The organism is Flavobacterium erigeronis, assembly GCF_054075165.1.
Map to the genome: position 1 here is coordinate 57,672 of NZ_JBSKGP010000015.1, position 47,004 is coordinate 104,675.

General features: G+C 32.4%; 50 protein-coding genes and 1 pseudogene (1 of these 51 cut by a window edge). 22 read left to right on the forward strand and 29 right to left on the reverse strand.

The window, feature by feature from the left end:
* The 3 genes from ACWA1F_RS23510 to ACWA1F_RS23520 form a co-directional block, all read right to left on the reverse strand.
* Positions 1-170, reverse strand: partial view of an L-threonylcarbamoyladenylate synthase gene (locus ACWA1F_RS23510; protein WP_456897418.1) — the start only. Its footprint begins 391 nt before the window's first position; the window shows 170 of its 561 coding nt (coding positions 1-170); the start codon lies at positions 168-170; the stop codon falls past the left edge of the window.
* Between the two features lie 104 nt (positions 171-274).
* Positions 275-1,432 carry an acyltransferase family protein gene (locus ACWA1F_RS23515; protein ID WP_456897420.1) on the reverse strand — a complete coding sequence of 386 codons (1,158 nt, stop codon included), beginning with the start codon at positions 1,430-1,432 and terminating at the stop codon, positions 275-277.
* A 146-nt stretch (positions 1,433-1,578) separates the two neighbouring features.
* Complete coding sequence (locus ACWA1F_RS23520; protein ID WP_456897422.1) at positions 1,579-2,541, reverse strand: CgeB family protein; 963 nt, start codon at positions 2,539-2,541, stop codon at positions 1,579-1,581.
* A gap of 60 nt (positions 2,542-2,601) precedes the next feature.
* On the opposite strand from ACWA1F_RS23520, the gene ACWA1F_RS23525 reads away from it, so the two are divergent.
* Positions 2,602-3,369 (forward strand): lipopolysaccharide kinase InaA family protein, encoded by a 768-nt coding sequence (locus ACWA1F_RS23525; protein WP_456897424.1) that lies wholly within the window; start codon positions 2,602-2,604, stop codon positions 3,367-3,369.
* On the opposite strand, the gene ACWA1F_RS23530 is transcribed toward ACWA1F_RS23525, so the two are convergent.
* Entirely contained in the window at positions 3,350-4,120 is a 771-nt protein-coding gene (locus ACWA1F_RS23530; protein WP_456897426.1) for a glycosyltransferase family 2 protein, read from the reverse strand. The genes ACWA1F_RS23525 and ACWA1F_RS23530 overlap by 20 nt on opposite strands.
* 19 nt (positions 4,121-4,139) lie before the next feature.
* The gene (locus tag ACWA1F_RS23535) at positions 4,140-5,204 is read right to left on the reverse strand and encodes a glycosyltransferase family 9 protein (protein ID WP_456897428.1); all 1,065 of its coding nucleotides are present in this window, start codon (positions 5,202-5,204) and stop codon (positions 4,140-4,142) included.
* A gap of 125 nt (positions 5,205-5,329) precedes the next feature.
* Between ACWA1F_RS23535 and ACWA1F_RS23540 the strand changes: the two genes are divergently transcribed.
* A complete protein-coding gene (locus ACWA1F_RS23540; protein ID WP_456897497.1) occupies positions 5,330-6,079 on the forward strand; it encodes a glycosyltransferase family 2 protein in 750 nt (249 codons plus the stop codon).
* A gap of 88 nt (positions 6,080-6,167) precedes the next feature.
* Here the strand turns inward: ACWA1F_RS23540 and ACWA1F_RS23545 are convergent, their stop codons facing one another.
* Positions 6,168-6,983, reverse strand: coding sequence for a 2,3,4,5-tetrahydropyridine-2,6-dicarboxylate N-succinyltransferase (locus tag ACWA1F_RS23545; protein WP_456897430.1), 816 nt, complete (start codon positions 6,981-6,983; stop codon positions 6,168-6,170).
* Between the two features lie 260 nt (positions 6,984-7,243).
* Between ACWA1F_RS23545 and ACWA1F_RS23550 the strand changes: the two genes are divergently transcribed.
* From ACWA1F_RS23550 to ACWA1F_RS23560, 3 genes are all read left to right on the forward strand, one after another.
* On the forward strand, positions 7,244-7,873 hold the full coding sequence (locus ACWA1F_RS23550; RefSeq protein ID WP_456897432.1) for a PAS domain-containing protein: 630 nt from the start codon (positions 7,244-7,246) through the stop codon (positions 7,871-7,873).
* A 144-nt stretch (positions 7,874-8,017) separates the two neighbouring features.
* Positions 8,018-8,431, forward strand: a complete 414-nt coding sequence (ruvX, locus tag ACWA1F_RS23555) for a Holliday junction resolvase RuvX (protein ID WP_456897434.1) — start codon at positions 8,018-8,020, stop codon at positions 8,429-8,431.
* A 126-nt stretch (positions 8,432-8,557) separates the two neighbouring features.
* Complete coding sequence (locus ACWA1F_RS23560; RefSeq protein WP_456897436.1) at positions 8,558-10,051, forward strand: malate:quinone oxidoreductase; 1,494 nt, start codon at positions 8,558-8,560, stop codon at positions 10,049-10,051.
* Positions 10,052-10,092: 41 nt separating this feature from the next.
* Here ACWA1F_RS23560 and ACWA1F_RS23565 read toward each other — a convergent pair whose 3' ends face one another.
* Positions 10,093-12,315: an FUSC family protein gene (locus tag ACWA1F_RS23565; protein ID WP_456897438.1), complete on the reverse strand. Its 2,223-nt coding sequence runs from the start codon at positions 12,313-12,315 to the stop codon at positions 10,093-10,095.
* 201 nt (positions 12,316-12,516) lie between these two features.
* On the opposite strand from ACWA1F_RS23565, the gene def reads away from it, so the two are divergent.
* The 3 genes from def (at position 12,517) to mazG (ending at position 14,537) form a co-directional block, all read left to right on the forward strand.
* On the forward strand, positions 12,517-13,107 hold the full coding sequence (def, locus tag ACWA1F_RS23570) for a peptide deformylase (RefSeq protein ID WP_125719525.1): 591 nt from the start codon (positions 12,517-12,519) through the stop codon (positions 13,105-13,107).
* A 61-nt stretch (positions 13,108-13,168) separates the two neighbouring features.
* Positions 13,169-13,669: a DUF5606 family protein gene (locus ACWA1F_RS23575; protein ID WP_306159828.1), complete on the forward strand. Its 501-nt coding sequence runs from the start codon at positions 13,169-13,171 to the stop codon at positions 13,667-13,669.
* 97 nt (positions 13,670-13,766) lie between these two features.
* A complete protein-coding gene (mazG, locus tag ACWA1F_RS23580) occupies positions 13,767-14,537 on the forward strand; it encodes a nucleoside triphosphate pyrophosphohydrolase (RefSeq protein WP_125719529.1) in 771 nt (256 codons plus the stop codon).
* Here the strand turns inward: mazG and ACWA1F_RS23585 are convergent.
* The gene (locus ACWA1F_RS23585; RefSeq protein WP_456897441.1) at positions 14,534-15,217 is read right to left on the reverse strand and encodes a Crp/Fnr family transcriptional regulator; all 684 of its coding nucleotides are present in this window, start codon (positions 15,215-15,217) and stop codon (positions 14,534-14,536) included. The genes mazG and ACWA1F_RS23585 overlap by 4 nt on opposite strands.
* A gap of 202 nt (positions 15,218-15,419) precedes the next feature.
* Between ACWA1F_RS23585 and ACWA1F_RS23590 the strand changes: the two genes are divergently transcribed.
* From ACWA1F_RS23590 to ACWA1F_RS23625, 8 genes are all read left to right on the forward strand, one after another.
* Positions 15,420-17,804, forward strand: a complete 2,385-nt coding sequence (locus ACWA1F_RS23590) for a heavy metal translocating P-type ATPase (protein WP_456897443.1) — start codon at positions 15,420-15,422, stop codon at positions 17,802-17,804.
* 118 nt (positions 17,805-17,922) lie between these two features.
* A complete protein-coding gene (gene ccoS / locus ACWA1F_RS23595) occupies positions 17,923-18,114 on the forward strand; it encodes a cbb3-type cytochrome oxidase assembly protein CcoS (RefSeq protein WP_095930917.1) in 192 nt (63 codons plus the stop codon).
* Between the two features lie 2 nt (positions 18,115-18,116).
* A complete protein-coding gene (ccoN, locus tag ACWA1F_RS23600; protein ID WP_456897445.1) occupies positions 18,117-20,303 on the forward strand; it encodes a cytochrome-c oxidase, cbb3-type subunit I in 2,187 nt (728 codons plus the stop codon).
* A gap of 7 nt (positions 20,304-20,310) precedes the next feature.
* Positions 20,311-20,505: a cbb3-type cytochrome oxidase subunit 3 gene (locus tag ACWA1F_RS23605; protein ID WP_306159836.1), complete on the forward strand. Its 195-nt coding sequence runs from the start codon at positions 20,311-20,313 to the stop codon at positions 20,503-20,505.
* A gap of 2 nt (positions 20,506-20,507) precedes the next feature.
* Complete coding sequence (locus ACWA1F_RS23610) at positions 20,508-21,443, forward strand: cbb3-type cytochrome c oxidase N-terminal domain-containing protein (RefSeq protein ID WP_306159838.1); 936 nt, start codon at positions 20,508-20,510, stop codon at positions 21,441-21,443.
* 10 nt (positions 21,444-21,453) lie between these two features.
* Complete coding sequence (ccoG, locus tag ACWA1F_RS23615) at positions 21,454-22,872, forward strand: cytochrome c oxidase accessory protein CcoG (RefSeq protein ID WP_306159840.1); 1,419 nt, start codon at positions 21,454-21,456, stop codon at positions 22,870-22,872.
* An 11-nt stretch (positions 22,873-22,883) separates the two neighbouring features.
* Entirely contained in the window at positions 22,884-23,333 is a 450-nt protein-coding gene (locus tag ACWA1F_RS23620) for a FixH family protein (RefSeq protein ID WP_456897448.1), read from the forward strand.
* Positions 23,334-23,339: 6 nt separating this feature from the next.
* Positions 23,340-24,041: a sulfite exporter TauE/SafE family protein gene (locus ACWA1F_RS23625; protein ID WP_456897450.1), complete on the forward strand. Its 702-nt coding sequence runs from the start codon at positions 23,340-23,342 to the stop codon at positions 24,039-24,041.
* Between the two features lie 24 nt (positions 24,042-24,065).
* On the opposite strand, the gene hemN is transcribed toward ACWA1F_RS23625, so the two are convergent.
* The 8 genes from hemN to prfB form a co-directional block, all read right to left on the reverse strand.
* Positions 24,066-25,430: an oxygen-independent coproporphyrinogen III oxidase gene (gene hemN / locus ACWA1F_RS23630; protein ID WP_456897452.1), complete on the reverse strand. Its 1,365-nt coding sequence runs from the start codon at positions 25,428-25,430 to the stop codon at positions 24,066-24,068.
* Positions 25,431-25,549: 119 nt separating this feature from the next.
* Entirely contained in the window at positions 25,550-26,026 is a 477-nt protein-coding gene (locus ACWA1F_RS23635; protein ID WP_456897454.1) for a hypothetical protein, read from the reverse strand.
* Between the two features lie 106 nt (positions 26,027-26,132).
* Positions 26,133-26,483: a hypothetical protein gene (locus tag ACWA1F_RS23640; protein WP_456897456.1), complete on the reverse strand. Its 351-nt coding sequence runs from the start codon at positions 26,481-26,483 to the stop codon at positions 26,133-26,135.
* A 97-nt stretch (positions 26,484-26,580) separates the two neighbouring features.
* Positions 26,581-27,003, reverse strand: coding sequence for a DoxX family protein (locus ACWA1F_RS23645; protein ID WP_306159849.1), 423 nt, complete (start codon positions 27,001-27,003; stop codon positions 26,581-26,583).
* A 122-nt stretch (positions 27,004-27,125) separates the two neighbouring features.
* Complete coding sequence (locus ACWA1F_RS23650) at positions 27,126-28,754, reverse strand: acyl-CoA carboxylase subunit beta (RefSeq protein ID WP_456897458.1); 1,629 nt, start codon at positions 28,752-28,754, stop codon at positions 27,126-27,128.
* A gap of 125 nt (positions 28,755-28,879) precedes the next feature.
* Positions 28,880-29,878, reverse strand: coding sequence for a UDP-3-O-(3-hydroxymyristoyl)glucosamine N-acyltransferase (lpxD, locus tag ACWA1F_RS23655; protein ID WP_306159853.1), 999 nt, complete (start codon positions 29,876-29,878; stop codon positions 28,880-28,882).
* A gap of 289 nt (positions 29,879-30,167) precedes the next feature.
* The gene (gene msrB / locus ACWA1F_RS23660; protein ID WP_456897460.1) at positions 30,168-30,614 is read right to left on the reverse strand and encodes a peptide-methionine (R)-S-oxide reductase MsrB; all 447 of its coding nucleotides are present in this window, start codon (positions 30,612-30,614) and stop codon (positions 30,168-30,170) included.
* An 84-nt stretch (positions 30,615-30,698) separates the two neighbouring features.
* A protein-coding gene (gene prfB / locus ACWA1F_RS23665; RefSeq protein ID WP_306159858.1) for a peptide chain release factor 2 occupies positions 30,699-31,797 on the reverse strand; the annotation gives its coding sequence in 2 pieces (ribosomal slippage) (positions 30,699-31,733 and positions 31,735-31,797; 1,098 coding nt in all).
* 151 nt (positions 31,798-31,948) lie between these two features.
* On the opposite strand from prfB, the gene ACWA1F_RS23670 reads away from it, so the two are divergent.
* Positions 31,949-32,968 carry a threonine aldolase family protein gene (locus tag ACWA1F_RS23670; protein ID WP_456897463.1) on the forward strand — a complete coding sequence of 340 codons (1,020 nt, stop codon included), beginning with the start codon at positions 31,949-31,951 and terminating at the stop codon, positions 32,966-32,968.
* 119 nt (positions 32,969-33,087) lie between these two features.
* Here ACWA1F_RS23670 and ACWA1F_RS23675 read toward each other — a convergent pair whose 3' ends face one another.
* The gene (locus ACWA1F_RS23675; RefSeq protein WP_456897465.1) at positions 33,088-33,408 is read right to left on the reverse strand and encodes a YbaB/EbfC family nucleoid-associated protein; all 321 of its coding nucleotides are present in this window, start codon (positions 33,406-33,408) and stop codon (positions 33,088-33,090) included.
* Between the two features lie 144 nt (positions 33,409-33,552).
* Here ACWA1F_RS23675 and ACWA1F_RS23680 point away from each other — a divergent pair, with 144 nt between their 5' ends.
* From ACWA1F_RS23680 to ACWA1F_RS23695, 4 genes are all read left to right on the forward strand, one after another.
* Positions 33,553-35,613, forward strand: coding sequence for a S9 family peptidase (locus ACWA1F_RS23680; RefSeq protein ID WP_456897467.1), 2,061 nt, complete (start codon positions 33,553-33,555; stop codon positions 35,611-35,613).
* Positions 35,614-35,684: 71 nt separating this feature from the next.
* On the forward strand, positions 35,685-36,725 hold the full coding sequence (locus tag ACWA1F_RS23685) for a PLP-dependent cysteine synthase family protein (RefSeq protein ID WP_125719571.1): 1,041 nt from the start codon (positions 35,685-35,687) through the stop codon (positions 36,723-36,725).
* Positions 36,726-37,068: 343 nt separating this feature from the next.
* A complete protein-coding gene (locus tag ACWA1F_RS23690; protein WP_456897469.1) occupies positions 37,069-37,965 on the forward strand; it encodes a LamG domain-containing protein in 897 nt (298 codons plus the stop codon).
* 413 nt (positions 37,966-38,378) lie between these two features.
* Positions 38,379-39,275: a LamG domain-containing protein gene (locus ACWA1F_RS23695; RefSeq protein WP_456897471.1), complete on the forward strand. Its 897-nt coding sequence runs from the start codon at positions 38,379-38,381 to the stop codon at positions 39,273-39,275.
* A gap of 140 nt (positions 39,276-39,415) precedes the next feature.
* On the opposite strand, the gene ACWA1F_RS23700 is transcribed toward ACWA1F_RS23695, so the two are convergent.
* From ACWA1F_RS23700 to ACWA1F_RS23730, 7 genes are all read right to left on the reverse strand, one after another.
* Positions 39,416-40,477 (reverse strand): PQQ-binding-like beta-propeller repeat protein, encoded by a 1,062-nt coding sequence (locus ACWA1F_RS23700; RefSeq protein WP_456897473.1) that lies wholly within the window; start codon positions 40,475-40,477, stop codon positions 39,416-39,418.
* A 1-nt stretch (position 40,478) separates the two neighbouring features.
* The gene (locus ACWA1F_RS23705) at positions 40,479-40,640 is read right to left on the reverse strand and encodes a hypothetical protein (RefSeq protein WP_456897475.1); all 162 of its coding nucleotides are present in this window, start codon (positions 40,638-40,640) and stop codon (positions 40,479-40,481) included.
* 178 nt (positions 40,641-40,818) lie between these two features.
* Positions 40,819-41,382, reverse strand: coding sequence for a hypothetical protein (locus ACWA1F_RS23710; RefSeq protein ID WP_456897477.1), 564 nt, complete (start codon positions 41,380-41,382; stop codon positions 40,819-40,821).
* 26 nt (positions 41,383-41,408) lie between these two features.
* The gene (locus ACWA1F_RS23715) at positions 41,409-41,534 is read right to left on the reverse strand and encodes a hypothetical protein (RefSeq protein WP_456897479.1); all 126 of its coding nucleotides are present in this window, start codon (positions 41,532-41,534) and stop codon (positions 41,409-41,411) included.
* Between the two features lie 197 nt (positions 41,535-41,731).
* Positions 41,732-42,433, reverse strand: coding sequence for a hypothetical protein (locus ACWA1F_RS23720; RefSeq protein WP_456897481.1), 702 nt, complete (start codon positions 42,431-42,433; stop codon positions 41,732-41,734).
* Positions 42,434-42,657: 224 nt separating this feature from the next.
* Positions 42,658-42,909, reverse strand: coding sequence for a hypothetical protein (locus ACWA1F_RS23725; RefSeq protein WP_456897483.1), 252 nt, complete (start codon positions 42,907-42,909; stop codon positions 42,658-42,660).
* A gap of 243 nt (positions 42,910-43,152) precedes the next feature.
* Positions 43,153-43,863, reverse strand: a complete 711-nt coding sequence (locus ACWA1F_RS23730; protein ID WP_456897485.1) for a hypothetical protein — start codon at positions 43,861-43,863, stop codon at positions 43,153-43,155.
* A 17-nt stretch (positions 43,864-43,880) separates the two neighbouring features.
* Between ACWA1F_RS23730 and ACWA1F_RS23735 the strand changes: the two are divergent.
* A pseudogene (locus ACWA1F_RS23735) lies at positions 43,881-43,976 on the forward strand (hypothetical protein); the annotation flags it as partial.
* 3 nt (positions 43,977-43,979) lie between these two features.
* Here ACWA1F_RS23735 and ACWA1F_RS23740 read toward each other — a convergent pair.
* From ACWA1F_RS23740 to ACWA1F_RS23760, 5 genes are all read right to left on the reverse strand, one after another.
* On the reverse strand, positions 43,980-44,342 hold the full coding sequence (locus ACWA1F_RS23740; protein ID WP_456897487.1) for a hypothetical protein: 363 nt from the start codon (positions 44,340-44,342) through the stop codon (positions 43,980-43,982).
* Positions 44,343-44,483: 141 nt separating this feature from the next.
* On the reverse strand, positions 44,484-44,966 hold the full coding sequence (locus ACWA1F_RS23745; protein WP_456897489.1) for a hypothetical protein: 483 nt from the start codon (positions 44,964-44,966) through the stop codon (positions 44,484-44,486).
* 156 nt (positions 44,967-45,122) lie between these two features.
* Positions 45,123-45,326 (reverse strand): hypothetical protein, encoded by a 204-nt coding sequence (locus tag ACWA1F_RS23750; protein WP_456897491.1) that lies wholly within the window; start codon positions 45,324-45,326, stop codon positions 45,123-45,125.
* Positions 45,327-45,432: 106 nt separating this feature from the next.
* On the reverse strand, positions 45,433-45,810 hold the full coding sequence (locus tag ACWA1F_RS23755) for a hypothetical protein (RefSeq protein WP_456897493.1): 378 nt from the start codon (positions 45,808-45,810) through the stop codon (positions 45,433-45,435).
* A gap of 276 nt (positions 45,811-46,086) precedes the next feature.
* The gene (locus ACWA1F_RS23760; RefSeq protein ID WP_125719582.1) at positions 46,087-46,800 is read right to left on the reverse strand and encodes a YebC/PmpR family DNA-binding transcriptional regulator; all 714 of its coding nucleotides are present in this window, start codon (positions 46,798-46,800) and stop codon (positions 46,087-46,089) included.
* Positions 46,801-47,004 lie beyond the last annotated feature (204 nt).

Below are 47,004 nucleotides of genomic sequence, written 5' to 3' on the forward strand. Positions count from 1 at the left end.
ATCAAGACAATCATGCTTTGTGTTTCGGCGCGCTGTTTCAATTTGTAGATTTTAGCAACAGCTTCAGCATTGGTGGCATCACAGCCAATTCCCCAAACCGTATCTGTCGGGTACAAAATTATACCTCCATTTTTAATTATTTCGTATGCGTTGATGATTTCCTCGTTCATTTGACAAATTATTTTTAAGATTACAAAGTTATAAATTTTACTTGTAATTGCTTTTGATCGTATTTGTAAATAGAAAATCTATTACCTAATAAAAAAAGAGATGTTTATGATTTTTTGGCTGAAGATTTTAGTTTTGTTTTAGCCAATTCCATCATCGGGTGCTCAATGTATTTGAATGCCAATTGGCTGATAAAAATTAACGGGAAAACACAGCATGCTATTATAGACCAGAATTCAAAATCAGTTAATTTTTTAGCTCTTTCAAATCCGATAATGAAATAGAAAACTACAAATAATAAAGTTCCGTGGAGCAAATAAATACTATACGTAATTTGTCCAAATTTGCGCGAAAAAGCACTGGATAGAATTCCGAAGAAATTATTTCCAGATGCAATTATGATAAATACTATCGATGTGATAATGATCGGGATTGGTTTTCTGCCGCTATTGAAGAAATAAATGGAGCATGCAATTAGGATAATAGCTAGAAAAGTATATTTTTTCTGTTTTAAAACACTTCCAAATATATTTTTATTAATTAATACAGCTGCAATAATACCACCCAAAAAAGGGAAGAAGTGCCTTAAAGAAGATCCGTTTATAATCATGATAAGAGCAGCTGTTGCAGTAAATAGTATTAATGTCTTGTAATTTATTTTGATTTTAAAAAACAGTGCAATAAGAGGCAGTAAAAAATAGAAAGCCCATTCGTAAGGCAATGTCCAAGTTACGCCAGCGTTTAGCAGGTAGCTATCTTCTAATCCGTTAATGTTTAATCCTTTTTTAACATTAAAAAACAGCCATGAAAGTATGCTTTTTATGTTTTCGAATAAAGGAATTTTTGAGGTGAAATTGGTTAAATAACCGGCAATAAAAAAGATAATGCCAACAGAAACGAGATACATTGGGAAAAGTCTATATGCACGCGCACTGATGTAAGCTCTCCAATTGATTTTTTTGTTTTTACTGTTTATTAATTTTAAAGTGAATAAAAAAGCAGTAATTACAAAGAAAAAAGCAACAGTAGTTTGTCCAAAATGATTAAATAAATTGGATTTTGGTTCATTCCATTCGCCGCTTTGAAGAAAAAATCTCCAGATATAGCTATGGTGCAAGAAAACAAAAAAAGCGAGATAACCTCTTAAGCCATCAATTTCAGGATAACGCACATCTACTACATCTATTTTTACCAATTTGTTTGTTAGCAGTACAGAAATAATTAAGGCAAATAGGATGAAAACTAAATAAATAGTAAATGTCATTTTTGGAAATAAATTTATTTGTGGATTTTTTTAACAGTTTTTAAACTTTTGCAAACATAGTGAACCGATTTTGCATGCAAAAATATTACGGTTAAAATTATCTTAAATAAATTGAATCTTACAAGACCAAACTTTTGAGCCTAATATTATAAAGTATTATTCTCTAGTATAACATGATTTGTCCAGCCTTTTAAAGTGTATTGATTAAAAATCGCATCTGGAATTTTTTCATATTCGTTTTTGAAAAAATCCATTGGAATGAACGGGTTTTTTTCATCAATAATTAGAATGTTATTTGGGTTATAAAAATCGTAATTTTTAATATCCGCATTGGTGGTGATAAGTTTTTTTTCTAAACCTAAACTTTCAAAAACTCTAAAAGTAAGTCCGTTTTGACCAAGTCGGTTAATGTCTAAAAGGACTTTTGAGCGGTTGATGTAATCATTCACTTCGCTCAAAGGCATGTGGCTTCGTATGTAAGTAATATTTTCATCATTGTCCTGCTGTTTTTTATCATAAACAATGAATTTGAATTTTGCATTCTGCGAAGCCAAATTGGCCGCAATTCTTTTTAAAATCGGAAGCCTTTTGTCAATCGAACTGATATTGAAAACATCGTATTCGAATTGATCGGTATGAATTGCGTTTTCAGAATTGTAAATCCAGTTTGGAGCAAATTTTAAATTGAAATTTTCGCAGTCTTCTTTTTCAAAAGAATAAACTTCATCAAAACAATGCAAAACCCTTTTAATTTTTGGACAGCGATAAATATTATCATTAAAAAAGCCAATCGATTTTTTAGTGTAATTTTTAAATTCTAAAATGCTTTTTGGTGTTATAAAATCGCCTTTTATTGTTAAAATCACATCTTGAACCTGATCATTTTTCTTTAATTCATTGACGATTTCTTTTCCGTAATGCTGATGTTTTAAGTTTGTTTTGAAGAACGCTTTTAAGATCACATTGTACGCTTTATGAAATACAGAAGGATATTTGTATTTGAAAGTGTTGAAGTCAATATGACGAACAATATGGCCCTGTTTTTCTAAGTCAGTAGCGATATGTTTGTTGAGTCCCCAGTTGTCTAAACTTATAAGAGTAATATGCATTATCTTGAAAATAGTTTTTATTAGTTGGTAAAACTAGCTAAATTTGCTGAAACAATTTTTATGATTTTAAGATTAAATCGCGGATATGAAAAATTTGAAAATATTCTTCTTGAATATATTCGTTTTTTTAATACAAAAGGAGAAGACTTTGTAATTGGCCAGCGCAATCAGATAAAACTTTTTGATTTAGATGATAAAAAAATCAATATCAAATCGTTTAAAGTTCCGCATCTTATCAATAAAATTGCATATAAATACTTCAGAAAATCAAAAGCAAAACGCTCTTTTGAGTTTGCAAATAAATTGCTGGAATTAGGTGTTGGAACTCCAAAACCTATTGCATTTGCCGAGTTTTCGTCTTTAATCGGTTTAGAAAAAAGCTTTTATGTGAGCGAGCAGCTAGAATGCGATCTTACGTATAGAGAATTGGTAGAAATTCCCGATTTTCCAGATCGCGACAATATTTTGAGACAATTCACCAAATTTAGTTTTGATCTTCACGAAAAAGGAATTGAATTCTTAGACCATTCGCCAGGAAATACTTTAATAAAAAAGAATGCCAGCGGAAATTATGATTTCTTTCTGGTAGATTTGAACAGAATGGAATTTCATGATGCTATGTCTTTTGAAATGCGTATGAAAAACTTATGCCGACTAACTCCGTTGAAAGAAATGGTGGCGACAATGAGTAACGAATATGCTAAATATTATAACGCGCAACCAGAAGAGAAGATTTTCGAAACTTTATGGAAAGAAACTTCCGATTTTCAAGAGAAGTTTTATAGAAAAAAACGTCTGAAAAAGAAACTTAAATTCTGGAAGAAGTAAGTCTTCTTAATTCTTTATAGCGAATAAAAACGCTATAAGCATTCAAATAACATATTGTTACGCCTTTCTTTCCGTCCAAAAAGCCAAAACGGATTAGAAATTGGTACAAAAAAGTATAGAAAGGATGTAAAATCTGTAGTAAGAAATATGGTTTTATTCCTTTTGCAAATTTTTCATTGGCTTTCAGGATTCCATAATTATACATTTTCGATTTATAATCTGAATAAGAAGAATACGAAAAATGTATTATTTTGTTATTTAAAGCAGAAATTGGCCCATTTACAATTAATTTTTCATGAACGGTTCTTTCTTCATTATATCGACATTTTGATTTGTTAAAAAGTCTGAAAATTTTATCAGTCTGCCAGCCGCTAAAATTCAGTCTACTATTTTCGAACATAAAAATGCGATAGATAAAATAGGCGCTTGCGGCGTTTTCAGAATCAATGGCTGTAATAATTTCAGATTTTAATTCAGATGTCAATCTCTCGTCAGCATCAATAAATAAAACCCATGTATTTTTAGCTTGATCTAAAGCAAAATTTCGCTGAGAAGTATAGTCAACAAAAGTATTCTGAATGAGTTTTACATTTTTAAAAGAGTCAACAATACTAATCGTTTTGTCGGTACTATAAGAATCAATAACAATGATTTCGTCAGCAAAATCAATATCTTCTAGAAGCGATTTTATATGCTGTTCCTCATTAAGCGTAATAATCAATACTGATAATTTTTGCTTTTCACTATTCATTGTTGCGGCCTTTATTTTCTCAATTTTTATATTCTTGAAAATAAGTCTCTAATTTTTTAAGCATAAGTTCCAATGGATATTCAGCATAATATTCAAAAGTGTGATCTTTAATGTATTGTTCGGTATGTTTTTCGTAGATTTCAGGTTTTAAATCTTTTAAGTGAACCGAAACATTTTTTGCTTCATTTTCAAACAATTGCCATGTTTCTTTTCGAACAGAAGGAGTAAAAATAGAAAAAGTTGGAATTTCTAATGCTTTTGCCATATTTACAGCGCCTCCTTCGTTTCCTATCAGCATTTCGCATTGAGACAATATTGCTAAAAACTGACGTAAATCAGTAGCGTATAAATCAAAAATAATATGCTTTTTAGTTTCTTCAGAACAATAATTGTAAACCTCCAAAGCTTGCTCTTTTTGGTTTGGAATATAATTAAAGAGAATAGTAGCGTTTGTCTTGGCTACTGTAAAATCAATAATTTTTGCCATTCCTTCAAGCGGATAGGTTTTGTAATGCTCGCTTCCTAAAATTCCAAACATAATCAGCGGTTTTTCAGGATCTATATTGTAGCTGCTTAAAAGCTGTTTTGCTTCTGCAATTTCAGAATCTTTTAAAAAGATTTTTGGCTTTACATTCGTTATTTTTTCAGTAAAAAAAGGCTTCAAAAGCAATAATCTGTTTTCAATTGCCAAGCCATATTCTGATTTTATAGCGTCAAAACGCTCGTAACTGTAATTGTAAAAAATATTAGAATACCATTTATGGTACGAAACTTTATATTTTGCTCCAGAGAAAAAAGTGATCAAATTAGTTCCTAATTTGCTATAGACATCAATAACAGCATCGTATTTTTTTCTTCGAATTTCAAAAATGAATTTAATAAACCCAAAAGTCGATTTTCGGATTTTATTAGTTACCGGAATAATGTTATCAATATTCGGATTTTCTTTCAGAACATCAATCGAATTAGGATAACACATATAGTCAATTGTAGAGTCAGGGAACTTCTCTTTTAGATTGTTACAAATAATTGTGCTCGTCAAAACGTCTCCAATTCTTTTCTGCTGAATGACTAATATTCTCATCTGGGGTTTGTTCAATTTAGAGGCTAAAATACAAACTATTTTACGAAGTGTACAAGTGATGGCGGTAATAAGATTAAACTAAATTAAAAAGTTATATTTTTGTGCTCAACAAATTAAAATTAACAATGGGAATTAGCGGTTTGGTTATTACTTTCAATGAAGAAAAAAACATTGGAAAATGTATAGATGCCTTATTTAAAGTTTGTGACGAAGTTATTATTGTAGACTCTTTCAGTAAAGATCGTACAGTCGAAATAGCGAAAGAAAAAGGAGCGCAGGTTGTTCAGCAGGCATTTTTAGGAGATGGTCCGCAGCGTACACACGGGTTGCCTTTTTGTAAAAACGACTGGATCTTGAACCTTGATGCTGATGAGTTTCTGGATAAAGATGCTGAAGATTTTATTCTAAAGAAAAAATATTTGGAAGGAAACTATGATGCGATGAGTTTTAGAGTTAAAAACTTTTTAGCTGATAAATTGATTGATTTTTCAGGATGGTATCCAGATCATAAAGTTCGTTTTTTTAATAAACAAACGGCTCATCCTTCAGATTCTAAGGTGCATCAGAAAATTGTAACTCAGAATGAAAAAAAAGTTGCAGTACACATTCTGCATTACGGTTGGGATTCTTTCGATCAGATTATTGCTAAAAAGAACCAATATTCTGGCTGGCATGCCCAGCAATTATATGATCAGGGAAAAAGAATTAATGCTTTTAAACCTGTCCTTAACGGAACTGTAGCTTTTATTCGTTGTTATTTCTTTAAAAAAGGAATTTTCAATGGTCTTGACGGATTATCAATCGCAATGATTCAGGCTTTTTTCTCTTATATGAAATATGCCAAACTTATTAAACTTCAAAAAAGTAAAAAGTAATAAATAATTAAACTACAAATAAAAAAATCCAAATTCCAATCGATAATCAATTGGAATTTGGATTTTTAATTTTGGATCTTTTTAAAATCTATACTGCCACGTCGTATTCACGAAGCGCATTGTTTAAAGAAGTTTTTAAATCTGTAGATGGTTTACGAGTTCCAATGATTAAAGCGCAAGGAACTTGGTATTCTCCAGCTGCGAATTTTTTAGTGTAGCTTCCAGGAATAACTACAGAACGAGCAGGCACATAACCTTTCATTTCAACTGGCTCATCACCTGTAACATCGATAATTTTTGTAGAAGCTGTCAAGCATACGTTAGCTCCAAGAACTGCTTCTTTTCCAACGTGAACACCTTCAACAACGATACAGCGAGAACCGATAAAAGCACCGTCTTCAATAATAACTGGAGCAGCTTGCAATGGCTCAAGAACACCACCAATACCAACACCACCGCTTAAGTGTACGTTTTTACCAATTTGAGCACAGCTTCCTACGGTTGCCCAAGTATCAACCATTGTTCCTTCATCAACATAAGCACCAATGTTTACGTAACTTGGCATTAAGATTACACCGCTAGAAATATAAGCACCGTAACGAGCAACAGCATTTGGCACCACACGGATTCCTTTTTCAGCATAATTTCTTTTTAGCAACATTTTATCGTGGTATTCAAAAATACCAGATTCCCATGTTTCCATTTTTTGAATCGGGAAATACATTACAACCGCTTTCTTAACCCATTCGTTTACCTGCCATTTGTCTCCAACTGGTTCAGCAGTACGCAGTTTTCCTGCGTCTACCAATTCGATAACTTCTCTAATGGCATCAGTAGTTGTAGTTTCTTGCAATAAAGCTCTGTTTTCCCAAGCTTGTTCAATTATAGTCTGTAAAGAATTCATACGTTTAATTTTTTGGCAAAGATAACGTATTTGTAGAAATGCGGAAAAGCAAAACGGATTGAAAATGTTACAGATTTAACTTTTTGTTTCTTATTTGTAAAAGAATAACAGTACCACGATATTGATTTTTATAATTACCCTCTAAAAGTTTTTTTTATGTCAAAATATGACAAAAGTCAGGCTTTGTGTTTTTTCTTCGCTTTAATTTCGCAGTGTTGATCAACATTCCATTCCATAAATAATCATATAAGCAGTAAAATATGAATCAAGAAAATCACCTTCAAAACAGAGTAATTATAGACAAAGAAGTAAGCTGGGATAAAACTCAGGTTATTATGAGTAAAACAAATGCTTACGGTATTATAGAATATGCCAACGAAGTTTTTGTAGATGTTTGTGGTTACGAAGATTATGAGTTAATGGGGCAGCCCCATAATATTATACGTCACCCAGATATGCCAAAAGTAATTTTTAAAGTGCTTTGGGAGAATCTTAAAAACGGGAAAAACTTTCACGCTATTGTAAAAAATCTTGCAAAATCTGGAAGATATTATTGGGTAATTACAGATTTTGAAATCGCCCGTGACGAAAACGACGTTATTGTAAATTATTTCGGAAGAAGACAAGCTGTGCCGCAAGAAGTAATTGCGATGCATATTGAGCCTTTGTATAAAAAGTTATTGCAGATTGAAGCTGCAAGCGGAGTTGAATTTAGCGAAAAGTACTTAATTGGATTCTTAGAAGAGAGAAAGAGAACGTACGTTGAGTATATTAAGGAGCTGATTTTCGAACACGAAAAATCACAATCTAAGTTTGCTACTTACACAGAAGAAGAGGATGCAGGAGAAGAAGAACATAGAGGTTTTTTCGGCCGACTGTTCGGAAGATAAATTGAGTTATTTTTTAGGTTTGAATATTTGGATAAAGTCCGTCTTGAATTTTTCAAGGCGGATTTTTTATAAAGTTCAAATTGATTTTTTGATTGAAGTAAACTATTGAATAATATTTTGAAGTAAATTTGCTAAAAAATAAAAATGCCAAGAATCCTTTCAATAGATTACGGACAAAAACGTACAGGAATTGCAGTTACAGACGAAATGCAAATTATTGCTTCAGGTTTAACAACAATTCCTACTCATACTTTAATTGACTTTTTAAAAGATTATTTTGCTAAAGAAAAAGTCGAAGCGGTTTTGATTGGCGAACCAAAACAAATGAACGGTCAACCATCTGAAAGCGCTTCTGTAATCAATGGCTTTGCGACTCATTTCTCGAATATTTTTCCAGACATGAAAGTCATTCGTGTTGACGAGCGTTTTACTTCAAAAATGGCATTTCAAACTATGATCGACAGCGGTTTAAGTAAAAAGCAGCGTCAGAACAAAAGTTTGATAGACGAAATTTCTGCTACAATTCTGCTTCAAGATTATCTTTCCGCAAAAAAATAACGCTGTTGGTCGTATTTTTTATTTATAATTTAATGGTTTTTAGAAAATCCTAACTTTTATCATGTAAAAATTAGTTTTTTTTTGCAATTAAAAAAGTACCTTTGCACTTTAAATAAAAATACTGTTATGCCTGACGAAACCATACGTTCAAATAGTGATGTAGTACTCATTGGCGCTGGAATAATGAGTGCCACTCTCGGAGTAATTTTGAAAGAATTACAACCAGATATAAAAATTGAAATTTACGAAAGATTAGATGTTGCCGCAGCTGAAAGCTCTGATGCTTGGAACAATGCAGGAACCGGACATTCTGCTTTTTGTGAATTAAATTATACTCCAGAAAAGGCAGACGGTAGCATAGATCCTAAAAAAGCAATAAGCATTGCCGAATCATTTGAGATTTCTCGTCAGTTTTGGTCTTACTTAGTGCAGCAAAATAAAGTGCCGTCTCCGGATAATTTTATTAAAAGCGTGCCTCATATGAGTTTTGTGTGGGGAGATAAAAACGTAAATTATTTAAAAAAGAGATTTGAAGCGTTGCAAAGCAATCCGATATTCTCTGATATGACTTTCAGTACCGATTTTGAGCAGCTTCAAAAATGGATGCCATTGGTAATGGAAGGCAGAAGCGCTGATGAAAAATTAGCTGCAACACATATGGAAATTGGTACCGATGTTAATTTTGGTGCTTTAACAAGAAGTATGTTCAATTACTTAGCAAAACTAGACGGTGTTTCTCTGTTTTTTAATCATGAAGTTAAAAAACTAAGACAGCGTGAGGATAAATCTTGGAGAATTAAAATTAAAGATTTGTCTACTGGAAATACTCGCAAAGCATACACTAAATTTGTATTTATTGGAGCAGGTGGAGGTTCGTTGCCTTTATTAGAAAAAGCAAATGTGCCAGAAGGGCATGGATATGGAGGTTTCCCAGTAAGTGGGCAATGGTTAAAATGTACAAATCCAGAGGTAATTGCAAAACACGCAGCAAAAGTGTACGGAAAAGCAAGCGTTGGTGCTCCGCCAATGTCTGTTCCGCATATTGACACTCGTGTAATCGATGGAGAAAAAGCACTTCTTTTTGGACCTTTTGCAGGATTCTCAACTCGTTTCTTAAAAAATGGTTCTTATTTGGATTTGCCTTTGTCTATTAAACGTAACAATTTAATTCCGATGCTAGCTGCTGGATATCACAATATTCCATTAACGAAATATTTGATCGAGCAAGTTCGTCAGTCTCCAAAAGACAGAATGAAAGCTTTACGCGAATATCTTCCGACAGCACGTTCAAAAGACTGGAAATTAGAAAAAGCAGGTCAGCGTGTTCAGGTTATTAAGAAAGACGAAAAAGAAGGTGGAGTTTTAGAGTTTGGTACCGAAGTAATCAATACGCATGATGGAACTTTAGCGGTTTTATTAGGAGCTTCTCCGGGTGCATCTACTGCCGTAGCAATTATGGTTGACTTGATCAGCAGATGCTTTACCAACCAAATTAAAACACCAGAATGGCAAGCAAAATTAAAAACGATGATTCCTTCTTACGGTCAGACTTTAAATGATAAGCCAGAACTTTTACAAGAGCTTAGAAAACAAACAGCAGAAGTTTTAAAATTAAAATAAGCTTCTCTTTATTTAAATAAAAAAAAACAAATCCAGATGAATTAATCTGGATTTGTTGCTTTTAGGTCGGTTGTGTTTTTTAGGATTTTTTCTGCCAGATTGCTCATCCAGATCAGTTGTTCGATAACCATTTGTGCTTCCTGCATTTTGGCTTGACGGGTTTCTTTATCGAGATCATCGTCTTCTGCTAAACGTGTAAAATGTTTTCGTTTAAGTTCTTCAAATTGTAAAGTCACATCTTCTTTTTCAAAAAAAGTATCTTGTATAATAACTTCATTTCTTAGAATAGAAATAGAATGGTCCAGATTGGCAAGAATAGTCTTGATGATATAATTGAAAGAATCAGATGCAGAAGTGGTTTGATGTGACTGAATATATGTCGACAACGAAGCTAAAGCAGACAATAGCGAATGATTTAAAACAACCAATTTGTTGACCAAAGGCATTGTTTTTTGTTTCGATTTTGGTTCTTGCATCATACGCTGAAAAGATGTCATCAGATTTCCTATTTCAACAAAAGCATTTTTTCGCGCAAGGCGGTAAGAAGTAGGAACTTCTCCTTTTTTATTATAAAAATCAGCAATTTCTTTTAAATAATTTCTATTAGCACGAATCGAATTTTCTATATGTATAGGCGTATTAATGAATTCCCAAGCAGGCCATAAAAACTGATTAGCAATAAAGGCTAAAACAGCTCCTGCAAGAGAATCTAAAATTCTGTATTGAATTACCTCATTAATATCTGGTGTTAAAATTCCGTAAATAAACACCACATACATTGTAACAAAAGTTGCGCTTATTTTGTAATTAATTTGAGTAAATGAAATCCCTAGAAGCATACAGATAATAGAGAAAATACTCAGCGCAACATGATTCTGAATAACAGAAACGATTCCGAATGCTAAAATTCCTCCCAAAACAGTTCCGAACATTCTGTTATAAGATCGCTCTTTAGTTAAGCCATAACCAGGTCGCATGATTACGACAATTGTTAGCAAAATCCAATATACATTTTGAAACGGCAATACCTGTCCGAGAAAAAAGCCAATCAGAATTGTAATGGTTAATCGTATTGAATGCCTGAAAATAGAAGAAGAATAACTCAGATTCTCAATTAAAGTACGAATTGGATAATATTGCGGTGTAAGGAATTTTTCAAGTTCTTTGTCCTTATCTTTTAGTTTGTAAGACTGCATTGCCAAAGAAAGCGCACGTTGGATGGTTTTGATTTTTCCAACTTGATTTTTGGCGTATTTCAGCATATTGGTTAGCATTAGAACGCCTTCTGCCGCTTCTTCTTTTCCTAATGTTTTTTCGTAATCAAAAATGGCAAATTCAAGAGCATCCAATTCATTTTTCAAATCCTGTTTGTCCACGTAAACGCTAATATGGCTTACATTTTTTGAAAGTTTTTTTAAAGTTGAAGCCAGTTTATACGCAACATTTTGGTAGGTTCTTAAAACATCGGGATGTCCGGCAAATTTTTCATGAATTTTGCTATGGTCAAAAGAGGTATAAAGCGCAAGTTCTTGAATTTCGACCAATGTAATAAATACCAAAAGCATTTTTCGGTTCTGGCTCGTAATTCCAGACGAATTCTGATTCCCAATCAGCATTTTTCTTAAATCTTCGTGAATCAGATTTAATTCAACCTGCAAAGCCAATTGTTTTTCGATAATGGCTCTTCTGTTGGCTTCAGGACTCCATAAATCACCTCTTAATTTAAGGTATTTCGCAGTAAGTTTTATTCCTTCGGCAATTTGTAATTCTACATATTTATAAGGTTGTACAAAATGAAAAACAAGAGATACTATAAGGTATAAAATTCCTCCAATAAAAATAAAGCCCGAATATTGAAAAGCTTCCCAACCTTCGTGCAAATGCCCAAAAGAAAGGGAAATTGATAGTAATGCAGAAAAGGAGATTAAAGTCGCTCTTTGCCCGTAAACCGAAATCATCGAACATAAAAACAGCAGAAAACCTAAGAAAATGTAAAACAGAAAGGGAAATGGATAAACGAGATTTACTAAAAGATTAACACCAGAAACAATAAAAGAAGCGGCAATTAAACCTTTTATTTTATGGCCCAGAGAACTCGGAATATCGCTGGGATAAGTATAAAAAGCACCAAGCGCAATGGTAAAACCAATTTCAAAATGACCTAGAAAATTTAAAACCAAAACAGGAACAACAGAAGCAATAGTTACTTTAGAGGCATTGAGAAATGAAGTGCTGTTTGTAAATTTTGAAATTTTGTCAATCATAAAGAGAGGTTTACTAACAAAGATAAGAATTGTAAGAGTGATTTTGGCATAATTATAGCTGAGATTTTTAGTAGCTTGTAAAAAATATGATATAATACCGTATAAGAATTATTCATTGACTATTTTTTACTATTTTTGCCAGCTGAAATATCAGAACTTTAATTCTGTTTTTGCAGCACATAAAAACATAAATAAAAACAAATGATTTTACCAATTGTAGGATACGGTGATCCTGTTTTAAGAAAAGTAGGGCAAGATATTACACCAGAATATCCAAACCTAAAAGAAACGATCGCAAATATGTACGAGACGATGTACAATGCGTATGGAGTTGGACTTGCAGCACCGCAGGTTGGACTGCCAATTCGTTTGTTTGTTATAGATACAACGCCTTTTAGTGATGATGAGGATCTTCCTTCAGAGGAACAAAAAGATTTGAAAGGTTTTAAAAAGACTTTTATCAATGCTAAAATCGTAAAAGAAGAAGGAGAAGAGTGGGGATTTAATGAAGGATGTTTGAGTATTCCTGATGTGCGTGAAGACGTTTACAGAAAACCAACTGTTACAATCGAATATTGTGAAGAAGATTTCGTAATGAAAACGGAAGTATTTGACGGATTAATCGCAAGGGTTATCCAGCACGAATATGACCATATTGAAGGAATCTTGTTTACAGATAAAATCTCATCTCTAAAAAAGCGTTTAATCCAAAAGAAATTGAAAAATATTACTGAGGGAAAAACGTTTCAGGAATATAGAATGAAATTTTTCGCAGCTAAAAAAGCAAGATAAGTTTTCTAAATAGTTAGAAACAAAAAAATAAATCAAATTCTTAATACTAATTTTAATAAAAATGAATTTAACGAAAATTTTAGCCATTTCAGGAAAACCAGGTTTATACGAATTAAAAGTACAAACTCGTACAGGTTTTGTGGCGGAATCATTAATTGATGGGAAGAAGATTACTGTAAATCTAAAAAGCAATGTAAGTTTATTGTCTGAAATTTCGATTTATACTTATGAAGGTGAAAAACCGTTAACTGAAGTAATGCAGCAGATTGCCGTTAAAGAAAATAAAGGACAAGCTATCTCTCACAAAGAAGATAACGCTACTTTGTCTGCTTATTTCAAACAAATTCTTCCAGATTATGATGAAGAAAGAGTTTATCCATCAGATATCAAAAAAGTATTAAACTGGTACAACACGCTTCAAGCAAAAGGTTTGGTTACAGATTTAGCTCCTGCAGTTGAAGAACCAAAAGAAGAAGCGCCAGCAGCTGCTGAAAAACCGAAAAAAGCGCCAGCAGCAAAAAAAGCTCCAGCAAAAAAGGCAGCTACTAAAAAAGAAGAATAATATTTTACATATTCAAAATTTAAAATCCTGTTGAGATGGTTTCTTGACAGGATTTTTTAATTTTACAGAATCGAGTTAAATCAAAAGAAACTTCAAAATGAGCAGAGAAAACCAGTTAAAAGCATTTGAAAGATTATTAAATATCATGGATGAACTTCGTGAGCAGTGCCCGTGGGATAAAAAACAAACTCTGCAGACCTTAAGACATCTAACAATCGAAGAAACCTACGAATTGGGAGATGCTATTTTGGACAATGATTTAAATGAAGTTAAAAAAGAACTCGGAGATTTACTGCTTCATATTGTTTTTTATGCGAAAATAGGAAGTGAAACCAATGATTTTGACATTGCTGATGTGTGCAATGAAATCTGCGAAAAGCTGATTCACCGTCATCCTCATATTTATGGAGATGTAAAAGTCGAAAATGAAGAAGAAGTCAAACAAAATTGGGAAAAACTAAAACTGAAAGAAGGTAAAAAATCAGTTCTAGAAGGCGTTCCAAGAAGTCTTCCAGCTTTGGTTAAAGCAAGCAGAATTCAAGACAAAGTAAAAGGTGTGGGCTTTGACTGGGAAGAACCTCATCAAGTTTGGGACAAAGTGCAAGAAGAATTACAAGAATTACAAGACGAAGTAAAAACAGGTAATCAAGATAAAATTGAAGACGAGTTTGGAGACGTGCTGTTTTCTATGATTAATTACGCAAGATTTTTAAACGTAAATCCAGAAGATGCTTTAGAACGAACTAATAAAAAGTTTATTAAACGCTTTCAGTATTTAGAAAGTAAAGCAAATGAATTAGGAAAACCATTAATGGATATGACGCTAACAGAAATGGATGTTTTCTGGAATGAAGCTAAAAAACTCTAGTTATCTGCTAATTTCTTTAAAGCACGAACGTCTTTAAGCATAATTTTTTTACCGACTAATTCGATTAATCCCAATTTATTAAAATCAGATAACAGACGAATACAGCTTTCTGTAGCAGTACCAATAATGCCGGCAAGTTCTTCTCTTGTCAATTGCACTTTAAGCGTTTTATCGGTGTCTTCGCCAAATTCATCATGCAGGTGCAGTAGCGTTTCGGCAAGTCTTTGCTTTACTGTTTTTTGAACTAAAGCAATTTTTTCGTTTTCAGATTCTTTCAAATCTTCGCATACAGACTGCATCAGATTTAAAGAAAACTGATTGTTGTTGTTGAAGAAATTAATGATTTCTGTTTTAGGAATAAAACAAACCTCCATGTCGGCAATCGCTTTTGCAGTTAAGTTTGCCGGTTCGTTGCTAATCATAGAACGCTGTCCTAGAAGTTCACCAGATTTTACCAATTTTACAATTTGATCTTTTCCATTTGCACTCAGTTTAGAAAGCTTACCAACACCATCTTTTATGCAGAAAACGCCATTAGTCACTTCGCCTTCTTCAAAAATGGCTTCACCCTTTTTAATTTTGTAAGAGGTTTTACTGCTGGCCAATTTAATAACTTCGTCTTTATTAAGTGCTTTTAAAGAACTTAGCTGGCGTACTATGCATTGATCACATTTGTTCATGACAATAGTTGTTTGCTGCAAAAATAAGCATATTTAAGATTTTTAGCCATTATTATATCGTAAAATTATTATAAATTAGAATTGGCTTAAATTTCAGCTTTTTATTTTTAGTAAATTAGAATTCAATTTCAAAATTACATGACAATTATCATCTTAATAATTGTGCTTTAATTGGAAATTTGCGGCATATAAAAACAAGTTTATGAGGGAGCAAAGTTGTTTTCATTGTGGTTTATCTATTGAACAAAATGAAGAAATTGATTTTGACGATAAGAAGTTTTGTTGCACAGGCTGTAAAACGGTTTACGAAATTTTCAGCAGTAACGATCTGACTTCTTATTATGATTTTGAAAAGTCTCCGGGAGCCACACCGCAAGACATTAAAGGAAAATATGACTTTTTAGAAAACGAAGCCATACTTTCAAAAATTTTAGAATTTCAGGAAGGAAATACTTCAATTGTTTCGCTGAATATTCCACACATCCATTGCAGTTCTTGTATTTGGATATTAGAAAATTTAAATCGACTTCAGCCCGGAATCAGTACTTCTCAAGTTAATTTCCACGAAAAAAGAGTTAGAATTACCTTTAATTCGGATGTAGTTTCTTTAAAAGAAATCGCTTATCTCTTAAGTTCAATAGGCTATGAACCTTATATTAGTTTAGAAAATTACGGAACCGAAAAAGCAAAAATCGATAGAAGTCTAACCTATAAATTAGGTGTTGCATTCTTTTGCTTTGGAAATATTATGTTGCTTTCATTTCCAGAGTATTTTGAAATGAAAGAATTTTGGCTCGATAGCTACAAACCGTTTTTCAGGTTACTCATTTTTCTTTTAGCATTACCAAGTTTCCTATACTCAGCGAGCGGCTATTATATTTCTGCTTATCACAGCATTAGAACCAGAATGCTTAATATCGATGTTCCGATTGCTTTAGGGATAATTGTGATGTTTATCCGAAGTACTTATGATATGGTTATGGATCACGGTCCAGGGTTTTTTGACAGTTTGGCCAGTTTAGTGTTTTTTATGCTTCTGGGTAAAATGTTTCAGATTAAAACCTATAGTTTCTTAAGTTTCGAAAGAGATTTTAAATCTTATTTCCCAATCGCCGTTACCAAAATAAATAAAGACGCTTCAGAAGAAAACGTTGCCATTTATGATGTTTTAAAAGGAGACCGATTGTTAATCAGAAATCAGGAACTGATACCTGTTGATGGAATTTTAATTAGCGAAAGCGCAGAAATAGATTATAGTTTCGTAACAGGAGAAGCAGTGCCAATTACTAAAAAATCTGGAGATAAAGTATTTGCAGGAGGAAAGCAGATTGGAAAAGTAATCGAAATGGAAGTTTTGCATTCGGTTTCGCAGAGTTATTTGACGCAGTTATGGAGTAACGAAATTTTTCAGAAAAAAGTAGATCAGAAGCACAAGACCATAACAGACGCAATAAGCCGATATTTTACTCCGATTTTATTACTAATTGCATTTGCTGGTTTCGGTTATTGGATTTTTATTGATGCCAATACCGCTTTTAATGTTTTTACAGCGGTATTAATTGTGGCTTGTCCGTGTGCTTTGGCCCTTACTGCACCGTTTACTTTTGGAAACATATTGCGAATTTTGGGTAAAAAGAAATTTTATTTAAAAAACGCCATCGTAATAGAACAGCTTGCTAAAGTTGATACTATTGTTTTTGATAAAACAGGAACTATTACAACAAATAAGAAATCGAATATAATGTATGAAGGTAATCCTATTTCGGATTCACACATTCAGTTGATTAAAAATGTATTGCGAGGATCAAACCATCCTTTAAGCCGAATGCTTTATGATTTTCTTCCAGAAGCTAAACGTATTGCTGTAGATAATTTTCAAGAAATTACTGGAAAAGGGATTTTAGCAACTGCTGAAGGCAAAGAAATTAAAATTGGTTCTGGACAGTTTGTCAATGATATAGTTCTAGATGGTTCGGAAATTGAAAAAACAGCGTTGCATATTAAAATAGGAGAAGTTTATTTCGGAAAATATACTTTTCAAAATCAATATAGAGAAGGTTTAGAAGAGCTTTTTGCAAATCTGAGTAAAGAGTATAAAATCAAAGTGCTTTCGGGTGACAATGACGGAGAGAGAGCAAACTTAGAAGCTATTTTGCCAAAAGGAACCGAATTGATATTCAATCAAAAACCAGAGCAAAAATTGGAATACATCAAAAAACTTCAAGAAAAAGGCCAGAACGTAATGATGGTAGGCGATGGACTGAATGATGCGGGTGCTTTAGCGCAAAGTAATGTTGGTATTTCTATATCAGAAAATGTAAATGTTTTTTCGCCTGCCTGTGATGCAATTTTAGACGCTTCAGAGTTTTCCCGCCTTAATTACTTTTTAAAACTTTCTCATAAAGCTATTTCGATTATAAAAATGAGCTTTGGATTGTCATTGCTGTACAACGTCGTTGGGCTTGCATTTGCAGTTACGGGAAATCTGCTTCCATTAGTTGCAGCTATCATCATGCCATTGAGTACAATTACAATTGTGAGCTTTGTTACTGTTATGTCTAACTATTTCAGCAACAGAAATTTATAATGAATTTAAATTGTATCATAAGATATTTTTTATAAATTTAACATATCTTTTTGTTTATGATAATTATCATATTTTATGCGCCCTTAACGAAGTAATTTTGTTAATATAAATCTAAGGTATGAGTGTTATTTATCTATTAATTTCAGTAAGTATTTTTGTGGCAATCTGTTTCTTTATTGCCTTTATCGCAGCTGTCAAATCTGGACAGTATGATGATGATTATACGCCTTCAGTCAGAATTCTTTTCGATGACGAAACCAAAATTAATTCCCAAAATAATAATTCACCAATCGAAGAAAAACAAGTATAATTATGGAAATGGAACAGTTTTATTACGACAACAAAATTGTAAAAAAATTCATTTACGCCACAATACTCTTTGGGGTTGTGGGTATGTTAGTGGGACTTACCTTAGCGGTAATGTACCTTTTTCCCAACATGACAGATGGGATTTCGTGGCTTAGTTATGGGCGTTTAAGACCTTTACACACCAATGCAGTTATTTTTGCCTTTGTGGGTAATGCCTTTTTTGCCGGCATGTACTACTCGCTGCAAAGATTGCTAAAAGCCAGAATGTTTAGTGATTTTCTTAGTAATCTTCATTTCTGGGGATGGCAGTTAATTATTGTAGCCGCCGCAATCACACTTCCGTTAGGTTATACTTCTTCTAAAGAATATGCAGAGCTAGAGTGGCCAATTGACATTGCAATCGCTTTAATTTGGGTTGTAATGGGAATTAATATGATTGGTACAATGTTGCGTCGTAGAGAACGCCACTTGTATGTTGCAATCTGGTTCTATTTGGCAACATTTGTAACAGTAGCAGTATTGCATATTTTTAACAATATTGAAATTCCAGTTTCGGCTTTAAAAAGTTATTCTGTTTATGCGGGAGTTCAAGATGCGCTTGTGCAATGGTGGTACGGGCATAATGCGGTGGCATTCTTCCTTACAACCCCATTTTTGGGATTAATGTATTACTTCGTTCCAAAAATTGCAAACAGACCTGTATACTCTTATAGATTATCAATTATTCACTTTTGGTCTTTAATTTTTATTTATATCTGGGCTGGACCACACCACTTATTATATTCTGCTCTTCCAAACTGGGCACAGAACTTAGGAGTTGCATTCTCAGTTATGCTAATTGCTCCATCTTGGGGAGGTATGATCAATGGTCTTCTTACTTTAAGAGGTGCTTGGGATAAAGTTCGTGAAGAACCAGTTTTAAAATTCTTTGTAGTAGCTATTACAGGTTATGGTATGGCAACTTTTGAAGGTCCAATGTTATCTTTAAAAAATGTAAATGCTATTGCGCATTATACGGACTGGATCGTAGCTCACGTACACGTAGGAGCTTTAGCTTGGAATGGTTTTATGTCATTTGGTATTATTTATTGGTTGATTCCAAGAATGACAAAATCGGAGCTATTCTCTAAAAAATTAGCAAACTTCCATTTCTGGATTGGTACTTTAGGTATTATTGTATATACAATCCCATTATATGTGGCTGGTTTCCAACAAGCTTCTATGTGGAAACAATTTAATCCGGATGGTACCTTAACTTACGGAAACTTCCTTGAAACAGTAACAGCTATTATGCCAATGTATTGGATGAGAGCTATTGGAGGTAGTTTATACCTAATAGGTATGCTAACATTAGTTTACAACATAATTAAGACTGTAAAAGCAGGGCAGACTATCGAAGATGAATTGGCTCAGGCTCCAGCTTTACAAACAATAAAAAGCAGTAGATTAAGTGGAGAGAAATTCCACTCATGGTTAGAAAGAAAACCAATTCAATTAACCATTTTAGCTACAATCGCAATTTTAATTGGAGGTATTATTCAGATTGTGCCAACAATTATGGTAAAATCAAATATTCCAACTATTTCAAGCGTAAAACCATATACACCGCTAGAACTTGAAGGACGTGATTTATATATTAGAGAAGGTTGCGTTGGATGTCACTCTCAGTCAGTTCGTCCATTTAGAAGTGAAGTGGAACGTTATGGAGTTCAGTCAAAAGCAGGAGAGTTTGTTTATGATCATCCATTCTTATGGGGATCAAAACGTACAGGTCCAGATTTATTAAGAGTAGGTGGTAAATATAATGACAACTGGCACTTTAACCACATGTGGAATCCGCAAAGTACATCTGCAGGATCGATTATGCCAGGTTATAAATGGTTATTTGACAACAAGCCAATGGATACTTCTTTGACACAGAAGAAAATGCAGGCAATGATTTCATTAGGTGTACCATATTCTCCAGAAGATGTTGCAAATGCACAGAAAACTTTAAGAGAGCAGGCAGTTAAAATTGAAAAAAACTTAGAAAGCGATCCTGACTTTGTGAAGAGTTATGAAGACAGTCGTAAAAAAGCTACAGCAAAAGGCGAGAAATTCATTCCGATGAATGAAAGAGAAATCGTAGCGCTGATTGCTTATATTCAAAGACTTGGTACTGATATTAAAGTAAAAGAAACTTCAAAATAACAGCATTATGTTTGAACAGATAAAACACAATATGGAAACGATATCGGGTATAGAAATTTACCCGATAATTTCCCTCTTAATTTTCTTCTTATTCTTTGTAGGATTAGGAATTTGGGTATTCTCTTATAGAAAAGAAAAAATTCAAGAAATGAGTAATATACCTTTAGATGAAGGGCTTAGTATAATTACAAAAGATAGATAAAAATGAAAAAGTTTTTCCCAGTATATGTTAGAGTACCGTTGATTTTCTTCATCGTATTTGCTTTGATGGAATATTTTATAGATTCAGGCGACAAGCCAGCTTTTGTAAAATACCCAATGGTAGCGCTCTTTTTATTTGTCTTTTTGTTTATTCTGATTGCTATCGAAATTACACTTAGCGCTGTAAATAGAGTAATGTATCAGTTGCTGACACCTGAAGAAAAAGCACAAAAAGAACTTGAGGAAAGTTTAAGTTTCAAAGAAAGCACTTGGTTTAAAAACCTAATGCATAAATTGACAAAAACGGAACCAATTGAAAAAGAAGGCGATTTGTTGATGGATCATGATTATGACGGAATCAAAGAGTTAGATAATAATTTACCGCCTTGGTGGGTATATCTGTTCTACATCTGTATCATATTTGGAGTAATTTATGTTATTCGTTATGATGTTCTAGGAGCCGATGATCAGGAAATGGAGCTGAAAAAAGAATTGGCTCAAGCAAAAATTGATGTTGCTGAATACATGAAAACAGCACCAGATTTAATGGATGAAAAAACGGTTGTTTTACTAAAGGATACACCAAGTTTAGATGAAGGTAAAACAATCTTTACTACCAATTGTGCCGCTTGTCACCGTGCTGATGCGGGAGGTCAGATTGGACCAAACCTTACCGATGATAAATGGATTTTAGGAGGAGGAATTAAAAATCTTTTCCATACCATTACAAATGGAGGTAGAGATGGTAAAGGGATGATTGCTTGGAAAGGAACCCTAAAACCAAAAGAAATACAAAAAGTGGCTAGTTATATTCTGTCTTTACAAGGAAGTAACCCTAAAGATCCTAAGGAAGCAGAAGGAGAGGTTTGGGTAGACGATAGTGCTCCTAAAACCGATGCTGCCGCAACTGCAAAAGATACCACAGAAGTTAAAAAATAATTAGAATATCATGTCAAATTTACCAGACGAAGCTTTTAGAAATACCATTGGAACAATAGATGAAGGTGGTAAACGAAAATTTATATTTCCTAAAAAACCGTCTGGTAAATTTTATGATTACAGGAAAATTGTCAGCTATGTTTTATTGGCAATTTTATTCATAAATCCCTTTATCAAAATAAATGGAAACCAATTTATGATGTTCAATATTATGGAACGTCGTTTTAATATTTTTGGATTTCCTTTTTGGCCTCAGGATTTTTATCTCTTCGTAATTTCAATGCTTATCGGCGTTGTATTTATACTTTTATTTACTGTTGTTTTTGGAAGGATTTTTTGTGGCTGGATCTGTCCGCAGACTATTTTTCTCGAAATGGTTTTCCGCCGAATAGAATATTGGATTGATGGAGACCGCGGTTCTCAGACTCGTTTAGCAAGGCAGGAATGGAATGCCGAGAAAATTAGAAAGAGAGTAACCAAATGGATTATCTTCTTCTTAATCTCTTTCCTTATTGCGAATGTCTTTTTAGCTTATTTGGTAGGAAGCGATACATTATTCTTAATGATTGAGCAGGGACCAATAAAACAGGCAAGCAACTTTATAGCATTGCTTATATTTACGGGTGTTTTCTATTTTGTTTTTGTATGGTTTCGCGAACAGGTTTGTATAATTGCTTGTCCGTACGGAAGATTGCAAGGGGTACTTTTAGATAATAAATCTATAAATGTTGCGTACGACTTTGTTCGCGGTGAAAAAGAAGAGGGCCGTGCAAAATTCAATAAAAAAGAAGATAGAGCACTAACAGGAAAAGGAGATTGTATTGATTGTCTTCAATGTGTTCACGTTTGTCCTATGGGAATTGATATTAGAAACGGAACGCAATTAGAATGTACAAACTGTACAGCCTGTATAGACGAATGTGATCATATTATGGAATCTGTAGGATTGCCAAAAGGTCTTATTCGATACGCTTCTGAGGATGAAATTGCTAAAAAAGAACCTTTCAAGTTTACAGCAAGAATGAAAGGTTATACGGCAGTTCTCTTTATTTTGTTGAGTGTTTTTGTTGGAATGCTTTTCTTGAGAACAAATGTTCAGGCAGTAGTTTTACGTTTGCCAGGTCAGTTGTTCCAGCATAATGGAGAAAAAATCAGCAATGTCTATACCTATAAAATTGTAAACAAAACAATGAAGGATTACAATGATATTCATTTCGAATTAATGGATCACAAAGGCGAAATTAAAAATGTTGGAAAGAAACATTTTAAAATTGCTAAAGAAGGAATTTCTCAAGGAACATTGTTTATTGAAATCGATGAGGTTTTATTGGAAAGTGATAAAACAAAATTAAAAATAGGAGTTTATAACGGTTCTGAACTTCTAGAAACAACAACAACAAATTTCTTAGGACCAAGAAGTTTTAATTAAAATATACTATCATGAAATTTAATTGGGGTACTGGTATTGTCATTGCATTCGGATTGTTTATGACATTTATTTTATATTTCGTTTTTGAAGTACAGTCAAATTCTAAATATGATAACGATTTGGTTGTCGAAGAATACTACAAACACGATACGCATTTTCAGGAAGAAATGGCCAGGATTCAGAATGCACACGATTTACAGCATAAACCAACAATCAAATATACAGAAGACGGTGTTGCTGTAATTTTTCCAGCAGGATTTGAAAACGATAAAGTGAAAGGAAATATTCAATTGTATAGACCTTCCAATAAAAAGTTTGACTTTAATACTCAAATTGCATTAACCAATTCAGAAATAATTATTCCGCAGAAAAAATTATTAAAAGGACGATGGGATGTTAATATGGAATGGCAGTATGAAGGCAAAAAATATCTTACTAAAGAAGTTATATACGTAAACTAAAATAAAATGTTATTCTCAGCTTTCTTTTTAGGTTTAATTAGCAGTCTGCATTGCGTTGGAATGTGCGGGCCAATTGCTATGATGCTTCCTGTAGACAGACAAAATGAAACTAAAAAAGTAACGCAGATTATGACGTATCATCTCGGCCGATTAACAGCTTATGCTACAATCGGACTGATTTTTGGTTTACTCGGAAGAGGTTTTTTTCTTGCAGGATTGCAGCAGAAAATGTCGATAATAATCGGTGTAATTATGATTATTGTGGTTTTGATTCCAGAAAAGAAATTTGCTCAGTATAATTTCTCTAAACCTGTTTACAAAATCATTTCTAAAATTAAAACCAATCTCGGAAGCCAGTTTAAGAATAAAAGTTACAAATCTCTTTTTACAATTGGCTTGTTAAACGGATTTTTGCCTTGTGGAATGGTGTATGTTGCTTTGTTTGGAGCAATTGCGATGCAAAGTGCAGGTTACGGAATTCTGTATATGCTTTTATTCGGAATCGGTACTATTCCATTGATGACTATAGTTGTTTATGTGAATACACTATTGCGATTGCCATTCCGAAATAAAATACAAAAAGCTATTCCGTATGTAGCGGTTATAATTGGAGTTTTATTTATCCTTCGCGGATTGGGATTGGGAATTCCTTATATTTCTCCTTCAAATATGAGTTTATTTGTGCAGCAGACTCCAAACTGCCATTAAGAAATAATTCAAAACTAGCTAACCCTAGACAGTCATCGAAAACAGATTTGTTTCCGGTGACTTTCTTTTTAGATGTAAATCAAAAGCCATACAAATATTACGCACAAAAGGTCTTCCTTCTTCCGTAATTTTGATTTTATTACTTTCAATAACAATTAAATTATCGTTTTCGATTTCTTTTAAAGCAATTAAAACTTCAGGGAGTTCAGTAAAATTTAGTGATTCTGCACTCCAGGATGTTTCTAATTCGCAAGTTAAATTAAGAATGTGTTTTCTAATGATAAGGTCTTCGTCATTTAAAATGTGGCCTTTTACAACAGGAAGTTGATCTGCTTCTAAAATATCATAATATTCTTCAAGACTTTTTGTATTTTGAGCAAAGCTGTACCAGCTGTCACTTATGGAAGAAACGCCTAGACCAATCATGACTTGTGTTTTAGAAGCACTATAGCCCATAAAATTTCGGTGTAAATTTCCGTTGTGAGCGGCTTTGTATAAGCTATCTTCAGTCAAGGCAAAATGATCCATACCAATTTCATGATAACCGTTTTGGATAAGCAGTTTTTTGCCAGTCTCGTATAGTTTTCTTTTTTCGGCATCTTTTGGAAGGTTTTCTTCATTAAAGCCGCGTTGTCCGTTTCCTTTTATCCAAGGAACGTGTGCATAGCTGTAAAAAGCTAATCGATCTGGTTTTAATGAATTTGTTTTCTCAACCGTATCAATTACATCTTCTATCGTTTGAAATGGAAGTCCAAAGATAATATCGTGTCCAATAGAAGTATAGCCAATTTCTTTTGCCCAAAATGTTACTTTAGCCACATTATGAAAAGGCTGGATTCTATTAATAGCTTTTTGAACCGTAGCAGAATAATCCTGAACACCAAAACTTACACGACGAAATCCTAAATCATATAATTTTTTAAGCTGTTCGTAAGTAGTATTATTTGGATGTCCTTCAAAACTAAATTCATGATTTTCTGCTTTTACGGCATGATCAAAAATTCCGTTGATAAGGTTTTCTAAGTTTTCTTTAGAAAAGAATGTAGGAGTTCCCCCGCCCAAATGTATTTCTTTAATTATTGGTTTTTCTGGCAGAACGTTACAGTACATAGTCCATTCTTTCAGAACCGCCTGAATATATTTTTCTTCTACTGAATGATTTTTGGTAATACGCTTATTGCATCCGCAGAAAGTACACATGCTTTCGCAAAAAGGCAGGTGAATGTATAAACTGATTCCGTTTTTTGAATTGCTTTCAGAAAATGACTGTTGTAGAGTAGTAATCCATTTTTCTGCTGTAAAGTCAGCTTCATTCCAATATGGAACTGTCGGATAACTAGTATATCTTGGACCTGGGACGTTGTATTTTTGAGTCAAAGAAATTTTCATAACGACGGATTTAGTTTTCATCAAAATTAAAACTTCAGGCTAAGACATAAAATGACAAATGTCATATAACTTGTAAAAAAAAGAGACCCAAAATGAGCCTCTTTTATTGAATTAAATAACTAACGTGATATAGAATCTTGGATGATTTTAAGCCATTTTTTCGCAAACTGATGATCTTGATAAACGCTAATTTGCTTGATGCGATCGTCATCAAAATCATAGAATGGAATTATTATTTTTTTAGAAGTTCCTTTTTCTTGAAATTCAAAATCAATTTTTACAATTGTATCAGAACCAGCGTCTGTTGTTGGAATTAATTTGCATGATGCAATTGTATTTAAATCCACATAAGTTGATTCTTGTTGATTTGGATTGAAATTCATTAAAATGAACTTGTTATTTTTTTGATCAATAGTTAAGGTCTTATTATTGATCGATTCTGTCAAATCAAATTCTTCTGGATGATTTGGATTGAATCTTTTCTTGATGTTTAAAATTCTTGATTTGCTTGCTGCAGATGAACGTGCAGAAAAATATACTGGGATAGCGACTATAATTAGAATCACAATACCCATAATTGTGGTAGTAGTTTCCATAATGTTTTTAATGAAATAAATAAATGATATGCAAAACAGTTTTCTGAATGAAAACGGCTAAGTGGTTACTGAAGAATGAATCTTCTAAATAAAATCAGGTATTTATTTACCAGAAAAAATGGAAAGCATAGAGTATGACTGAAACCTTTTTACATTGAGTTGTAAAGAGTTTAGTATATGCTGTAACAGTTGAAACAGTTTGATGCTGTGGTATTAGTGGTAAAAGCGTATCAAAACATTTTATAATTCCTCCAGTCGGGTTTGTTTTGATGTTTGCGGCAAACTGATAATTTCCCTGTGGCTGGATAAATGCCGATGAATCGGGAATGTCTTTACAGAAATTGGTATCTGATTTTTCCGTCTCAATTAAACGCACAGAAGCTTGGTTTGCTTGATAAGCAAACAAACCTGCAATTAAAAGCGCAATAAAAATAACGGTTTTACGAATCCAATTCATGTCGGCGAATTTAAGCCATAAAACGCAATTAAAGAAATTTTAAAGGATTAATTAACACTCAAAAAAAAGTCCTCAGTTAAACTGGGGACTTATGAGGCTATTGTTGCATTTTAAAATAATAGTCTGCAGAGTGTTTGCCGCTTCCATAAAAGAGAAAGAATATGCAGACAAACAAAACGATTAATGCTAAAATTAAACTTTCGGAATGCATTTGTCCCATAAAATTTATAAGAACGGCACCGAATAAAATTGGTAATTGAGCAGCTATTGCCCATCTTGTTAGGAGTCCAAAAATAATCATTATACCACCAATCATGTGGGCTGGAGCAATGTAATGCAGCATAAACATACCTCCACCAAACTTGTCAATCGGGGAAATCAAATCATGCAGGTATTGAATATTGGTGACGAAAGAGACACCTTTCATAAATAAAAATCCACCCAAAACAATACGTACTAAATCAACTGGTAAATAAGTGTGCGAATTTGCCCATTTATTCAAACTTTTTACATTTTCCATGATGTTGTGTGATTAAAAATTATGTACTAAGTTACTAATTTTTAATCAGATATTTATTTTTAACACCTTAAAAATAAGTTTTTTGCTTTTTATTTAACTTGTTTTTGAGAATTCTGAAATCACTAAACTTGAATAACTCCCAGATTAAATGGTTTTTGAATAGGAGCGTGGTTTGCCGCTTCGATTCCCATAGAAATCCAATTACGTGTTTCTAGCGGATCAATAATGGCATCTGTCCAAAGTCTTGAAGCTGCATAATACGGAGAAGTCTGTTCATCGTATCGTGCTTTTATTTTATTGAAAAGCTCAGTTTCTTTCTCTTCATCGACTTTTTCTCCTTTCGCTTTAAGCGAAGAAGCTTCAATTTGCGCTAAAACTTTTGCAGCTTGAGTTCCACCCATTACGGCAAGTTCTGCGCTTGGCCAAGCAAAAATTAATCTAGGATCATACGCTTTTCCGCACATGGCGTAATTTCCAGCTCCGTATGAATTTCCAACAATAACCGTAAATTTTGGAACAACAGAATTGCTGACCGCATTTACCATTTTAGCACCATCTTTTATAATACCGCCATGTTCAGATTTTGAACCTACCATAAAACCGGTAACGTCTTGTAAAAAGACTAATGGAATTTTTTTCTGATTGCAATTGGCAATAAATCGAGTGGCTTTATCGGCGCTGTCAGAATAAATGACACCACCAAATTGCATTTCGCCTTTCTTGGTTTTTACCACTTTTCTTTGGTTGGCAATAATCCCGACTGCCCAACCATCAATTCTGGCGTAACCTGTAATTAAAGATTGTCCGTAACCTTCTTTATATGCTTCAAATTCTGAATTATCGACCAAACGTTTGATGATTTCCATCATATCATATTGTTCGGTTCTGGCTTTTGGGAGTATTCCGTAAATATCATTTGGTTCTAAAGCTGGTTTTTCGGCTTTGATTCGGCTGTAACCTGCTTTATCAAAATCACCAATTTTATCTACAATATTTTTAATTTTATCTAAAGCATCTTTGTCGTCTTTGGCTTTGTAATCGGTAACTCCTGAAATTTCACAGTGGGTTGTCGCGCCGCCTAAAGTTTCATTGTCGATAGTTTCTCCAATTGCGGCTTTTACCAGATAACTTCCAGCAAGGAAAATACTTCCTGTTTTGTCGACAATTAAAGCTTCGTCGCTCATTATAGGAAGATAAGCACCTCCCGCAACGCAGCTACCCATAACGGCAGCGATTTGAGTAATTCCCATGCTGCTCATCTGAGCGTTGTTTCTAAAAATGCGTCCGAAATGTTCTTTATCTGGAAAAATTTCATCCTGCATTGGCAGATAAACACCTGCGCTGTCCACAAGATAAATAATTGGGAGTCGGTTTTCCATTGCGATTTCCTGAGCGCGAAGGTTTTTCTTTCCAGTTATCGGAAACCAAGCTCCAGCTTTCACAGTTGCATCATTGGCCACAACAATACATTGTTTGCCTTTAATGTAACCAATTTTTACAACGACACCTCCTGAAGGACAACCACCGTGTTCTGGATACATTCCTTCACCAGCGAAACCGCCAATTTCAATACTTTTAGAATTTTCATCTAATAAATAAGCAATTCTTTCACGAGCGGTCATTTTGCCCTCAGCGTGGAGTTTTTCGATTCGTTTTTCTCCTCCGCCCAATTTTACTTTAGCAAATTTTTGTTTTAATTCAGAAAGAAGTAATTTATTGTGATCTTCGTTTTTATTGAAGTTTAAATCCATAATAAAGTATTGATTTTATAAAATAGTGTTGGCTAATTTACAAAATCTGTTGAAATAAATTCTTAAGCTTCTAAGTTTCTTAGCTCCTAAATAACTTAGAAGCTCAGCAACTCAAAAGCTTATATTTATTTTTTAGAAAGACAAACCATTTGTTTTAACAGCGCCCATTGTTTTAAAGCGTCACGAGCTTCTACAGCTGGATATCCGAGCATAGTTTTGCCTGAAGGAACATCTCCTACAACGCCAGAACCGGCACCAATTGTTGCGCCATCGCCAATAGTGGTGTGATCTTTTATTGAGGCGCTTCCGCCAATAATTACGCCGTTACCAAGGGTTACAGATCCGGCAAGACCACTGTTTCCAGCCATTATGCAAAATTTACCTAGTTTACTATTGTGGCCAATTTGAACTAGATTGTCTATTTTGCATCCATCGCCAAGAACTGTTGAACTAAATTTTCCTCTGTCAATACAAGTATTAGCACCAATTTCGACACAATTGCCAATAATGACATTTCCTATTTGCGGAATTTTAACCAAACCTTTTTCTGAACAAGGTCGAAACCCAAAACCATCTGCGCCAATAGTAGCATTAGGATGAATTATACAATCGTTCCCGATATGACAACGCTCGCGTATAACCGTACCAGACCAGATAGTAGTATTTCTCCCGATGGTGCATTCGTCTAAAATGGTCACATTAGGATAAAGTATTGCTCCAGCGCCAATTTCAACTTTTGGACCGATATAGCAGCCAGCGCCAATTTTAGCACCTTCGCCAATAATAGCAGTTTCGTCTACAGTAGCGGTTTTATGAATGTTTGAATGGAAGATAGGGGCAGGGGGAGCAAAAAGGGTTAAAATTTGTGACATGGCCAGATCGGCATTTTTTACTTTAATAAAAGCGCGATTTTCACCTGGTTCTATAGAAATGTCTTCGTTAACAACAGCTACTGAAGCATTTGAGGCCGACCAGTATTTTTCATATTTTTTGTTTCCTATAAACGAAATTTCTGAAATGCTAGCTTTTTCAAGTTGTTCTGTGGCTGTAATATATTGAGAAGTAGCGCCATAAATTACGCCATTGATTATTTCGTTAATCTCGTGAATTGAATAGGATTTCATTTAATGAATTAAGTAGATTTAAGGTTTAATTTTTGCCAAATAAAATGAATTTGATTTTAATAACCTAATGCTTTTTTGAGATATATTTAAAATAACAGCTGTAATATTGAAAAATTAACTTTTTGTGTATTAAATTAATGAGTTTCTTTTAATTTTTGTGCGTTCTTTAATATTTATTTCCTGACAAATTAAAGCATAATTAGGAAGAGAGATTGGTAAGTATTTGATTATTAGGAATAAAAAAAAGCGATTCACTTAAAAAGGAATCGCTTTTGAAATATTTGTTTTTTTACTGTTTGACCTTAGATAAAGACAATGCATTAATGCAATAACGCAGACCGCTTGGTGGCGGACCATCAGGAAAAATATGCCCGAGATGAGAATCACAAGCATTGCAAACTACCTCAACACGAATCATTCCGTGCGATTTGTCGGCATGATATCCAACTGCATTTTCTTTTACAGGTTGTGTAAAAGACGGCCATCCCGTACCAGATTCGAATTTTTCGCTAGCATCAAATAATAATGTTCCGCAGCATTTACATTCATAAATTCCTGGTTCAAATAAACTGCACATTTCAGAGCTGAAAGATCTTTCGGTGCCTTTTAAACGAGTTACCTGAAATTCTTCTGGAGTCAATAACTGTTTCCATTCTTCCTCCGTTTTCTCCACTTTTTTGTCTGGAGTCGGATTTCCTTTATTTGTAAAATGAATTACATCTGCCCATTTTATCATAACTTTTGTTTTTTTGTTTAAAAGTTTCAGGTTCAAGTTGACTGCAACTGACCACTAAAAAAACTGACCACTGACCACTAAAAATTATTCCTCTTCCTTCTGTCCCATCATCATTAGATAGGCTTTTAGGAAAGCGTCAATATTTCCGTTCATTACGCCGTCAACATCGCTGGTTTCGTATCCTGTGCGAACATCCTTAACCAATTTATAAGGTTGCATCACATAATTACGAATTTGTGAACCCCATTCAATTTTCATTTTTCCAGCTTCGATATCGGCACGTTGCGCTTGCTGTTTCTTCAACTCAATTTCATACAATTGAGAACGAAGCATTTGCATGGCACGCTGTCTGTTATCTTGCTGAGAACGTGTTTCAGAACATTGAATCTGAATTCCAGTTGGTTTGTGAACTAACTGAACTTTCGTCTCCACTTTATTTACGTTTTGTCCTCCAGCACCACTAGAACGAGAAGTCGTAATTTCGATATCGGCAGGATTAATGTCGATTTCGATACTGTCATCTACTAACGGATAAACATAAACAGATACGAAAGAAGTGTGGCGTTTAGCATTACTGTCGAAAGGTGAAATACGAACCAGACGGTGAACTCCGTTTTCTCCTTTTAGGTATCCGAAAGAATAATCTCCTTCAAATTCTAAAGTTACGGTTTTAATTCCTGCAACGTCTCCTTCTTGGAAGTTAAGTTCTTTGATTTTATAACCATAACTTTCTCCCCACATCATGTACATACGCATTAGCATTCCTGCCCAGTCGCAACTTTCCGTTCCGCCGGCACCGGCAGTAATTTGAACCACAGCACTTAAACTGTCGGCTTCGTCAGAAAGCATGTTTTTGAATTCGATGTTTTCGATGTGAGTCTGAGCAAGATCATATTGTTCGTCTAGCTCCTCTACAGTAAGTTCGCCTTCTTTGTAAAAATCATAAGCAAGCTGTAATTCTTCTGTAAGAGTTGCAGCTTTGTCATAATCTTCAATCCATTTTTTCTTGTTTCGAAGGTTTTTTACAATAAGTTCTGCTTCTTTTGGATTGTTCCAAAAATCGGGAGCAAAAGTTTTTTCTTCTTCGTTTGCAATTTCGATTAGTTTAGCATCGACGTCAAAGATACCTCCTCAACGCACCAAGGCGCTCCACAATACCTTTTACTTGTTCGGCTGTTGTCATAAATTAATTAATAGGTTTTTATATGTTTTTTAGAATTATTACGTTAATTTGGTCTATAGAAACGAGCGAGTTAAATTTTATTAAACTTGCCAAGAATAACTATTTGTAATACGTAATTTTGCATACAAAAATAAGATATAGTTTTTAGAATATGGAAATAAATTTAATCAGCGATACCATAACAAAGCCTACTTATGAAATGCTGCAGTATATGTTTAACGCCCATGTCGGCGATGATGTATACAAACAGGACCCAACGGTGATTGAATTGGAAAACAGAACAGCAGAGTTTTTTGGTATGGAAGCTGGTCTTTTCTTTCCGTCTGGAACTATGGCAAACCAAACTGCAATTAAACTTCATACACAGCCTGGAGAACAATTAATAGCCGATAAATATGCGCATGTTTATCATTATGAAGGAGGAGGAGTTTCTTTTAACAGCGGTGTTTCCTGCTGTCTGATTGATGGGAATCGTGGAATGATAACAGCCGCACAAGTCAAAGCTGCGATAAATGATCCTGAATTTTATCATAGTCCGCTTACAAGTTTGGTTTGTGTAGAAAACACAACTAATAAAGGAGGCGGCGCATGCTACGAATTAGAAGATTTAAGAGAAATAAAAAAAGTTTGCGACGCCAATAATTTGAAGTTTCACTTAGATGGGGCTAGAATTTGGAATGCTTTAGTAGCTAAAAGACAGAATCCGAGAGAGTTTGGAGCAATTTTCGATACTATTTCGGTTTGCTTGTCTAAAGGGTTAGGAGCTCCAATTGGTTCTGTGCTTCTTGGAAGTAAAGCTGATATTTACAGAGCGTTGAGAATCAGAAAGATATTAGGTGGAGGAATGCGTCAGGTTGGGTATTTAGCTGCTGCCGGATTATATGCTTTGGCTCATAATATCGAAAGATTGGCAGAAGATCATCGCAGAGCAAAAGAAATTGCCAAAATCTTAAGCACAAAACCTTGGATTGCGTCTATCGAACCTGTAGAAACCAATATTTTGATTTTTTCGCTTGCCGAAGGTTACAGCGACCAATTGTTAATCGAGAAATTAAAACAGAAAAATATACTGATAAGTTCTTTAGGGCACAATAAACTTCGTATCGTAACACATTTAGATTACAAAGAAGTAATGCATACTTATGTGTTGGAGACGCTTTCGAAGTTTTGATCAAAGTGACAAAGTAACAGAGGTTCAAAGAGACAAAGGAGAGTATATTAAAAAAGTAAGGGACAAAGGTTAATCATGTAGATAGCCTTTGTCCCTTTGTTACTTTGTCTCTTTGAATCTTACTTAAAAAGATTATCCATTCCAGGAATAGAAGGCATATCCATTCTGGCTACAGCGTCTAATTCTCTTTCGTTTACATTTGTAGCTTTTTCTATGGCTTTGTTTAAAGTTACTATTAGGTAATCTTCTAACTGCTCTTTATCTTCTAATAAAGAATCGTCAACAGAAATTGATTTTATTTTTCGACTAGCTGTAATAGTAACTTTTAATAATCCGTCAGCGCTTTGTTCATCAATAAAAACAGTATCAAGGCGCTTTTTTGTATCTTCAATTTTTTGCTGGGTCTCTTTAAGTTTACCCATCATTCCCATTAAATCCATTTTTGTTGATTTTTTAAATTATTTCACACAAAATTACTATATTGCTGTGTTAATTCAATAGAATAATTTAAGAAAAAATTAATTCTGTTCTGTTGGGTTTGTGCTATTTTTGCGTCTTCATATTTAAAAATTAATGCTTAATCAATGCAAAATGATATATCGGCCCCAAAGGCTAACATAATACCAAAAACACTAAAAAAACATAAAGAAACTAGGATTGACAACTACTTTTGGCTTAATGACCGCGAAAATTCTGAAGTAATTGATTACCTAAATCAAGAAAATGCTTATTATGAGAATATGACTTCTCATACTAAAGATTTACAAAATAGTTTGTTTGAAGAAATGAAGGCAAGAATTAAAGAAGACGACTCTTCTGTTCCTTATTTCTACAATGGATATTTTTACATTACACGTTTCGAAACTGGTCAGGATTATCCCATTTTTGCTAGAAAAAAAGGAAGTCTTACTGCGGAAGAAGAAATTCTTTTTAACTGTAACGAAATGGCAAAAGGGCATGCTTATTTCAAATTAGGAGGTTTAAGTATTAGTCCAGATAACAAATTTGCTAGTTTTGGAGTAGATATTGTGGGTAGAAGAATTTATACCATTCAAATTAAAAACTTAGAAACGGGTGAAATTTTAGCAGATAAAATAGAAAATGTGACAGGAGCTTCAGTTTGGGCAAATGACAACAACACTATTTTTTATGTTAGACAAGATGAAACTACTTTAAGAGCTGATAAAGTTTTTAGACATAAATTAAATACCAGTTCAGAAAGCGATGTTTTGGTTTTTAATGAAGTTGACGATACTTTTAATGTGTCGATAAGCAAAGAAAAATCAAGAAAATATATTGTTATTGGTTCTGGAAGTACTTTAACAACCGAATATAGAATTTTGAATTCTAATAATCCAGAAGGAGAATTTACTGTTTTTCAGCCACGTGTTCGCGGATTAGAATATAGTATTTCTCACTACGAAGATTCTTTTTACATCTTAACAAATAAAGACAAGGCGACTAATTTTAAATTAATGAAAACGCCTGAAGATAAAACAGGAAAGAAAAACTGGGTAGATCTTATTCCGCACAGAGAAGATGTTTTGTTGGAAGATATCGAGATTTTCAAAAATTATTTAGTTGTAGAAGAGCGTTCAAACGGATTGAATCACATTAGAATCATGCCTTGGGGCGATGAACCAGATTATTATCTTCCTTTTGGCAGTGAAACTTATAATGCATACACAACAACCAATGTAGATTTTGATACTGATATTCTGCGTTACAGCTATCAATCATTAGCGACACCGTCTTCTGTAATTGATTTTAACATGAAGACTAAAACCAAAACGATCTTAAAAGAACAGGAGGTTTTGGGTGGAAAGTTTGATAAAAATAATTATATAGAAGAAAGAGTTTGGGCAACAGCTCGTGATGGAGTAAAAGTGCCGATTTCTATGGTTTATAGAAAAGGTTTAGAGAAAAATGGTAAAAATCCGTTACTGCTTTATGCGTATGGTTCGTACGGAATTACAATGGATACTTATTTTTCATCAACAAGATTATCGCTTTTAGACCGCGGATTTGTTTATGCCATAGCCCATATTAGAGGAGGTGAGGACTTAGGAAGGCAGTGGTATGAAGACGGAAAACTGTTAAAAAAGAAAAATACCTTTACAGATTTCATCGATTGCTCTAAATTTGTAATAGACCAAAAGTTTACTTCTCCAGAACATTTGTATGCAGAAGGAGGATCTGCTGGCGGACTTTTAATGGGAGTAATCGTAAATGAAGCTCCCGAATTGTATAACGGAGTCATCGCTCAGGTGCCTTTTGTAGACGTAATTACTACAATGTTGGATGATAGTATTCCGCTTACAACTGGAGAGTATGACGAATGGGGGAACCCAAACAATAAAAAATATTACGATTATATGTTGTCGTATTCACCTTACGATAACGTAAAAGCGCAGGAATATCCTAATATGTATGTTTCTACCGGATTGCATGATTCGCAGGTACAGTATTGGGAGCCAGCTAAATGGGTTGCGAAATTGCGAGATTTAAAAACAAATAATAAACTTTTGTTTTTAGATACAAACATGGATGCAGGTCATGGCGGGGCTTCGGGACGTTTTGAGGCTTTAAAAGACTTAGCAAAAGAATTTAGTTTTTTATTAGATTTAGAAAAAATTAAAAGCTAATTAGAAATTTTTTGTTAAATTTGCAACCTATCAAGGTTAATTTGAAAATGCCTTTGATTAACTATTTTTTTATGAAAGAAGAAATAACTGCTTATAATAATGTTTTAGAGTTAATAGGAAACACCCCCCTTATTAAGCTAAATAAAATTACCGAAGAGTTAGAAGGAAATTTCTACGCAAAGGTAGAAGCTTTCAACCCAGGTCATTCCTCAAAAGATAGAATAGCGTTATATATTATTGAAGAAGCCGAGAGAAAAGGAATTCTATCTCCGGGAGATACCATTATTGAAACCACATCTGGTAATACAGGTTTTAGTTTAGCAATGGTAAGCATTATTAAAGGTTACAATTGTATTTTAGCGGTAAGCTCAAAATCATCTAAAGACAAAATTGACATGTTGAGAAGTTTAGGCGCCAAAGTGTATGTCTGTCCGGCTCACGTTTCTGCAGATGATGAAAGATCTTACTATAATGTAGCAAAACGTTTGCACGAAGAGACAAAAGGTTCAGTCTACATTAATCAATATTTCAACCAATTAAATATTGATGCCCACTACAACACTACAGGTCCAGAAATTTGGGAACAGACAAAAGGACAAATTACGCACTTAATTGCGTGCAGCGGAACAGGAGGAACTATCTCTGGAACTGCAAAATTCTTAAAAGAAAAAAATCCAAATATTAGAATTCTAGGTGTAGATGCTTTTGGTTCGGTTTTGAAAAAATACCACGAAACAAAAGAATTTGATAGTAAAGAAATTTATCCTTACCGTATTGAAGGTTTAGGTAAAAACTTGATTCCGTCTGCTACAGATTTTGATATTATTGATAAATTCATGAAAGTAACCGACGAAGAAAGTGCTCACTCTGCAAGAGAGATTACTAGAAAAGAAGGTTTATTTGTTGGATATACTTCTGGAGCAGTAATGCAAGCTATTAAGCAATATGCTGAAGAAGGAGAATTTACAAAAGACAGTAACATCATTGCTATTTTCCCAGATCATGGTTCTCGTTACATGAGTAAAGTATTCAGCGATGACTGGATGAACGAGCAAGGTTTCTTTGACAGTGTTAATGAAGAAGAAGCTCAAAAAATTGAATTCGTAAAGTAATAAACTACTTTTCAAGATATAGAAACTCCATTCGTATTCCGAATGGAGTTTTTTTTATTTTCCACATTTTTCTCCTTTCGGTTTTCTTTAAAAGTTAAAATTTATTATTTTATTGAATATACCGTATTTATACGTAAGAAATTATTAGTTCGAATAATTTTAATTCAATTATTTAATAATAACATTGAAAAATATAAAAAATATTTAACCGGTAAAATGCATGAAAAACGTTCTTTTAACGAGTATTTAGGTAAGTTGTCGGAAATATTTTAGCTCCAAGTAGTAAAAATATAGTTTAGCGGTATTAAAATAACATAGTTATTAATCCCTAAAATCTACTATTATGAAAAAATTACTACTCACAGTATTGTTTGTAAGTTTTTTGAATGTGAATGCACAAACACCGATTCAGGAATTTAACTTTAATGGCACTTTAAACAATACTGCAAATACAATCTCATTTATTGGCACCAACAATTTTGTGGCAGATAGAGCAGGAGGTATTAAAGGAGCTCAGCGACTAAATAATAAAGCTCTAGAAGCTGTAATTGATAATCTGCCTCAAGGAAAAAGTTCAAGAACAATTAGTATTTGGGTTAAATTTAATGATATTGCTAATGCCAACTATATTTTGGGTTACGGAAATGCTTTAAATGCGCAATATTGCGGATTACTGCAACAAGGCACTACTTCTTCTAACTCCGATTTGAGTTTAGCTGCCTGGGGTGCTTCTAATGATGTTATTGTGTCTACACCGCTTGAAAAAAGTATCTGGTACAATTATACCATCACCTACGAAGGCACTACTTCTAAAATATATCGAGACGGTAAATTATTAAAGTTTCTAGAAGGAATGACTAGATCTACTAATGGAAATATTTTTAGATTGGGAGAAATTAATACTATGGTAGGAATAAATGCTGATATAGACGATTTAAAGATCTATAATGTGGCTTTAACTCCAGATCAGGTAAAAGAATTATATGAAAGTGAAAAAGCTGTTAATTTGCTAGTAAAGGCTCCTGCAGAAACGAAATCGAAAACTGTGGCTAAGGCAAAAACGCCAAATGAAACAATAATTACTTCAAGCGACGTCAGCGGGACAACAAAAAGCATTGAAGTGTATTCGCAAGGACAAAAAATAGCAGGAAGTAACGCCGCAAATATCAGCGATCTTCCTGAAGGGACTTATTTATTAAAAATTACCAGTGCTCCATCTAAAAAAATTACCTCAAAATAAATGGTTTTTTAGTTTGTTTTTAAATGTTAGTTAGTTTTTTTATTGCGCAAGCAATTGAGTTTTTGGAATAGTAAGAAAAAGCTTTCTGTGTTCAGAAGGCTTTTTTTATTCTTATTTTATTCTAAAAGTACTTTCAGAATAAGATTGCTTTTCATGCGACGTATTCTATAAATTCGCTAGATTGGCTTTGGAGTATTTCAAAGAGAATGCTACAGGATCGAATAAAGTATTTTTGTGAGAATTATGCATTTGTATGTAAGAATTGCTTGTGCGTGATGAATTTAAATTATAGTTTTAACAAAATTTATAAAAATAATAAACGAAATTTTAGAATTGTAAAATTAAATTCGTTTCAATTTTACAGTCAATCATTATTTGCCTTAAACCTAAATATTCTGATAAAAGCTAAGCCTATGAAAAAAATATTACTCACTTTAATGTTTGTAAATTTTTTAACTGCCAATGCACAAAATCCAGTGCAGGAATTTAATTTCAACGGAAATTTAAATAGTGCCGACAATACTATTTCATTTTTAGGCACACCGCTTTTTGTAAACGATAGAATGGGAAGTCCTAAAAGTGCTTTGCGACTCACAAACAAAGCTTATCAAGCAGTAGTAGGGGAGCTTCCACAGGATAATAAGCCAAAAACAATATTAGTTTGGGTAAAATTTAATGCGGTCAATATTCCGAATTATATTTTTGGATATGGCGCTGCTGCAAACGGACAATATTTTGGATTAATACAGCAACCAGTAGCGGGAGGAAATTCAGATTTAAGTTTAGTAGGGTGGGGAGATACCAATAATGTGATAGTTTCTGTGCCATTAGCAAAAGAAACTTGGTACTTTTATAGTGTTACTTACGATGGAAATATTTCTAAAATTTACCGAAATGGTGTACTATTAAAGTCTGTAGAAGGGATTCAGCGTTCGGCAAAAGGGTATATTTTAAATCTAGGAAAACTAAATACCTCAACAAGTATTAATGCTGATATTGATGATTTACGATTATACAGTGTCGCTATGACAGACGAACAGGTTTTGGAAGCTTACAATAGCTCAAAACCAAATGGTGCAGCAGTAACGCAGACAATACCAATTTCAGCTTCTAATACTCAGAAAAAAGCGGTTGCGGCGCCTGTGAAAACTTCAGTACCTGCTGCCACAGTCGAAACTAGCAAAAGTGGTAAAACAATTGAGGTCTTCTCTCAGGGAAGACAAATAATGAGTGCGAATGCGTCTAATATTGGTGATTTGCCAGAAGGGACTTATTTGATTAAGGTGATTAATACAAATAATAGAAAATAGTTTTTATTTATAGCAAAAAGCCTTCTGAAATTTAAGAAGGCTTTTTGTTTTTTAGCCGATTACGCTTATCACTATGAATAGAACTACTAGTAATATTATCGCGTATCTGGTGATTGTTGAGGTTTGCATTTTTATGATTGTTATTCTTTTTCAAAAATATGTAAATCATATTTATTATCTAATACAAATATCTTATCAGCACAACATTTCATATTTCTAATTGCAGGGAATTTATTTTTTACTTCTTCAATCTCAATACTCCACAGAATTTCTTTTTCTTTCCTGCTAAAAACAGCGAAACGATTATTGTCGCTTCCCTCATAAGAAAAAATATATTCCATGTTATAGCCTCCTATGTAATTTAAATTAAGTTTATGTTCAATACAAGATTCTTTAAAACTATAGCTTCTAAAATATTCTTCATTTGTATTCAAATCAAATTCAATATAAAAGTATCTATTTAGATTAAAAATCAATCCAGTTTTTTCATCCAAAATAGTATCGTATCCAAAATATCCTTTGAAATCCCCAAAATCACTTTCTCCAACCATTAGTTTGCCTTCTTTTATATAACGTGATTCTTCTCCTGTTTCTACATTTAACGCTAATAATGCTCCACTATTCAGAATTAACCAAAGTTCATTTTTATAAATTCCTAAAAACTTAATTACATTTGCTTGCTTCTCTATTGGTGATTGATCTATGTAATCTGCATTTTGTTTCCAATTATATTTAGTTTTTAAATTGTATTGCCAAAGCAGTTTTAAATCTGTGTCGTCCAAGCAAAAATTAATATTTATATCATCTTTGCTATAAATTAAATAATCATTACTTACAATAAAAAAAATTATTCTTTCTTCTACTGTCCATATTTTTGTGAGTGCATCATGAATAGAGACTTTTGTCGTAGAAAATTTATCACCATAGTAAACATGTCCATTATGCATTTCTCTAATAATTTTTTTTTCAAATATTTGGAAATTACTGTTTTTTCCAAGATATCCTTTAGGATTTTCTAAAGTATGATTAAAACAAATCCATTCTTCCGAAGACTTCAATCCAGAAATCTCTTCTTTAACATCAAATAAGATTTTTTTATCTTTATCATAAAGAACATTTTCTTTAATGTAAATAAATTCATTCGAATCTGTCAATGCGAAAATGTCAATATTATCAATCTTATTTTTTAAAATAAATTTCATGTTAGTTTGTATTACTTATTTTTCTCGCTATATCTTCTAATGTGCTTTCATCTAAATCCATAATTCCCTCGACTTTTAATCTTTTTAAAATATTTGGCTTATTTTTTATGATGTTCCAAAGATCCTGTTTATTAGTTGTTAAAAACTCCGTCATTTCAAACATAATTTTAGTATTTTATTCTTTAACAATGAGAGTAAATCTTTTTAGTTATTCTAATTGTTTCTTGTTCACAATAAATCATTTAATACAATGAATAATAATGTTTTGAAATATTATGTTATAATTTAGTGTTTTAAAAATGTATTTTAGTGAATTACTATAATAAATGATAAAAAAACTATCATGGTTTATAATTTTTATTCCAGTAATCATATCTTTCAAAGCGTGTTTTTAGGAAATCAGTTAATTCCAAAGTATTAGGATCTAAAATTTGAGACTCAGTATATTCTAATTCATAATCTATTTCTAGTATATCTAATTCAAAGCCATTATTGTCTACGAATCTACTATAATTATTATAACATAATCTTTTGCCTTTAAAAAAACTTTCAATCGGTGGATTTGATTCATTATTTTTTTTTAACTCTTCCAGAATTAATTCAGACTTAAATTCAGGGATTTTAAGAATTTTGTTAATAGTTCCATCTAAATTAAAAATTACAGCATTGTCTGGAGAAGGATATTTTTTACTATTTTGAAATACTGCAACAACATATTGAAGAGTTGAAATAGGAAAACCTTGAACACTACCAATCTCATCAGATATAGTTATAGCCTTGCCATTATATTCCCAATAAATTCCTAGTCTTTTACTTTTCAAAAATTCTTCGCGGATTTTTTGCTCTATTTTATCAAAATTGAACAAATGAGGAGCTAATATGTCAATAGGTATATAAGTACCCATTTCATTAAATTTATTCCAATTTTTAATCATATATAATATTCGAATAAATATTCATAATTTAAAGAGCCTAATTCATTTAAACCTTCTAAATCTCCTTTTACAGAAAATTGTGGAGTTCCTATTTCATTTTTATAAAATTCGTATTCAATCATTATTTATCGTTTTTTTGGAAAATAAGATCCTATTGTGCCGTCGGTATTAAGATAGAAATGAATTTCTACTTTACCATCTCTTGAATATCCATAATATCATTTGGATTACTACTCGTAAGATCTCTTCCAAAGTTATTTGCTATTACATATTCTACTTCATCCAGTGTTCTGTTTTTATCCCCGTTTTGAGGAAAAAATTACTTAAGAATATAGTTTACAAATTCTTCTTTTTTATCATAAGGGATATCATAGTGGAGCGATTTTAATATCATAGTATTCCAAGGTTTCCATTCATCTGAAAGTTCATTATTAGTTACTAGATAATGGTCTAATATCCCTTCTACAAAATAATCTTTTAAGGGAAGATCTAGAATTCTTTCTTTTCCATCTTGCGTGAGAAGTACTTTGTACTCTAAATTATTTTTTTCATTAATGTAAAAAGTAAATATACCCCTGTCCCATGAACTTAAATATTCTAGATCACCATCCGAATCGAGATGAGTAGGAATAAGGTTATTATCTTTTTCGAACTCAAATATCATTGACATCATACGTTCATTTACCCACTGATAAAAAACTTCTGCTCCATCTAGTAGATCTTTCTTTTCTTTTGCCGAATCCCAGAAAAATTTTTCTGTATATTTACCATAAGGAGGAATTTCAATTATAACTGAATTGAACTTATCTTTTGTTGAAAATAAGGATATATATACATCATATATCTCATCTGAAAATTCCCTATATTCTTTTGGTCTTGGCCTGAAGTAAAATTCTTCATTATTTTTAATCTCATAAAATCGTGTACTTACTTTTTCTTTGTTCAATTTGATAGTTATGATAACTTTATTATGGCCAACATAGCCTTTAACCATCTCTATTAATTTATTAATTGACTCCATTTTTAAGGATTTTTAAAATTATCTGATAGAATATCATCTAATGTATCATTTTTATAAATTTCAAGATCTACCGATGTTGTTTTTTTTAGATTTCCAGCAAAAGTGAAATTCCAGTACAGCTTTTACTTTTACAGAAGGATTTACTTTTTTTAAATCTGATACGGTTTTTCCCATTTTGTGCCATTCTCAATAACTTTTAGAAGTTGAATTTTGAGAAAAATAATTTATGATGGAGTAAGATCATCAAATTTAACTTGCAAATTTGCTCTTAAATAATTGTGAAATTTCTCGAAAAACAATTTGATATCAGCCTCAGAATAATGCTCTTTAAAAGGGGAATCAACTATTGATAAACAATAATCATCTTGAGTTAAAGCAAAGTCAAGACATTTATATAACATTTCCCAATATTCCAAGGTTCCTATTTCTAATAAATGCTCCCAATAATCATCTTCAAACACTCTTTCATTATTCAATCTATGATGATGATAATAATATGATGATGATAATAAATAAAATGAACCGCCATCCCTAAATATTTTTGAAGAGTTTTTACTTCCATTTTATTAAATTCTATTTATTTTAAAATTATTTAGAAATTAATTCTTCAATCAATTTTGTTAATTATTCTGCTGTAGGCGTATAAGATAAAAAATACTAAATAATATTATAATGTATTTCGCTAATCTTGAAGTTTTAATCTATAAAGTGGTAAAATGTTATACAAGAAGATAGCTTACAAATTCTTCTCTTTTATCATAAGGAATATCATAGTGGAGCGATTTTAATATCATAGTATTCCAAGGTTTCCATTCATTAGAAAGTTCATTATTAGTCACTAAATAATGGTCTAATATTCCTTCTACAAAATAATCTTTTAAGGGAAGATCTAGAATTCTTTCTTTTCCATCTTGTGTGAGAACCACTTTGTATTCTAAATTATTTTTTTCATTAATGTAAAAAGTAAATATACCACTATCCCATGAACTTAAATATTCTAAATCACCGTCTGAGTCATATCCAGTTGGTATAAGATCATTATCTTTTTCATATTCAAATATCATAGACATCATACATTCATTCACCCATTGGTAGAAAACTTCTGCATCATCTAGTAGATCTTTTTTTTCTTTTTCAGAATCCCACCATTCTTGGTCTATAACCTCACCATTAGAATAAATTTCAATTTGATATTTATTAAATCTTTTATTTAGGTCATCTATATTGCTATTGTATTTATTACGTATTGATTTAACTAAATCATTGATTGCGCTAAATTCTATCCAAATAAAAGAGGCTACATCATTTTCATCTATATATTCAATTTTATTATATCCGATAGATCCTTTACTAATATTAAAAATTGCATTAAATTTTTTCCAATTTGTGTCTTTTAGTTTTTCGAGTATATCATTATAATTTTCTATCATATTAATTATTAGTATTATTAGATTATGAGACAAATACAGATGTTAAAAATATAACTAAACCTCTTTCTAGTGCAAGTCTTATTGAGAGCTTTATTGAGAATAAATTTATTTAATTTTTAAAGCCCCAAGTTTTTTAGAGGAGTATTAAAATGTGGATCATCGATATCGGGATTTAAACACATTTCTATTGCAATACTCAAATTATAAATCAGTTCATCATATATGTAATATTTTTCTTCGTCATTTTTGTATAATTCTAAATCGTGATATAATCCAGGAACTATTGTCATCAAATAATATAATATATCTTTAGGAACATTTTCTTTATATTTCCATTCTGTTTTTAATTCTTCTAAAATCTCATATAATTTATCTAATAGAATACGGTCAATTCCATCCCTGATATGATATTTTATCAAAAAACCATTATCTTTATTAAAAAGAAATTGTTCAATGTCTTTAGCGGTTATCTGTTCCATCAATTTATATGTTTAAAAGCTTTTGTATGAAAGTCATCTTGAAGTGTCATGTTTGAATAATTGATCTATGCAATTCTAAACACGCAAAGTTTTTATTTAATTATTTTAGTTCAAAATTAAAATTGTTGATCTGGATAGATTTTATTTTGATAAATTTTGATAAAATTTTTTGTAGTCATTAATGGAGTATTTTCCATTAAAAAGATCGTAATAATACTTTAGCAAAATTTCATTTATTGAATATAGGCTATAATAAATATCTCCTTTATCATTATCCTTAAAATCATCAGAATAGAGAAATCGTTTTCTATAATTTTCTAAGCAGTATGCTTCAAACTCTTTTTCGTCAATTCTTAAAAATGGTCTTAAATAAACATGATCTACTTCTAAATACTCATCTGAATTTTTTAAATAAAATGTAGGTATTACGTCTAGATAAGGAAAGCTATCAATAAAGTTTAAAGAAATTATGCAATATTCATTTTCATAAAATAAATAATAATCAATTGACAAGTTTTCTTTTTTATTTAGATCTACATTTAATTTTAATTTGAAAGTATCAATACTTTCTTCAAGGTATTTCTCCACGTCATTCTTAAAAGTTTTATAATCTAATAAATTCATAATTTAAGGTTTAATCATTAAGCCACTTTCTTGTAGAAAGTATCCTATCAGTTAAAGACGCTTTTTCTTTCGGCAGATATAAATAACCAAATGCTAAGTTAAAATTATATTCATATATAAAAAAATAAGCCTTCTGAAATTCAGAAGGCTTGTAAATTATCTTTTTTTCTGCTGTCCAGGAGCATAAGCTTTTGCACTTTTGTCTCCGTTCATTTTTTTGGCTTGTCCAGGTGGTATTTTTTTACCAGATGGAGCAGGTGTATGAGTGTGAGTATGTGTACTGCAGCTAATTACGCTTAATACTAAGAACAAAAGAACTAGTACGACTACAGCAATTCGGGTAATTTTTGATGTTTGCATTTTTAGTTTAAATTTTATTTGAGGTGATACAAATATAGTTGAAAAGTATCTCTTAGATGTATTTGATATTAGTTTAAAACGAGTTCAAATAATATTTTGTTTTAAACTATAGATTTATCTGCAAAACAGCGTAGATTAAATAGCTATAATAATCTCTATATTCATTAATGCCAAAAATTATAAGATAATCGTTATTGCAATTTTGAAAATTAAATATTTGATACCTATAGAAAAATGCTCTATCTGGATCTTCTAAATTTTCCAGTTTATCTACGTAATTTTCGGCCAAATCATTATTTGATATTTTACCAGATTCAATTAAAGAGCTTAATAAACTAGAGCTTTTCCAAGAAATAACAGCTTGATGTTTAATCGCTCCATTTCCGCAATAAAAAGTAAAACACGACTCAGAATCTGGATTTTCAAGAGGAAATGATCGTGCTCCTCCTAGTTGTATTTTCTTTATAATTGAAATTTTGGACATAATTGATGCTGAGGTGAAATAGATGAAATAAAAAAGCCTTTTGAAAATCAAAAGACTTATATTTTTTTAGCTAATAACACTAATCACAATGAACAAGATTACAAGTGCTATTACAGCAAATTTCATAAATTTTGATGATTGCATAAATGAAAGATTTAAATTAGTTTATTTCTGATGTAAGCAAATATAATTTTTAATTTCAATTAAGCAAAAGTTACTTAAAACAAAAAAGCTCCAGAAAAATCCAGAGCTTTTAAAATGTATTTATAGAAAGATTTATTCTTCTTTCATAGTATGATAAACGTTCATAACGTCATCATCCTCTTCAATTTTTTCGATTAGTTTCTCAACGTCAGCGATTTGTGCTTCAGTTAATTCTTTAGTGATTTGCGGAATACGCTCAAAACCAGAAGATAAAATTTCAAGACCTCTGTTTTCTAATTCTTTTTGGATAGCGCCAAAACTTCCAAAAGGAGCATAGATCAAGATTCCGTCTTCGTCTTCAAAAACTTCCTCAGCACCAAAATCGATTAATTCTAATTCTAATTCTTCAGGATCAATACCGTCTTTTGCAATTCTGAAGTTACAAGTATGGTCAAACATAAACTCAACAGAACCTTGAGTTCCCATTGTTCCGTTGCATTTGTTGAAATAACTACGAATATTAGCTACCGTTCTGTTATTGTTATCAGAAGCAGTTTCAATCAAGATTGCAATTCCGTGAGGCGCATAACCTTCAAACAAAATTTCTTTATAGTTGGCAGTATCTTTATTACTTGCATTTTTAATCGCGCGCTCCACATTGTCCTTAGGCATGTTAGCCGCTTTTGCATTCTGTATAACAGCTCTTAATCTAGAATTGGCATCTGGGTTTGGTCCGCCTTCTTTAACAGCCATTACGATATCTTTACCAATTCTGGTAAATGTTTTGGCCATTGCAGACCAACGTTTCATTTTTCTTCCTTTTCTAAATTCGAACGCTCTTCCCATTTCTAATTTTTAGTTTTGTGATGCAAAAATACGGTTTTCCTAATTTTTACAAAAACAAAATAAATTTTTTTATTGTAGATAAAGTTTAAAAAAAATCAATTGTTAAATCCCAAATTCCAAAAAGAGCGCAGCGATTTTTAGAAAATCTAAAATCTAAAATCTAAAATCTAAAATCTAAAATCTAAAATCTAAAATCTAAAATCT

Coding starts and splice junctions, on each gene's coding strand:
- ACWA1F_RS23760 (WP_125719582.1), bottom strand. CDS start 46,800: ATGGGAAGAGCGTTCGAATTTAGAAAAGGAAGAAAAATGAAACGTTGG.
- ACWA1F_RS23535 (WP_456897428.1), bottom strand. CDS start 5,204: ATGAGAATATTAGTCATTCAGCAGAAAAGAATTGGAGACGTTTTGACG.
- ACWA1F_RS23520 (WP_456897422.1), bottom strand. CDS start 2,541: ATGCATATTACTCTTATAAGTTTAGACAACTGGGGACTCAACAAACAT.
- ACWA1F_RS23710 (WP_456897477.1), bottom strand. CDS start 41,382: ATGGGTACTTATATACCTATTGACATATTAGCTCCTCATTTGTTCAAT.
- ACWA1F_RS23525 (WP_456897424.1), top strand. CDS start 2,602: ATGATTTTAAGATTAAATCGCGGATATGAAAAATTTGAAAATATTCTT.
- ACWA1F_RS23550 (WP_456897432.1), top strand. CDS start 7,244: ATGAATCAAGAAAATCACCTTCAAAACAGAGTAATTATAGACAAAGAA.
- ruvX (WP_456897434.1), top strand. CDS start 8,018: ATGCCAAGAATCCTTTCAATAGATTACGGACAAAAACGTACAGGAATT.
- ACWA1F_RS23610 (WP_306159838.1), top strand. CDS start 20,508: ATGAAAAAGTTTTTCCCAGTATATGTTAGAGTACCGTTGATTTTCTTC.
- ACWA1F_RS23560 (WP_456897436.1), top strand. CDS start 8,558: ATGCCTGACGAAACCATACGTTCAAATAGTGATGTAGTACTCATTGGC.
- ccoS (WP_095930917.1), top strand. CDS start 17,923: ATGAGTGTTATTTATCTATTAATTTCAGTAAGTATTTTTGTGGCAATC.
- lpxD (WP_306159853.1), bottom strand. CDS start 29,878: ATGAAATCCTATTCAATTCACGAGATTAACGAAATAATCAATGGCGTA.
- ACWA1F_RS23650 (WP_456897458.1), bottom strand. CDS start 28,754: ATGGATTTAAACTTCAATAAAAACGAAGATCACAATAAATTACTTCTT.
- ACWA1F_RS23575 (WP_306159828.1), top strand. CDS start 13,169: ATGAATTTAACGAAAATTTTAGCCATTTCAGGAAAACCAGGTTTATAC.
- ACWA1F_RS23720 (WP_456897481.1), bottom strand. CDS start 42,433: ATGGAGTCAATTAATAAATTAATAGAGATGGTTAAAGGCTATGTTGGC.
- ACWA1F_RS23670 (WP_456897463.1), top strand. CDS start 31,949: ATGGAAATAAATTTAATCAGCGATACCATAACAAAGCCTACTTATGAA.
- ACWA1F_RS23685 (WP_125719571.1), top strand. CDS start 35,685: ATGAAAGAAGAAATAACTGCTTATAATAATGTTTTAGAGTTAATAGGA.
- ACWA1F_RS23590 (WP_456897443.1), top strand. CDS start 15,420: ATGAGGGAGCAAAGTTGTTTTCATTGTGGTTTATCTATTGAACAAAAT.
- ACWA1F_RS23675 (WP_456897465.1), bottom strand. CDS start 33,408: ATGGATTTAATGGGAATGATGGGTAAACTTAAAGAGACCCAGCAAAAA.
- ACWA1F_RS23625 (WP_456897450.1), top strand. CDS start 23,340: ATGTTATTCTCAGCTTTCTTTTTAGGTTTAATTAGCAGTCTGCATTGC.
- ACWA1F_RS23605 (WP_306159836.1), top strand. CDS start 20,311: ATGTTTGAACAGATAAAACACAATATGGAAACGATATCGGGTATAGAA.
- ACWA1F_RS23545 (WP_456897430.1), bottom strand. CDS start 6,983: ATGAATTCTTTACAGACTATAATTGAACAAGCTTGGGAAAACAGAGCT.
- ACWA1F_RS23565 (WP_456897438.1), bottom strand. CDS start 12,315: ATGATTGACAAAATTTCAAAATTTACAAACAGCACTTCATTTCTCAAT.
- ACWA1F_RS23740 (WP_456897487.1), bottom strand. CDS start 44,342: ATGGAACAGATAACCGCTAAAGACATTGAACAATTTCTTTTTAATAAA.
- hemN (WP_456897452.1), bottom strand. CDS start 25,430: ATGAAAATTTCTTTGACTCAAAAATACAACGTCCCAGGTCCAAGATAT.
- ACWA1F_RS23700 (WP_456897473.1), bottom strand. CDS start 40,477: ATGAAATTTATTTTAAAAAATAAGATTGATAATATTGACATTTTCGCA.
- mazG (WP_125719529.1), top strand. CDS start 13,767: ATGAGCAGAGAAAACCAGTTAAAAGCATTTGAAAGATTATTAAATATC.
- ACWA1F_RS23530 (WP_456897426.1), bottom strand. CDS start 4,120: ATGAATAGTGAAAAGCAAAAATTATCAGTATTGATTATTACGCTTAAT.
- ACWA1F_RS23645 (WP_306159849.1), bottom strand. CDS start 27,003: ATGGAAAATGTAAAAAGTTTGAATAAATGGGCAAATTCGCACACTTAT.
- ACWA1F_RS23705 (WP_456897475.1), bottom strand. CDS start 40,640: ATGTTTGAAATGACGGAGTTTTTAACAACTAATAAACAGGATCTTTGG.
- ACWA1F_RS23640 (WP_456897456.1), bottom strand. CDS start 26,483: ATGAATTGGATTCGTAAAACCGTTATTTTTATTGCGCTTTTAATTGCA.
- ACWA1F_RS23515 (WP_456897420.1), bottom strand. CDS start 1,432: ATGACATTTACTATTTATTTAGTTTTCATCCTATTTGCCTTAATTATT.
- ACWA1F_RS23585 (WP_456897441.1), bottom strand. CDS start 15,217: ATGAACAAATGTGATCAATGCATAGTACGCCAGCTAAGTTCTTTAAAA.
- ACWA1F_RS23730 (WP_456897485.1), bottom strand. CDS start 43,863: ATGATAGAAAATTATAATGATATACTCGAAAAACTAAAAGACACAAAT.
- ACWA1F_RS23715 (WP_456897479.1), bottom strand. CDS start 41,534: ATGATTGAATACGAATTTTATAAAAATGAAATAGGAACTCCACAATTT.
- ACWA1F_RS23755 (WP_456897493.1), bottom strand. CDS start 45,810: ATGTCCAAAATTTCAATTATAAAGAAAATACAACTAGGAGGAGCACGA.
- ACWA1F_RS23680 (WP_456897467.1), top strand. CDS start 33,553: ATGCAAAATGATATATCGGCCCCAAAGGCTAACATAATACCAAAAACA.
- ACWA1F_RS23540 (WP_456897497.1), top strand. CDS start 5,330: ATGGGAATTAGCGGTTTGGTTATTACTTTCAATGAAGAAAAAAACATT.
- ACWA1F_RS23750 (WP_456897491.1), bottom strand. CDS start 45,326: ATGCAAACATCAAAAATTACCCGAATTGCTGTAGTCGTACTAGTTCTT.
- ACWA1F_RS23635 (WP_456897454.1), bottom strand. CDS start 26,026: ATGGAAACTACTACCACAATTATGGGTATTGTGATTCTAATTATAGTC.
- ACWA1F_RS23745 (WP_456897489.1), bottom strand. CDS start 44,966: ATGAATTTATTAGATTATAAAACTTTTAAGAATGACGTGGAGAAATAC.
- ACWA1F_RS23620 (WP_456897448.1), top strand. CDS start 22,884: ATGAAATTTAATTGGGGTACTGGTATTGTCATTGCATTCGGATTGTTT.
- ACWA1F_RS23690 (WP_456897469.1), top strand. CDS start 37,069: ATGAAAAAATTACTACTCACAGTATTGTTTGTAAGTTTTTTGAATGTG.
- ccoG (WP_306159840.1), top strand. CDS start 21,454: ATGTCAAATTTACCAGACGAAGCTTTTAGAAATACCATTGGAACAATA.
- def (WP_125719525.1), top strand. CDS start 12,517: ATGATTTTACCAATTGTAGGATACGGTGATCCTGTTTTAAGAAAAGTA.
- msrB (WP_456897460.1), bottom strand. CDS start 30,614: ATGATAAAATGGGCAGATGTAATTCATTTTACAAATAAAGGAAATCCG.
- ccoN (WP_456897445.1), top strand. CDS start 18,117: ATGGAAATGGAACAGTTTTATTACGACAACAAAATTGTAAAAAAATTC.
- ACWA1F_RS23695 (WP_456897471.1), top strand. CDS start 38,379: ATGAAAAAAATATTACTCACTTTAATGTTTGTAAATTTTTTAACTGCC.